The 49,246-nt window shown below is 75.3% G+C and carries 49 protein-coding genes and 2 pseudogenes; 26 read left to right on the top strand and 25 right to left on the bottom strand.

Translation table 11 applies throughout. The features are described 5' to 3' along the window. Positions 1-138 precede the first annotated feature (138 nt). The 3 genes and pseudogenes from AB0M03_RS31565 to AB0M03_RS31555 all read left to right on the top strand — a co-directional run. Positions 139-388 (top strand): annotated as a pseudogene (locus AB0M03_RS31565) (alcohol dehydrogenase); the annotation flags it as partial. A gap of 180 nt (positions 389-568) precedes the next feature. Next, the gene (locus AB0M03_RS31560) at positions 569-1,036 is read left to right on the top strand and encodes a DUF3093 family protein (protein ID WP_363497717.1); all 468 of its coding nucleotides are present in this window, start codon (positions 569-571) and stop codon (positions 1,034-1,036) included. Between the two features lie 74 nt (positions 1,037-1,110). Then, entirely contained in the window at positions 1,111-1,551 is a 441-nt protein-coding gene (locus AB0M03_RS31555; RefSeq protein ID WP_363497714.1) for a DUF4259 domain-containing protein, read from the top strand. 20 nt (positions 1,552-1,571) lie between these two features. On the opposite strand, the gene AB0M03_RS31550 is transcribed toward AB0M03_RS31555, so the two are convergent. From AB0M03_RS31550 to AB0M03_RS31535, 4 genes and pseudogenes are all read right to left on the bottom strand, one after another. Further along, positions 1,572-2,387 (bottom strand): serine/threonine protein kinase, encoded by an 816-nt coding sequence (locus AB0M03_RS31550; RefSeq protein WP_363497711.1) that lies wholly within the window; start codon positions 2,385-2,387, stop codon positions 1,572-1,574. A 137-nt stretch (positions 2,388-2,524) separates the two neighbouring features. Continuing rightward, a pseudogene (locus tag AB0M03_RS31545) lies at positions 2,525-2,752 on the bottom strand (rhamnogalacturonan lyase); the annotation flags it as partial. Positions 2,753-2,831: 79 nt separating this feature from the next. Then, a complete protein-coding gene (locus AB0M03_RS31540) occupies positions 2,832-3,167 on the bottom strand; it encodes a YnfA family protein (RefSeq protein ID WP_363497708.1) in 336 nt (111 codons plus the stop codon). Between the two features lie 234 nt (positions 3,168-3,401). Further along, positions 3,402-4,292, bottom strand: a complete 891-nt coding sequence (locus AB0M03_RS31535) for a universal stress protein (protein WP_363497705.1) — start codon at positions 4,290-4,292, stop codon at positions 3,402-3,404. 323 nt (positions 4,293-4,615) lie between these two features. Between AB0M03_RS31535 and AB0M03_RS31530 the strand changes: the two genes are divergently transcribed. From AB0M03_RS31530 to AB0M03_RS31505, 6 genes are all read left to right on the top strand, one after another. Further along, positions 4,616-5,944, top strand: coding sequence for a deoxyribodipyrimidine photo-lyase (locus AB0M03_RS31530; RefSeq protein ID WP_363497702.1), 1,329 nt, complete (start codon positions 4,616-4,618; stop codon positions 5,942-5,944). A 124-nt stretch (positions 5,945-6,068) separates the two neighbouring features. Further along, positions 6,069-7,589 carry an MFS transporter gene (locus tag AB0M03_RS31525; RefSeq protein ID WP_363497699.1) on the top strand — a complete coding sequence of 507 codons (1,521 nt, stop codon included), beginning with the start codon at positions 6,069-6,071 and terminating at the stop codon, positions 7,587-7,589. A 71-nt stretch (positions 7,590-7,660) separates the two neighbouring features. Further along, complete coding sequence (locus AB0M03_RS31520) at positions 7,661-7,819, top strand: hydrophobic protein (protein WP_363497696.1); 159 nt, start codon at positions 7,661-7,663, stop codon at positions 7,817-7,819. Between the two features lie 291 nt (positions 7,820-8,110). Further along, positions 8,111-8,467, top strand: a complete 357-nt coding sequence (locus AB0M03_RS31515; RefSeq protein ID WP_363497693.1) for an ATP-binding protein — start codon at positions 8,111-8,113, stop codon at positions 8,465-8,467. A 75-nt stretch (positions 8,468-8,542) separates the two neighbouring features. Further along, positions 8,543-9,055 carry a hypothetical protein gene (locus AB0M03_RS31510; RefSeq protein ID WP_363497690.1) on the top strand — a complete coding sequence of 171 codons (513 nt, stop codon included), beginning with the start codon at positions 8,543-8,545 and terminating at the stop codon, positions 9,053-9,055. Between the two features lie 90 nt (positions 9,056-9,145). Next, positions 9,146-9,808 carry an HAD family hydrolase gene (locus tag AB0M03_RS31505; protein ID WP_363497687.1) on the top strand — a complete coding sequence of 221 codons (663 nt, stop codon included), beginning with the start codon at positions 9,146-9,148 and terminating at the stop codon, positions 9,806-9,808. 13 nt (positions 9,809-9,821) lie between these two features. Here the strand turns inward: AB0M03_RS31505 and AB0M03_RS31500 are convergent, their stop codons facing one another. Together AB0M03_RS31500 and AB0M03_RS31495 are read right to left on the bottom strand one after the other, a co-directional pair. After that, positions 9,822-10,142 (bottom strand): DUF3040 domain-containing protein, encoded by a 321-nt coding sequence (locus AB0M03_RS31500; protein WP_363497685.1) that lies wholly within the window; start codon positions 10,140-10,142, stop codon positions 9,822-9,824. Positions 10,143-10,360: 218 nt separating this feature from the next. Continuing rightward, positions 10,361-10,768, bottom strand: a complete 408-nt coding sequence (locus AB0M03_RS31495; RefSeq protein WP_363497682.1) for a hypothetical protein — start codon at positions 10,766-10,768, stop codon at positions 10,361-10,363. A gap of 374 nt (positions 10,769-11,142) precedes the next feature. On the opposite strand from AB0M03_RS31495, the gene AB0M03_RS31490 reads away from it, so the two are divergent. Together AB0M03_RS31490 and AB0M03_RS31485 are read left to right on the top strand one after the other, a co-directional pair. After that, positions 11,143-12,045: a SigB/SigF/SigG family RNA polymerase sigma factor gene (locus tag AB0M03_RS31490; RefSeq protein WP_363497679.1), complete on the top strand. Its 903-nt coding sequence runs from the start codon at positions 11,143-11,145 to the stop codon at positions 12,043-12,045. A gap of 115 nt (positions 12,046-12,160) precedes the next feature. After that, a complete protein-coding gene (locus AB0M03_RS31485) occupies positions 12,161-14,614 on the top strand; it encodes a SpoIIE family protein phosphatase (protein ID WP_363497676.1) in 2,454 nt (817 codons plus the stop codon). Between the two features lie 41 nt (positions 14,615-14,655). Here AB0M03_RS31485 and AB0M03_RS31480 read toward each other — a convergent pair whose 3' ends face one another. Continuing rightward, positions 14,656-15,768 (bottom strand): glycosyltransferase family 4 protein, encoded by a 1,113-nt coding sequence (locus tag AB0M03_RS31480; RefSeq protein ID WP_363497673.1) that lies wholly within the window; start codon positions 15,766-15,768, stop codon positions 14,656-14,658. Positions 15,769-15,990: 222 nt separating this feature from the next. On the opposite strand from AB0M03_RS31480, the gene AB0M03_RS31475 reads away from it, so the two are divergent. The 5 genes from AB0M03_RS31475 to AB0M03_RS31455 all read left to right on the top strand — a co-directional run bounded on the left by AB0M03_RS31475 (position 15,991) and on the right by AB0M03_RS31455 (position 23,721). Continuing rightward, positions 15,991-16,383: an STAS domain-containing protein gene (locus AB0M03_RS31475; RefSeq protein ID WP_363497671.1), complete on the top strand. Its 393-nt coding sequence runs from the start codon at positions 15,991-15,993 to the stop codon at positions 16,381-16,383. Beyond that, positions 16,380-16,811 carry an ATP-binding protein gene (locus tag AB0M03_RS31470; RefSeq protein WP_363497669.1) on the top strand — a complete coding sequence of 144 codons (432 nt, stop codon included), beginning with the start codon at positions 16,380-16,382 and terminating at the stop codon, positions 16,809-16,811. Before AB0M03_RS31475 ends, AB0M03_RS31470 begins: the two co-directional genes overlap by 4 nt. Before the next feature lie 74 nt (positions 16,812-16,885). Next, positions 16,886-17,293, top strand: coding sequence for a hypothetical protein (locus AB0M03_RS31465; protein ID WP_363497666.1), 408 nt, complete (start codon positions 16,886-16,888; stop codon positions 17,291-17,293). Positions 17,294-17,431: 138 nt separating this feature from the next. Next, a complete protein-coding gene (locus AB0M03_RS31460; RefSeq protein WP_363497663.1) occupies positions 17,432-21,382 on the top strand; it encodes a HAMP domain-containing protein in 3,951 nt (1,316 codons plus the stop codon). A 5-nt stretch (positions 21,383-21,387) separates the two neighbouring features. Next, entirely contained in the window at positions 21,388-23,721 is a 2,334-nt protein-coding gene (locus tag AB0M03_RS31455) for a SpoIIE family protein phosphatase (protein WP_363497660.1), read from the top strand. 96 nt (positions 23,722-23,817) lie between these two features. Here the strand turns inward: AB0M03_RS31455 and AB0M03_RS31450 are convergent, their stop codons facing one another. After that, positions 23,818-24,966, bottom strand: a complete 1,149-nt coding sequence (locus tag AB0M03_RS31450; protein WP_363497658.1) for a glutamate--cysteine ligase — start codon at positions 24,964-24,966, stop codon at positions 23,818-23,820. 497 nt (positions 24,967-25,463) lie between these two features. Here AB0M03_RS31450 and AB0M03_RS31445 point away from each other — a divergent pair, with 497 nt between their 5' ends. Then, complete coding sequence (locus tag AB0M03_RS31445) at positions 25,464-25,619, top strand: hypothetical protein (protein WP_363497655.1); 156 nt, start codon at positions 25,464-25,466, stop codon at positions 25,617-25,619. Between the two features lie 71 nt (positions 25,620-25,690). On the opposite strand, the gene AB0M03_RS31440 is transcribed toward AB0M03_RS31445, so the two are convergent. Together AB0M03_RS31440 and AB0M03_RS31435 are read right to left on the bottom strand one after the other, a co-directional pair. Next, positions 25,691-26,257 carry a type 1 glutamine amidotransferase domain-containing protein gene (locus AB0M03_RS31440; protein WP_363497652.1) on the bottom strand — a complete coding sequence of 189 codons (567 nt, stop codon included), beginning with the start codon at positions 26,255-26,257 and terminating at the stop codon, positions 25,691-25,693. A 42-nt stretch (positions 26,258-26,299) separates the two neighbouring features. Next, positions 26,300-26,644 (bottom strand): hypothetical protein, encoded by a 345-nt coding sequence (locus tag AB0M03_RS31435; RefSeq protein WP_363497649.1) that lies wholly within the window; start codon positions 26,642-26,644, stop codon positions 26,300-26,302. A gap of 151 nt (positions 26,645-26,795) precedes the next feature. Between AB0M03_RS31435 and AB0M03_RS31430 the strand changes: the two genes are divergently transcribed. Further along, entirely contained in the window at positions 26,796-27,008 is a 213-nt protein-coding gene (locus tag AB0M03_RS31430) for a hypothetical protein (RefSeq protein ID WP_363497647.1), read from the top strand. 87 nt (positions 27,009-27,095) lie between these two features. Here AB0M03_RS31430 and AB0M03_RS31425 read toward each other — a convergent pair whose 3' ends face one another. The 3 genes from AB0M03_RS31425 to AB0M03_RS31415 all read right to left on the bottom strand — a co-directional run bounded on the left by AB0M03_RS31425 (position 27,096) and on the right by AB0M03_RS31415 (position 29,378). Beyond that, positions 27,096-27,614 carry a DUF6328 family protein gene (locus tag AB0M03_RS31425; RefSeq protein ID WP_363497644.1) on the bottom strand — a complete coding sequence of 173 codons (519 nt, stop codon included), beginning with the start codon at positions 27,612-27,614 and terminating at the stop codon, positions 27,096-27,098. 192 nt (positions 27,615-27,806) lie between these two features. Continuing rightward, positions 27,807-28,580: a class I SAM-dependent methyltransferase gene (locus AB0M03_RS31420; RefSeq protein ID WP_363497641.1), complete on the bottom strand. Its 774-nt coding sequence runs from the start codon at positions 28,578-28,580 to the stop codon at positions 27,807-27,809. A gap of 78 nt (positions 28,581-28,658) precedes the next feature. Beyond that, a complete protein-coding gene (locus tag AB0M03_RS31415) occupies positions 28,659-29,378 on the bottom strand; it encodes an endonuclease/exonuclease/phosphatase family protein (protein WP_363497638.1) in 720 nt (239 codons plus the stop codon). Positions 29,379-29,546: 168 nt separating this feature from the next. On the opposite strand from AB0M03_RS31415, the gene AB0M03_RS31410 reads away from it, so the two are divergent. Then, on the top strand, positions 29,547-29,717 hold the full coding sequence (locus AB0M03_RS31410; protein WP_363497635.1) for a hypothetical protein: 171 nt from the start codon (positions 29,547-29,549) through the stop codon (positions 29,715-29,717). 122 nt (positions 29,718-29,839) lie between these two features. Here AB0M03_RS31410 and AB0M03_RS31405 read toward each other — a convergent pair whose 3' ends face one another. From AB0M03_RS31405 to AB0M03_RS31365, 9 genes are all read right to left on the bottom strand, one after another. After that, positions 29,840-30,313 (bottom strand): MarR family winged helix-turn-helix transcriptional regulator, encoded by a 474-nt coding sequence (locus AB0M03_RS31405; RefSeq protein ID WP_363497632.1) that lies wholly within the window; start codon positions 30,311-30,313, stop codon positions 29,840-29,842. Then, positions 30,310-30,720 (bottom strand): EVE domain-containing protein, encoded by a 411-nt coding sequence (locus tag AB0M03_RS31400; RefSeq protein ID WP_363497629.1) that lies wholly within the window; start codon positions 30,718-30,720, stop codon positions 30,310-30,312. The genes AB0M03_RS31405 and AB0M03_RS31400 overlap by 4 nt, the downstream gene beginning before the upstream one ends. Continuing rightward, positions 30,717-31,157 (bottom strand): hypothetical protein, encoded by a 441-nt coding sequence (locus AB0M03_RS31395; protein WP_363497626.1) that lies wholly within the window; start codon positions 31,155-31,157, stop codon positions 30,717-30,719. Before AB0M03_RS31395 ends, AB0M03_RS31400 begins: the two co-directional genes overlap by 4 nt. Positions 31,158-31,227: 70 nt before the next feature. Next, positions 31,228-32,349 carry an NAD(P)-binding domain-containing protein gene (locus AB0M03_RS31390; protein WP_363497623.1) on the bottom strand — a complete coding sequence of 374 codons (1,122 nt, stop codon included), beginning with the start codon at positions 32,347-32,349 and terminating at the stop codon, positions 31,228-31,230. Beyond that, positions 32,349-32,684: a tetratricopeptide repeat protein gene (locus tag AB0M03_RS31385; RefSeq protein ID WP_363497620.1), complete on the bottom strand. Its 336-nt coding sequence runs from the start codon at positions 32,682-32,684 to the stop codon at positions 32,349-32,351. The genes AB0M03_RS31390 and AB0M03_RS31385 overlap by 1 nt, the downstream gene beginning before the upstream one ends. A gap of 165 nt (positions 32,685-32,849) precedes the next feature. Then, on the bottom strand, positions 32,850-34,526 hold the full coding sequence (locus AB0M03_RS31380) for a response regulator transcription factor (protein ID WP_363497617.1): 1,677 nt from the start codon (positions 34,524-34,526) through the stop codon (positions 32,850-32,852). A 179-nt stretch (positions 34,527-34,705) separates the two neighbouring features. Further along, on the bottom strand, positions 34,706-35,287 hold the full coding sequence (locus AB0M03_RS31375; protein ID WP_363497614.1) for a DUF2231 domain-containing protein: 582 nt from the start codon (positions 35,285-35,287) through the stop codon (positions 34,706-34,708). A 131-nt stretch (positions 35,288-35,418) separates the two neighbouring features. Continuing rightward, positions 35,419-36,108 carry an HAD family hydrolase gene (locus AB0M03_RS31370; RefSeq protein WP_363497611.1) on the bottom strand — a complete coding sequence of 230 codons (690 nt, stop codon included), beginning with the start codon at positions 36,106-36,108 and terminating at the stop codon, positions 35,419-35,421. A gap of 27 nt (positions 36,109-36,135) precedes the next feature. Continuing rightward, positions 36,136-36,729: an NUDIX domain-containing protein gene (locus AB0M03_RS31365; protein ID WP_363497609.1), complete on the bottom strand. Its 594-nt coding sequence runs from the start codon at positions 36,727-36,729 to the stop codon at positions 36,136-36,138. A gap of 406 nt (positions 36,730-37,135) precedes the next feature. Here AB0M03_RS31365 and AB0M03_RS31360 point away from each other — a divergent pair, with 406 nt between their 5' ends. The 4 genes from AB0M03_RS31360 to AB0M03_RS31345 all read left to right on the top strand — a co-directional run bounded on the left by AB0M03_RS31360 (position 37,136) and on the right by AB0M03_RS31345 (position 43,119). Further along, the gene (locus AB0M03_RS31360) at positions 37,136-38,032 is read left to right on the top strand and encodes a hypothetical protein (protein WP_363497607.1); all 897 of its coding nucleotides are present in this window, start codon (positions 37,136-37,138) and stop codon (positions 38,030-38,032) included. Between the two features lie 114 nt (positions 38,033-38,146). Further along, the gene (locus AB0M03_RS31355; RefSeq protein WP_363497605.1) at positions 38,147-39,238 is read left to right on the top strand and encodes an effector-associated domain EAD1-containing protein; all 1,092 of its coding nucleotides are present in this window, start codon (positions 38,147-38,149) and stop codon (positions 39,236-39,238) included. Between the two features lie 12 nt (positions 39,239-39,250). Beyond that, positions 39,251-40,303, top strand: coding sequence for a hypothetical protein (locus AB0M03_RS31350; protein ID WP_363497602.1), 1,053 nt, complete (start codon positions 39,251-39,253; stop codon positions 40,301-40,303). After that, positions 40,300-43,119 (top strand): AAA family ATPase, encoded by a 2,820-nt coding sequence (locus AB0M03_RS31345; protein ID WP_363497599.1) that lies wholly within the window; start codon positions 40,300-40,302, stop codon positions 43,117-43,119. Before AB0M03_RS31350 ends, AB0M03_RS31345 begins: the two co-directional genes overlap by 4 nt. 10 nt (positions 43,120-43,129) lie before the next feature. On the opposite strand, the gene AB0M03_RS31340 is transcribed toward AB0M03_RS31345, so the two are convergent. The 3 genes from AB0M03_RS31340 to AB0M03_RS31330 all read right to left on the bottom strand — a co-directional run bounded on the left by AB0M03_RS31340 (position 43,130) and on the right by AB0M03_RS31330 (position 46,946). After that, a complete protein-coding gene (locus AB0M03_RS31340; RefSeq protein WP_363497596.1) occupies positions 43,130-44,656 on the bottom strand; it encodes an SDR family oxidoreductase in 1,527 nt (508 codons plus the stop codon). A 19-nt stretch (positions 44,657-44,675) separates the two neighbouring features. Further along, complete coding sequence (locus AB0M03_RS31335) at positions 44,676-45,752, bottom strand: spore photoproduct lyase family protein (protein ID WP_363497593.1); 1,077 nt, start codon at positions 45,750-45,752, stop codon at positions 44,676-44,678. Positions 45,753-45,890: 138 nt separating this feature from the next. After that, the gene (locus AB0M03_RS31330; RefSeq protein ID WP_363497590.1) at positions 45,891-46,946 is read right to left on the bottom strand and encodes an alpha/beta fold hydrolase; all 1,056 of its coding nucleotides are present in this window, start codon (positions 46,944-46,946) and stop codon (positions 45,891-45,893) included. A gap of 116 nt (positions 46,947-47,062) precedes the next feature. On the opposite strand from AB0M03_RS31330, the gene AB0M03_RS31325 reads away from it, so the two are divergent. The 3 genes from AB0M03_RS31325 to AB0M03_RS31315 form a co-directional block, all read left to right on the top strand. After that, positions 47,063-47,992, top strand: a complete 930-nt coding sequence (locus AB0M03_RS31325; RefSeq protein WP_363497587.1) for a LysR family transcriptional regulator — start codon at positions 47,063-47,065, stop codon at positions 47,990-47,992. Between the two features lie 400 nt (positions 47,993-48,392). After that, entirely contained in the window at positions 48,393-48,977 is a 585-nt protein-coding gene (locus AB0M03_RS31320; RefSeq protein ID WP_363497584.1) for a sigma-70 family RNA polymerase sigma factor, read from the top strand. Continuing rightward, positions 48,974-49,246 (top strand): zf-HC2 domain-containing protein (locus AB0M03_RS31315; protein WP_363497581.1); only part of this gene is annotated, 273 nt, incomplete at its 3' end. The genes AB0M03_RS31320 and AB0M03_RS31315, both read left to right, overlap by 4 nt.

Here is a 49,246-nt window from a genome sequence, read left to right as displayed (position 1 = left end):
TCACCGCAGCGATCTGGCACAACCACAAGACCGGCCAGCCAACACTGCGGTCACTCACCGCCTACGACCACTGACCTTGGAATCAACCATCTAGGGCTTGTCCGTCACTTCCCGCCGGGCCCGCGCCGCCGGACGCGCAGGTCCGGGTACGTCCGCACCCCGTTCGCCGACACCTCCCTGCACCGGCTGCCGACCGAGGTCCCCGACGAGAGCGCCCTGCTGCTCGCCGACATCCTGCCGACCGCCTACGAGGCGGGCGTCCTACGAGGTGGGCGTCCGCAACGGCCGCGTCCGACCCGGCGACACCGTCGTCGGCGCCGGACCGATCGGCCTCGCCACGATCGTCACCGCCCGGCTCCACAGCCCCGGCCGGATCATCGCGATCGACCCGGACGAGGGCCGCCACGCCGCCTCCGGCCTGGTCACCCACCGCTTCGGCCCCGACGAGATGCAGGACGCCTGTGACGTCTTCGCCGACGCCGCCGACCACGCGGCCCTCAGGGTCGCCCCGTTCCGCACCTGACGTACCGGCACCCGACGGTTCGTAAGGACGTGGCAGCATCGAGCCGTGGTCACCTACGACGAACGGCTCTCCGTCCCGCTGCGCTGGTGGCTGGCCGCGCTCGCAGCCGCCGCCGGCTTCGCCGCCGCCCTGCTGCCGCTGGGCGAGGTCCCCGCCGCGTCCGGGGCCGCACTGCTGCTGGCGATGGTCGCGTGGGCGCTGCGCGGCTACGGCGTGGTGCGCATCCGGGTCTGCGACGGCGTGCTCGTCGCCGGCCCGATCGTGCTGCGGGCCGAGCACTTCGGCTGGATCGAGATCCTCGACGAGGCCGAGGCCCTCGCCTGGCGCACCCGGCGGGCGGGCCCGCGGGCGAGGCTGCTGATGCGCGGCTACCTGCCGCAGGCCGTCCGCATCGAGATCGCCGAACCCGCCCTGCTCAGCCCCTACGTCTACCTCTCCACCCGCCGCCCCGAAGCCCTGGCCGCCGCCCTCGCCGCCGCCCGCACCCACTACGGAGTCCGGGCCGCCGCCTGAGCCGTCCGACTGTCGTACCGCCCTGCGATGCTCCGACCGGTGAAGGGCAGGACAGCGCGGACGGGATCGGGAGCATGGGCACCTGGGACACGGGACACTTCGACAACGACAGCGCCGCGGACTTCGCCGGGGCCCTGGACGACGCACCGGCCGAGGCGCGCGAGAGCATGGTCCGGGCCGCACTCCTGCGCGCCGCCGACGAGACGGACCACCTGGACCACACCGAGGCCGTCGAAGCAGTGGCGTCCGCCGCCCTGGTCGCCGCGCGCTGCCCCGGCGGCGAGCCGGTCACCACCGCGTACGGCCCGGACGAACCCGTGCCGCTGACCGCGGTCGACGACCTGCGCGAACTCGCCGTGCAGGCCCTCGACCGCGTCCTCGCCGCCGAGTCCGAACTCGCCGACCTCTGGGACGAGGCGGTCGACGGACCCGCCTGGCGCCGCGGGATCGCGCGACTGCGGGCGGCACTGGACCCGCACCCCGCCCCGCCGCAGGACGCCCTGTTCGAACTGTGAGCCCGCATCGGCGTGCCCCGTCACCGGCAGGCCCGCCAGGCGGTGGTGAAGGCGGCCACGGTCGGGTGGCGGCGGGCCGGATCGGGGTCGGTCGCCCTGGCGATCACCTCGAGACGGGCGGCCCCGCCCCGCCAGGCGCGTTCCTCGTCGCCCGCGTCCAGCAGCAGCCGGGCGGCCCGGCCCAGGGTGAAGACGGTCGTCCTGGTGTCGATCACGGCGCCCCGCGAGCACTGCTCGGGGGCCAGGTAGCGGCGTGAGCCCGGCAGCCGGTCCCCGTCCAGGACGAACGGCCCCGGGCGGTACTCGTCCAGGTCGACCAGTCGCATCCGCCGGCCGGCGAAGTCGTACAGCATCGACCCGTCGTAGAGGTCCACGGCCACGAAGCCCGCGGCCTCGACCGCCAGGTGGGCGTCCAGCAGACGGTCCAGGGCCGCGAGGACCACCGGCAGCGGCAGTGCCCGGAAACGGGCGGTCGGGCTGCCCGGACCCGTCCGGTCGCCCGACCGCCCGTCCACCGGGTGGTACAGCACCTCGCCCGGGCACCACGGCAGCACCACTGCCGGCCGCCCGTCCGCCGTGAACCGGCGCACCTGCGGCACGATCGCCGGATGCCGCACCGCCCGGTGGAACGCCCAGCCGCGGAGCAGCGACCCGGCCGCGCCCTCCGTCCGCGCCGACTTGACGAACACCCGCTTCCCGGAGGGGAGTTCGACACCGTAGGAGACGCAGCCGGAGTCCTGTCCGCGGAAGGCGGCGAACACCGTGCCGACCGAGCCGAGCCGGCCTTCGAGGTCGGTGACGACCTCACCCGCGCGCGGGAAGCGGCGATCCGTCATCCGGCCATCCTGGCACCGCTCCACCCGCGGCCGGGCGGCTTTCCGGTCGGCCGGTGTTCAGGCCACGGGGTGTACACCTTCGGACGGGCCGGGACGGCCATGCCGTTGCCGAGGAAGTACACCGCCCTGGCGGCCGCGTCCATCAGGTCGGTGGAGCCGGTCAGCGGGGCGGAGTTGAGGCGGGTGGTGCCGCGGTACACGTTGAAGGCGGTGCCGTCCGGGTCGGTGGCCGGCCAGCGCCAGGAGACCAGGTTGCCGCTGCTGCCGTGCACCGGGACCACGCCGCGGTCGAGCTTCTCCACCTGCCGGCCGGAGGCGGCGGGGGCAGTCGTTGATTGCCTCTCGCCCCGCAGTTGCCGCCGCACGAAGGAAGGTTGCCGCACACTCCGTCCGGCGACTGACCCGCGCCCCCTGAAGTGACCCCGGGCGCCTTGAAGACAGCTCTTAGCGGCCCCGCGGGGCGTACATGATGACGGCCACTCCGGCCAGGCAGACCAGGGCGCCGACGACGTCGTACCGGTCGGGGCGGTAGCCGTCCACGGCCATGCCCCAGGCGAGGGAACCGGCGACGAAGACACCGCCGTAGGCCGCGAGGATGCGGCCGAAGTCCGCGTCGTCCTGGAGGGTCGCGACGAAGCCGTAAGCGCCCAGCGCCAGCACCCCGGCACCGATCCACGCCCAGCCGCGGTGCTCCCGGGCGCCCTGCCACACCAGCCAGGCACCACCGATCTCCAGCAGGGCGGCGAGCAGGAAGAGCAGGACGGAGCGCAGCACGGTCATGGCGACGACCCTATGCGTTCGCTGCCGGGCCACCGCCCCCACCGTCGGCCGGCGGGGGCGGTGCTGCCGTCAGACCGCCGCCGGCACCGTCCGCCGGTCCTTGAGGTGGACGCCGAGGGCCACCACCGCGGTCGCCGCCGCGAGCAGGCCGACCGCGGACGCCAGACTGCCGACCCCGGCCGCCGCTGCCCCACTGCCGTGCCGTCCGGTCGAACTGACTGCCCGTCGGCTGAATCACCGGTACGGAACCACCGCAACCGGACACGTCACATGGTGGATCGCCGCATGGGCGACCGGCCCGATGTGGGCGCCGAGCGTCACCCGCCGGTCGTGCCGGCCGACCACCAGCAGGTCGACGTCCCCGCTCACCGCCTCCACCACGGCGTGGGCCGCGCTGCCGGGTACGACGCTCGCCGTCACCTCGACGTCCGGGTACCTGGCCCGCCACGGCTCGATCGCCTCGGCGAGGGCCGTCTCCTCGGCGGAGGAGAGGTCGGCGGAGATCGCCGCGATCGCGTCGAAGGCCATGTACTCGCTGCCGGCCGGCGGCCCCGCCGCGTGCAGCACCCGCAAGGGGGCCTCTCGCTGCTGTGCCGCCCGGAACGCGAAGGAGATCACCTCCGCGCACGAGTGGCGCAGGTCCAGGGCGAGCGCCACCGCCCGCCGCCCCGACCCGGCAGAGCCGCCGGCGGGGTCGGCGGCAGCCTCCGGGGAAGCTCCCGCGGTGCGTACCAGAACGACCGGGCAGGCGGCGTGGGCCAGCACCTCCTGGCTGACCGAGCCCACCAGGAACCCGCGCAGCGTGCTCAGACCGCGCGAACCCAGCACCAGCACCGATGCCTTCTCGGCCGCGGCCGTCAGCACCGTCGCCGGCCTGTCCGGCACCAGGCGGGAGCCGACCGCCACGTCACCGGCCTCCGCCCGGACGGCGGACTCCTGCTCCGCGAGCTGCTGCCGGACCCAGTGGTCGGCGTCCTCGCCGCCGAGAACGTGGTGCTTCGGCCACGGCCACGCCTGGACGAGCTCCAGCGGCAGACCGCTCCGCCCCGCCTCGGCGGTGGCCCAGCGCAGCGCGGCGATGCTCTCGGCTGATCCGTCGTAGCCGACGACGATCGGTCCGTTCACGGGAGTCTCCGAGGAATAGTGGCTTGCCGGCCCCATGGCGGCGGCACGGGGCCGGGACTGCGGCGGGCGGCAGCCGGACAGGGCGTGCCGGTCCGAAGGCCGGCGCCTGCACGTGCGGCCACCATCGCACCAGCGCCGGACCGCTTCTGCCAGGGCCGTCCGGCCCTTGTGCACACCACTGCCGTACTGCTCACCACTTCCACCATCGCCCCGGGCCGCGCCGGGCGCCCGCGGACCGCACCGGGAACGTCCCGGAACACAGGTCGGACACGCCGCTCCGATGCCGCAACAGCCGTGGTGACAGGCCCTAGCCTGGCCAGGCCATGACGATCGCCATCGCCCTGTTCACCCAGGACCTCCGCCTCCACGACAACCCCGTCCTGCACGCAGCAGCCCGCACCGCCGACCAGGTGGTCCCGCTGTTCGTCCTCGACCCCGATGTCGGGACAGCGGGCTTCGCTTCCGCCAACCGCCTCGCGTTCCTCGCCGACTGCCTGGCCGACCTGGACGATTCGCTGCGCCGCATCGGCAGCCGGCTCGTGCTGCGCAGGGGCCGGGCCGTGGCGGAGACCGCAAGGCTCGCCGACGAGGTGCGCGCGGACGCGGTCCATGTGGCCGCAGGCGTCAGTGCGTTCGCCCGCAGCCGTGAGAGCGGCCTGCGCGAGCGCTTCGGCGACCGGCTGCACGTCCACGACGGCTCGCTCACCGCGATCCCGCCGGGCGCCGTCACACCCGCGGGCAAGGACCACTACGCGGTGTTCACCCCGTACTTCCGGGCCTGGCAGCAGACGTCACGCCGACCGCCGCACCGCGCCCCCCGCCGTCTGAGCACCCCCGGCGGGCTCGCCTGCGCCGCACTCCCGACCGCACGCGCCGACTCGCCCGGACTGCCGCCCGGCGGCGAGACCGAGGCCCGGCGGCGGTGGCAGGCCTGGGACGTCGGCCGCTACGAGGAGGTGCACGACGACCTCGCAGCAGACGGCACGTCACGGCTCTCGCCCTACCTGCACTTCGGCTGCCTCTCCGCGACCGAGCTGATCGACCTCGCCGAGCGCCACGGCGGGCCCGGCGCCGAGGCCTTCGTCCGGCAGCTCGTCTGGCGGGACTTCCACCACCAGGTGCTCGCCGCCGGACCCCGGGCCGCCTGGCAGGACTACCGCACCAAGGACGACCGGTGGCGCGCGGACTCCCGCGAGGCCGAGGCCTGGCGGCAGGGCCGCACCGGGTACCCGGTGGTCGACGCCGGCATGCGCCAACTCGCGCACGAGGGCTGGATGCACAACCGCGCCCGGCTGCTCACCGCCTCCTTCCTGACCAAGACGCTCTACCAGGACTGGCGTACCGGCGCCCGGCACTTCCTCGACCTCCTGGTGGACGGCGACATCGCGAACAACCAGCTCAACTGGCAGTGGGTGGCCGGCACCGGGACGGACACCCGGCCCAACCGCGTCCTCAACCCGCTCACCCAGGCCGACCGGCTGGACCCGGACGGCGCGTACGTCCGCACGTGGGTCCCCGAGTTGGCCCACATCCCGGGCCGGGCGATCCACCGTCCCTGGCTGCTCGACCGGCCGCCCGCGGACTACCCGGAACCGCTGGTCGAACCCGGCGAGGTCGCTGCCCGCCTCCGCCGCGGCCGCGGCCTGGACTGACCGGCCCCGCCCGGGTCGGGCCGGCGCCCCCGCAAGCTGCCCCGTGTGGCGGTCTTCGGACGGGGCAGGCGGCACCGAGGCGTGGGCCGCTCCGGCCCGGGCCGGAGCGAAACGGAGGCCGAGCATGGCCGAGCCAGTGACGCCCACGGGACGGCCCGCCCGCCCGCAGGGCGAGACCATCAGAACGAACGTGCCCGCCCGACTGGACAGACTGCCCTGGTCGCGCTGGCACTGGCGCATCGTCATCGGCCTCGGAACGGTCTGGATCCTGGACGGTCTCGAGGTCACCGTCGTCGGCAACATCGCGGCCAGGCTCGCCGAGTCGGGCAGTGGCATCAGCATCAGCACCGCCCAGGTCACCACGGTGGCGGCGGCACTGTACGTGGCGGGTGCCTGCTCCGGAGCGCTGTTCTTCGGCTGGCTCACCGACCGCCTCGGCCGCAAGAAGCTCTTCATGGTGACGCTGGCCGTCTACCTGGCGGCCACCGCCGTCACGGCCCTGTCGTGGACGGCGTGGTTCTTCTTCGTCTGCCGGTTCTTCACCGGATTCGGCATAGGCGGCGAGTACGCGGCGATCAACTCCGCGATCGACGAGCTGATACCCGCCCGGGTCCGCGGCCGGATCGACCTGATCATCAACGGCAGCTTCTGGATCGGCGCCGCGATCGGCGCGTTCGCCTCGATCGCCCTGCTGAACACCACCCTGTTCGCCACGGACGCCGGCTGGCGGCTCGCCTTCGCCCTCGGCGTCGTCCTCGGCCTGGCCATCCTGCTGGTGCGCCGTCACGTTCCGGAGAGTCCACGCTGGCTCTTCACCCACGGCCGCGCCGAGGAGGCGGAACGCCTGGTCGACGACGTGGAACGCACGGTGGCGGGAGAGACCGGGAAGGAACTCCCGCCGGCCACCGAGGAGATCACCGTCCGGCCGCGGGGCCCGCTCGGCTTCGTCACCATCGCCCGCACGGTGACCTCCGCCCATCCCGAGCGCACCGGGCTGGGTCTCGCCCTCTTCGTGGGCCAGGCCTTCCTCTACAACTCGGTCACCTTCGGCTACGCGGTGATCCTCACGACCTTCTTCGAAGTCCCCGACGGCAGCACCGGCTACTACTTCGCCGTGATCGCGGTCGGGAACTTCCTCGGCCCGCTCCTGCTCGGCCACCTCTTCGACTCGGTGGGCCGCAAGCCCATGATCACGGGCACCTACATCGGGTCGGGTGTGCTGCTGTTCGGCACGGCCTGGCTGTTCCAGCAGGGAGCCCTCAACGCCACGACCATGACGGCGTGCTGGACGGCCGTCCTGTTCCTCGCCTCGGCAGGTGCCAGCGCCGCCTACCTGACCGTCAGCGAGATCTTCCCGCTGGAGACCCGGGCAATGTGCATCGCCTTCTTCTACGCGGCGGGTACCGCCATCGGCGGCATCACCGGACCGCTCCTCTTCAACGGCCTGGTCAGCAGCGGCAAGCCCGCCGACACCACACTCGCCTTCTGCATCGGCGCCTCGTTGATGGTGATCGCCGGGTCGGTCGAGGCGGCGATCGGCGTCCGCGCCGAACGCCGCAGCCTGGAGTCGCTGGCCGCACCGCTCAGCCAGGTCGAGGCCCCGGGGGCAACCAGGCCGGGGACCGTCCCGGAGGGAAGGGCCTGACGGTACCGGAGGGCCGGACACGTGTTCACGTCGGACGATGCTGGGCACACGCGCTGTCGGAGGTGTTTTCCATGGTCGCACTGCTTCTCGTACTTCTGCTGATCCTCATCCTGTTCGGTGCCGGATTCGCGGTGAACCTGCTCTGGTGGGTCGCGCTCGCGCTGCTGGTGCTCTGGGTGGTCGGCTTCTTCGCCCGCAGCGGATCGGGCGGTCGCTGGTACCGCTGGTAGCCGACCGGTGATTGCCGATCGGCGATCCACGGCGGAACGACCGCTCCTGCGAGAGCGGTGGACGCACGGAGCGCGGGGCTGCCGGCCGATCCGGCAGCCCCGACCCGTGCCGGGTGACCGAGGACGCACCGGATCGGGGGAGGCGGGCGGAGAGCCCGACCGGTGCGCCGACATCGACGGGGTGAACGCATGGCGAAGGGTTCGGGGTCCGCTCGGCGCGGTACTGCGGCGGGTCCGGCTGCGCCGCCGGAGGCCGCACAGCCGGCCGAGCGCCGCCGGTGCTACTCCGGCATGGCCGGGGACGTCCGCGCGGGCCGGGACTTCACCACCCGGGTGCTGGACGAGTGGGGGCGTCCTGGAGGGGAGGCCCTGCGTGCGGACATGCTGCTGGTGGTCTCCGAACTCCTTTCGAACGCCCTGGTGCACGCCGACGGCCCCGTCGAGCTGACGCTGCTGCGGGACGGCCCGATCGCCCGGGTCGAGGTCTTCGACACCGGGGACGGCCGTCCCGAACCGCGGAACCCGACCGACGCGGCCCACCCCGGCGGTCGCGGCCTGCACATCGTCGGACGGCTGAGCGCCGACTGGGGGGTCGTCGGCCACGACCGCGGCAAGACGGTCTGGGCCGAGCTGGACCTTCCTGCCTGAGGCGGCAGGCCTTGCATCGGTCTCCCGATCCCGGGCATACGCGCCCCAAAGACCCTTCCGGAGGGAGACGGCCCCATGCTTGCCCTCGGACTCCTGCTGCTGGCGGTGACCGGCGCGTTCACCGGACTGCTGATCGCCCAGAACCTCGACGGCGGGCCGACCTACACGGTGACCATGTTCGGCAACGACCTCGCCACCATGAACAGTCTTGCGATCTTCCTCGCGGGAATCGCGCTGACGCTGCTCTTCGTCCTCGGCTGCCTGATGGTGCTCGTCGGCCGCCGCCGTTCCGCCGAGCTGCGGGCGGCCCGTCGGGCCGGCACCGTCACCGCCGGGCGTCCCGTCCCGGCGTCCACGACGGCCGGCCACGAACCGTACCCCGAGACGGCCGGCCTCCAGCCGTACGCCGACCGGGCGCCGGTCGGCGGAATGACGGGCGCTGCCGACACCCGCGTGGCGGACACCGCCGGCGCACCTGCGCAGGCGCCGGAAGCCCGACAGGACACGGCGTACGAGGATCCGGCGCAGCAACGGACGGAGGCGGGCTGGCAAAGCTCGCCGGAGCGCCGCCGGGATCCCGGCCACTGACACCGACCCCGCGCGGGATCGGGCAGACACACACACCCGGCGCGCCGCCCGCCCGTTGTCCGGCGCGCCGGTTCCCGGAGGGAGCACGCCATGCCGGCCGCAGCCCTGTTCGACGTCGACGGCACGCTGCTCGACACCAGCTACCTGCACACCCTGGCCTGGTCGGAGGCGCTCGCCCAGTTCGGCCTGACGCCGCCGATGTCGCGCGTCCACGGCGCCATCGGCATGGCCGGCACCGAACTGCTCGAGCACGTGCTCGGTCCCGGCCGGGACCGCGACCTGGACTCCGACATCAGTGCGGCCCACCAGGCGCTGTACGCCAGGTTCTGGCCGGGGCTGCGGGCCTTCGACAGGGCGGGCGAGCTCCTGCGGGAGGTGGCGGCACGGGGGCGCCGGGTGGTGCTGGCCAGTTCGGCGTCCGGCCGCGACCTGGAGGCGATGCGGCGGGTCCTGGACGCCGAGGACGTCCTCTGGGCGGCCACCAACGCCGACGACGTCGAGACGAGCAAGCCGGCGCCGGACCTGGTGCACGCCGCCCTGGAGCGGTCCGAGGCAGGGCCGGGCGAGGCCCTGTTCGTGGGCGACACCCGCTGGGACGTCCAGGCCGCGGCCGCGGCGGGCGTGCCGTGCATCGGCGTGACCTGCGGCGGCATCGGCGAGTGCGATCTGCGCGCCGCCGGCGCACTGGAGGTCCACGCGGATCCCGCCGCCCTCCTCGCCGCCCTCGACGACAGCGCACTCGGCCGGGCCTGACCGTCCTGAACGGTCAGTGGCCGCGGTGGAGGCGCTGACCGAGGCGGCACGCCAGCCACAGCACCACACCCGCGGCGGTCGCGCCGAACACCGCCCAGGCCGCCACCGCGGCCGCCGGTGCCCCCGCGGTGAACAGGCCGAACGCACAGAGCGCGAGCAGCACCAGCGCACCGACCGGCAGCCGGCGCAGGAGTCGCCGCAGCCCGTTGAGACGGCCGAGCCGCATGGTGCGCAGGCGCAGCTCCAGGTCGGCGTCCTGGCCGAGTCCGAGTTCGATCTGGCGGAGAATCCGCTGCTCACGCCAGGAGAGGCTGGGGCCGTCCGCCGCCGTCACCTCCGTTCGCGGTCCCGGGCGGCGGCCTGTCGGCAGGCCGTGCGGCCGGTGCATCGCGGGCTCCAACCGTTCCCGCCGCCGGACCGGCCGAATGCGGCCCGTTCGGCGGTCGGGAGGGCCCGTGGTCGGCGGATGCCCGGATCCCGGCCGGTTCGAAACACGGCGCGCCGAGCCGTACCGCCGACACGTGTCGCGTGGTCACGGGCTGCGGGCGGCTGTCACCGTCGCCCGGTGCGGGGGGTGCCGGTCAGGGCGGCAACCACCGCCAGGACGCCCAGCACGGCCGCCGCCCACAGGGCACCCGACACCCACAGCGCCACCCCGGCCGCCGGATGCTGCAGGGCGGCCGCCAGGAGCGCGCCGGACACCGCGACCGCCGACGCCGACAGCATCGGCCGCCGCCCGGCCACGGCCTCGCACAGCCGCACGCGGACGGCCGGCCGGACACTGCGGGCCGCAGCAGCGGCACCGCCCGTGGAGTCCGGGGGGCCGGGGTCGGGCAGCGGGGCGGGCCCGGGATCGGGATCCGGCGGGCGCGGTACGGGATCGCCGTCCGGGTGGGGGTGGGGAGCCGGACCCGGCCGCGGCGGGTGGGTGTCGGGATCGGAGGGGACGGGCACGGTCATGGCGTTCTCATCGCCCCTCGGCGCCGAGCGCGCTCGGGTTGTTCCTCGTCATCGTCGCCGTCCTCCCGGGCCGGCCACCGGCCCGCTGCCGGCGGCCCGGGCTGCGCCTACCCGGCCTGCCCGTCCGGACACGGCGGACGCACTTTAATACGGAAGGGTTGATTCCGGTTGTGGCGGGGTAGAACCACCAGACGGAGGATTCGGGCCGACGCCCCCTCCGCCCCGGCGGCCCCCGAGCCGCCCGGATTTCTCGGCACCTCGACGTGCCGGGGCTCCGACGCCTGAAGACACCGGGCGGGCGGACGCCCCATTCCCGCACCGCGCTGCCCCGTGCGCGCGTCGTGCGGTCTCCCCCGCCCCGCGGAGATGACCCCGTGTCCGCTCCAGTCGCACCCACGACCACCGCTGTACCCACCCGAGCCACCTCCACCACCAACGCCACGGCCACAGCCCTCGAGCCCCGCCCGACCCAGCAGGAGATGCGGGCCATGGGCAAGACCGAGGCGCGGGCCCTGAGCGATGCGCTGTTCCAGCGCCTGGCCGGCCTCGAACCCGGCACCCACGCGTACAGCTACGTCCGCGGCACCATCATCGAGCTCAACATGCCGCTCGTCCGCTTCGTGGCCGCCGGCTTCCGCCACCGCGCCGCCGACATGGACGACATCCTCCAGGTCGGAACGGTCGGTCTGATCAAGGCCGTCGACGGCTTCGACCACGAGCGCGGCGTCGAGTTCGTCACCTACGCCATCCCGACCATCGCCGGCGAGGTCAAGCGGTTCTTCCGCGACACCACCTGGCCGGTGCGGGTGCCCCGCAGCCTCCAGGAGCTCTACCTGACCGTGGCGCGCTCCTCCGACCGGCTGGAGCAGGACCTCGGTCGGCAGCCCACCCCGCAGGAGCTCGCCGAGGAGCTCGGCCTCGCCCCCGACCAGGTCTCCGCAGGCCTCACCGCGGGCCGGGCCTACCGCTCGGACTCACTGGACGCACTGCGCGAGGACAGCCCCGACGAGGCCGGCAGCTCCCTGCTGGACCGGCTCGGCACCTGCGACCCCGACCTCGACCTGGTCGACTTCCGCGAGTCCGTCCGGCCGCTCCTCAACGAGCTGCCGGAACGGGAGCGGACGGTGCTGCTGCTGCGGTTCTGGGGCAACCACACCCAGTCGGAGATCGCCGCGCGGATCGGTGTCTCGCAGATGCACGTCTCCCGCATCCTCGGCGCCACCCTGGGGCTGCTGCGCGAACGCCTGGAGGACCGCGAGGCCGACGCCGCCTCGTGACCCGGGCCGACGCCCTGTGACCCGGGCCGACGCCCTGTGACCGAGGCCCGGCACCGGTCGGTGACCCGACCGTCGGTGCCGCGGCCGGGCGGACCCGCGGAGCTACGCTGAATCCGTGGCAGGCCGCGAAGAACCCCGCCCCGCGGTGCCGCCCGGCCCGGGACCCGAGCGGGCCGACGCGGACGCCGAGCGGTCGGTGCTGCACGCCACCGTGGACCGGCTCCGGGCCGAGGTCGAGGGCCTGCAGACGGCCATGCGGACCCGGGCGGTCATCGAGCAGGCCAAGGGGCTGCTGGCCGAACGCCACGGCTGCACCCCCGACCAGGCCTTCGACCGCCTCGTCCGGCTCTCCCAGGACCGCAACCGCAAGCTGGTCGACATCGCCGCCGACCTGATCGGCAGCGTCGCACCCCTGGCGTCGGACCCCGCCGTCCCCGTTCCCGCACCGCCCGCGCCCGACGCGGAGACCGGGACCGACGGCCCCGAGGCCCCGGCGCCCACGCCCCCCGCACCGGGCCGGCCCGCCCAGGGCCTCGCCGCCCGCTACCACCTCGCCGCCGCCGCCCTCGCCTCGGTCGACAGCGCCGACGACCTCGCCCGGCTGCTCCACGAGACCGCCCTCGCCCCGCTGGGCGTCTCCGCCGCCGTCCTCGCCCTGCTCGAACCCGACGGCGCGCTGCGCCTGGTCGCCAGCCACGGCGTCCCGGCGCGCCGGCTCAGCCAGTGGCAGCGCATCCCGCCGCTGACCACCCTCCCGCTCACCGAGGCGGCGCAGCTCGGCACCCCCGTGTGGGTCGCCGACCGGACGGACTTCGCCGCCCGCTACCCCGACGTGACCGGCGAGGACCTCGTCCCGGGGCGCACCGTCTGCGCGCTGCCGCTGCGCACCGGCGGCCGGGTGATCGGCGCGATGAAGCTGGGCTGGGCCGAGAGCTACCGGCCCGAGCCGGAGGCCGAGCGGTACCTCGCGGCGATCGCCGCGCTGTGCGCCGCCGAACTGCTCAGGGTCGGCGCCCGCGGCGCCGCCGGGGGCATCACCCGGACGGCGCCGGTCGCCGAACCCTGGTTCCGTGCCGTCCTCGACGCACTGCTCGACCCGGTGCTGATCCTCGGGGCCGTCCGGGAGGATGACGGCCGGGTCTGTGACCTGCGGGTCGAGTACGCCAACGCGGCCACCGTCGACCCGGCCGGCCGGACCGCCGAGGCCGTGGTGGGCCGCCGCCTCACCGAGCTCTACCCGGGCATGGTGGTCTCCGGCACCTTCGGCCGGCTGCTGGAGGTGGCCGACACCGGCGTGCCGTACGAGGGCGACGCCGAGCAGTTCGAGGAGGTCGTGGACGGCGCCGTCCGGTCGTCCGCGATGACCCTGCACGCCACGCCGTTCCTGGACGGCGTCCTGGTCAGCTGGCGTGCCCACGGCGACCAGGAACGGCGGGACGCCCAGCTCGCCCAGGCGCAGCGGCTGGCCCGGCTCGGCACCTGGAGCTGGGAGCCGGGCGCCGCGCGCCTCACCTGCTCGCCCGAGGTGCCCAGGCTGCTGGGCCTGCCGGACGACGGCAGCGGCTGGATCGGCATCGCCCGGGCGCTGGCCGCCGTCGCGCCCGGCGACCGCGAGGAGGTACGGGCGGCCGCCGGGCGGGTGCTCGCCGGGACCGCCGACACCACCCTGGAGTTCCGGGTCGGCCGCGAGGGCAGCACCCGGAGCCTGCGGGTGCTGGCCACCGCGGTCCGCGGCGTCGCGGGCGCCGACGTGGTCGCCGTGCGCGGCGTCGTCCAGGACGTCACCGACCGGCGCCGCACCGAGCAGGCCCTGGCCGGGACCCGCAACCGGCTCGCCGAGCAGCGCCGCCGCACCGAGACCGAGCACCGGGCCGTGGTGGCCCTCCAGCGCGCCCTGATGGACGCCCCGGCGGGACCGCCCGTACCCGGGCTGCACACCGCCGCCCGCTACCTGCCGGCCGGCCGCGGCAACAAGGTCGGCGGCGACTGGTGGGACGTCCTCGCGCTGCCCGACGGCGCCGTCCTCGTCGTCGTCGGCGACGTCTCCGGCCACGGGCTGCGCGCCGCCGCCGGCATGGCCAACCTGCGGCACGCACTGCGCGGCCTCGCCCACACCGGCGCCCCGCCCGAGGAGCTCCTCGGCCGCCTCAACCGGATGCTCTGCCACGAGCGCGGCGACTACATCGCCACCGCCGTCTGCGGCCGCCTCGACCCGGCCACCCGCACGCTCGCCTGGGCCCGGGCCGGCCACCTGCCCCCCGTCGTCACCCGCGGCGGATCCGCCCGGCTGCTGGAGATGCCCGAGGGCATGCTGCTCGGCGCCGTACCGAGGGCGGTCTACCGCCCCGCCGAGATCCGCCTCGACCCCGACGACACCCTGCTGCTCTACACCGACGGGCTGGTGGAACGCCGCGGCGACGACCTCGGACGCGGTGTCCACCGCCTGGTCGACGCCCTGCGCGACTACCGCGCCACCGACATCGAGGGCTGCCTCGACCACGTCCTGCGCCGCCTCGGCGCCCCCAACCCGCTCGACGACACCTGCCTGGTGGGCCTCCGCCTCGGCTGACCGCACCGGCGCGCCGTCCGCAGGTGGGCTGCCGTGCGGTGTCAGCCGGTGAGGGTGCGGTAGACCTGTTCCAGCCGGTCGGCGACGCGTGGCCAGGCGTGGCGGGCGCGGGCGCGGTCGGTGCCGGCGATGCCCAGGGCCTGGCAGCGGGCCGGGTCGGCGAGCAGGAGGCCGACGGCCCGGCCCAGCGGCCGGGGTGCGGCGGTGGGCAGGAGCACTCCGGTGACCCCGTCCACCACCAGGTCGTGCACGGTGCCGCCGTCGACCGCCACCACCGGCACGCCGCAGGCCATCGCCTCCAGTACGGACTGCCCGGACGCGGTGGCCGGCCGGGCGGTGACCAGCAGGGTGGCGGCCCGCAGCAGACCGGGCACCTCCCCGTGCGGCACCTCCGGCAGCCGGCGGACGGGGCCCTCGGAGGGCTCGGCATCGCCGCCCACGACGGTCAGCAGGGCGCCCGGCAGGTCCGCGACCGCCCTGGTCACCGTGTCCACGCCGGTACGGGAGCGGCCGCCGTCCAGGCAGAGCAGCTGCGGCGGGCCGGGCGGCGGGTAGCTGTCGGCGGGGGAGAAGAGGCCGGTGTCGACGCCCAACGGCACCGTCCGGACCCGGCGGCGGTCCGCGCCGAAGCCGACCAGCAGCTCCGCCTCGGCCGCGGAGTGGGCGAGCAGGAGGTCCGCCCGGCGGGCGACCGCGCACCGCAGCCGGTGCACCCGGCCGGCGGAGGCGGCGGGCAGCGGATCGCCGCCGTGCAGGGCGCCGGCCCGCTCGTGCACGATCGGCGGCCCGGCGGCGGGTCCGGCCGCCGCGGCGGCCAGTGCGGCGAGGGCGGCGTCGAGCCCGCAGGTGTGCACCACGGACGGCGGGTCCGCCTCCCAGTGGCGGGCCAGCTGATCGGCCAGTGCCGACACGCACTCCAGTGCGTCGTCCGCGGCGAGCGGCCGGGCCGGGCCGACGGGCAGGGCGTGGGTGGCGGGCTGCGGGCCGTCGGCGTCGGCGCCCGGCGGTCCGTGCCGGTCCGTGCCGGTCCCGTCCGCGCGGGCGAACAGCGAGACCCGGTGTCCGGCGGCCGCCAGCGACCGGCCGGGCTCGGCGGCGCCGCCGCCGGGCGGCCAGGGGCCCCGGCCCTCCCCGATCACGACGGCGACGTACATGGGCGGCTCCCGTGGTTCGGCCGGAACCCGGAACGGCTCGACGGGACGGGCGCGGCCGGCATGTCCGGAACGGCCCGACGGTGCCGGGCCGGTCGGGACGCTCGGCGTCTGGCCCGCAGCGGGCCGCCCAAACGTCCTGTGGACCGGACCTCGGGCCAGCGGGGGATTCGCCGGACGCCGACCTATGGTGGAGGGAGCACCCCCGAGGACGGGAGCCGGGCCATGGACGCTGACACCGAGGCGGTCGGCGGGCCTGCGGGCGCCGCGCAGCTGACCGTCTCCGTGGACCGCACGGCCGACCGCCGGGTGCTCCGGCTGGTCGGCGAGCTGGACCACGACAGCGCCGGGCCGTTCCGCGAGGCGCTCGACACCGCCGTCGCCGAGCCGCCGCCGCTGGTGGTCGTGGACTGCTCCGGCCTGTCGTTCTGCGACTCCACCGGCCTGAACCTGCTGCTGCGGGCCCGCCTGGCGGCCCTGTCGAACGGCGGCGAGGTCGTCCTGGCCGGGCCGACCCCGATGGTGCAGCGGATGCTGGAGATCACCGGCGCGGGGGAGATCTTCGGGGTCTTCGGGACCGCCGCGGAGGCCGGGCCGGGACGGGGCGGCGGTCCATGACCGGGCCGGCCGCCCCCGCGGAGCAGGTCCGCAGGCTGGCCCTGTACGAGTCCCGCGGTGCGGTGCAGCACTGCCGGGACTTCACCCGCAAGGCCCTGTACGACTGGGGGTGGCTGCCCGCGCCGGACGGCGAACGCCGTGCCGTCGCCGAGGACGTGCTGCTGATGGTCAGCGAACTGGTCACCAATGCCTGCCTGCACGCCGGCGGGCCCCGGGAGCTGGTGCTGCACCGCATCGGGGACGGGCTGCGGGTCGAGGTCTCCGACGACAGCCGGGAACTGCCGGTGCTGCAGACCGACCGCCCCCGCTCCGCGCCGGGCGGCCACGGCCTGCGGGTGGTCGACCGCCTCGCCGCGGCCTGGGGCAGCGTGCCGCGCCAGCCGGGCAAGACCGTCTGGCTGGAGGTCGAGGCCCCCGCCTGGGACTGAGCCGTCCGGTGCACGCCCCGACCGCCCGGACGGTCGGGGCGTGTGGCCGGCGGGCGCCCGGGTAGGCGCCGGGCATGGATGCATCCGATGCGTTCGACCGGCGGTCGGACCACGACCTTCCGGAGCTGTGCGACGTGTGCGGCGCCGTCCTGGAGAACGGCGAGGAGTTGTACGCCCTCGTGCCGGACTCCTCGGCGGTGCACGCCTTCGAACCGGACTTCGACGGGAAGCGGGTCCTGACCGCCTGCGGCGTCGACCACCTGGCGGAGATCGTCGACCAGTACCGGCGCCGCCCGTTCGTACCGGAGGAGCAGTGGGCGGGGAAGATCTGCCGCGCACTGGAGCAGACCGGGGAGCCGCTCACCCTGGACGAACTGGCGGCGATCAGCGGCCTGTCGCAGGAGCAGGTGGACCGCGGCGTCGACTGGCACAACACGCGCGTCCGTGCGCTGCAGCACCGCTGGGACGGTCCGGCCCGGTGAGCCCGGAAAGGCCCGCGGCCCACTGCCGGGCCGGGAGCCGGAGCGCGGGCCGCAGCGGCCCCGGCGGTGGCAGAGTGGACTTCAGAGACATCCGCAGAGCCATCCGTCCGCAGCCGCCGCACCACGCCGAGGGCGAGGATGAACAAGCCCCTTCCGCCCGGTCCCCGTGACCCGTCCGGCCGTCACGACGGGGCAGCGCCCGACCGGTCCGCAGGCGTCCGGCCGGGCTCCGACGCCCGCGCGCCCGGCCCGCCCGCCACCCCCGGAGCCCCGGAAGCCCCCGGGGCGCGGGACACCGCGCTGTCCGAGGACGGCCTGCGCGGCCTGCTCGCCGGGCTCACCGCCGTCCGGGACGGCGACTTCGGCACCCGCCTCGAGGAGGGCGGGCCGGGCCTGCTCGGCGAGATCGCCGAAGTGTTCAACGGCATGGCCGGCCAGCTGTCCCGGGTCACCGACGAGGTGACCCGGGTCGCGCGGGAGGTCGGCAGCGACGGCCGGCTCGGCGGCCAGGCCGAGGTCGCGGGCGTCTCCGGCAGCTGGCGCGAACTCACCGACTCCGTCAACGCGATGGCCGGCAACCTCACCACGCAGGTCCGCAACATCGCCCAGGTCACCACCGCCGTCGCCCAGGGGGACCTGACGCAGAAGATCGAGGTGGACGCACGGGGCGAGATCCTCGAACTGAAGAACACCGTGAACACCATGGTCGACCGGCTGTCGGCGTTCGCGGGCGAGGTGACCCGGGTGGCGCGCGAGGTGGGCACGGAGGGCCGGCTCGGCGGTCAGGCCACCGTGCGGGACGTCTCCGGCACCTGGCGGGACCTGACCGACTCGGTGAACTTCATGGCCGGCAACCTCACCACCCAGGTCCGCTCCATCGCCGAGGTCGCCACCGCCGTCGCCCGCGGCGACCTCACCCAGAAGATCCGGATCGACGCCCGCGGCGAGATCCTCGAACTCAAGGAGACCATCAACACGATGGTCGACCAGCTGTCCGCGTTCGCCGACGAGGTCACCCGGGTCGCCCGCGCCGTCGGCACCGAGGGCAGCCTCGGCGGACAGGCCACCGTCCGCGGCGTCTCCGGCACCTGGAAGGACCTCACCGACAACGTCAACGTGATGGCCTCCAACCTGACCGACCAGGTCCGCTCGATCGCCCAGGTCGCGGCCGCCGTCGCCAAGGGCGACCTGTCGCAGCGGATCACCGTCGCCGCCCGCGGCGAGGTCGCCGGCCTCGCCGACGCCATCAACACCATGGTCGACACGCTGTCCGCGTTCGCCGACGAGGTCACCCGGGTCGCCCGCGAGGTCGGCACCGAGGGCATCCTCGGCGGCCAGGCCACCGTGCCCAACGTCGCCGGTACCTGGAAGGACCTCACCGACAACGTCAACTCGATGGCGAACAACCTGACCAACCAGGTCCGCAACATCGCCCAGGTCACCACCGCCGTCGCCCGCGGCGAACTCAACCGCAAGATCGACGTCGACGCCCGCGGCGAGATCCTCGAACTCAAGACCACCATCAACACCATGGTCGACCAGCTGTCCTCCTTCGCCGCCGAGGTCACCCGGGTCGCCCGCGAGGTCGGCAGCGAGGGCCGGCTCGGCGGCCAGGCGGAGGTCGAGGGCGTCTCCGGCACCTGGAAGCGCCTCACCGAGAACGTCAACGAACTCGCCGGCAACCTCACCCGGCAGGTCCGCGCGATCGCCGAGGTCACCGGCGCCGTCGCCGAGGGCGACCTCACCCGCTCCATCAGCGTCGACGCCTCCGGCGAGGTCGCCGACCTGAAGGACAACATCAACTCCATGGTGGAGTCCCTGCGCCAGACCACCCGCGCCAACCAGGAACAGGACTGGCTCAAGACCAACCTCGCCGCGCTCACCGGCCTCATCCAGGGCCACCGCGACCTCACCGCCGTCGCCGACCTCATCATGAACGAGCTGACCCCGCTGGTCGACGCCCAGTACGGCGCCTTCTACCTCGCCGAGGACACCCCCGGCGGCACCCAACTCGCCCTCGTCAGCTCCTACGGACGCCCGGCCGGCGACCGCCCCGCCCGCCTCGCCCTCGGCGAGTCCCTGGTCGGCCAGGCCGGACTCGCCCGCCGCACCATCGCCGTCGGCGACCTCCCGGACGGCTACGCCGCCATCTCCTCCAGCCTCGGCAGCGCCCCGCCGCGCGAACTCGTCGTCCTGCCCGTCGTCGTCGAGGACCAACTGCTCGCCGTCGTCGAGATCGCCTCCCTGCACCCCTTCGCCGACGTCCACCGCGACTTCCTCGGCCGCTTCGCCGACGCCGTCGGCGCCAACATCTCCATGCTGCTCGCCAACGCCCGCACCGACGAACTCCTCGAGGAGTCCCAGCGCCTGACGGCCGAACTCCGCGCCCGCTCCGAGGAACTCCAGAACGGCCAGCAGGAACTCCGCAGCTCCAACGCCGAACTCGAGGACAAGGCCGACCTGCTCGCCGCCCAGAACCGCGACATCGAGGCCAAGAACCTGGAGATCGAACAGGCCCGCCGCGAACTCGAGGAACGCGCCCGCCAGCTCGCCCGCACCTCCATGTACAAGTCCGAGTTCCTCGCCAACATGAGCCACGAGCTGCGCACCCCGCTCAACAGCCTGCTCATCCTCGCCCAGCTGCTCTCCCAGAACCCGGCCGGCAACCTGACGGCCAAACAGGTCGAGTACGCGGAGATCATCCACTCCGCGGGCTCCGACCTGCTCCAGCTGATCAACGACATCCTCGACCTGTCCAAGGTCGAGGCCGGGAAGATGGACATCCACGTCGAACGGTTCCCGCTGCGCGAACTCCTCGACTACGTCGAGTCCACCTTCCGGCCGCTCGCCGGGCAGAAGCGCCTCGACTTCCGGGTCGTCACCGCCCCCGGCACCCCCGACGTCCTGCTCACCGACCAGGCCAGGCTGCGCCAGATCCTGCGCAACCTGCTCTCCAACGCCGTCAAGTTCACCGACTCCGGACGCGTCGAACTGCGCATCGGGGCCTCCACCGCCGAGGAGTCCGACGCCGATTCCGGCGTCCCGCCCGGCGGCCTCGCGCTCCGGGTCACCGACACCGGCATCGGCATCGCCGAACAGCACCTCGAATCGATCTTCGGCGCCTTCCAGCAGGCCGACGGCACCACCAGCCGCCGCTACGGAGGCACCGGACTCGGACTCTCCATCAGCCGCGAACTCGCCCACCTCCTCGGCGGCACCATCACCTCCCGCAGCACCCTCGGCGAAGGCAGTTGCTTCACCCTGCACCTCCCCGCCACCGTCGGGGTCGGCCCGGTCCGGCCCGCCGCCCCGGCCCACCCGGCCCGCCTCCTCGTCGTCGAGGCCGACCCGCCCGGCCTGCTCACCGCCGTCGCCGCCAGCGCCGCCGCCCACCGGGACCCGCCCGCCGAACTGCGCTCCGTCCGCGACGCGCAGGAGGTCCGCGCCGCCCTCGACGACGGGCCCTGGCGGTCCGCCGTCGTCGACCTCGACCTGCCCCCCGAGCGGCTGCAACCCGTCCTCGACGAGCTGCTCGGCAGCGGCCCCCCGGTCATCGGATACACCGAGAACCCCGTTGCGCCGCCCGGCCCCGGCGCCCCCGTACCCGCCACCGGCCTGGACGACCTCCGCGAGCGGATCAGAGCCGCCACCGGGCCGGACGCCGCCGACGACGACGCCGCCCCGGACATCCGCCCGCCCGAAACCCTCCCGCGGCTGGCCGGCCGCACGATCCTGATCGTCGACGACGACGCCCGCAACGTCTTCGCCATCACCGGCATGCTCGAACTCCACGGCGCCCGCGTCCTGCACGCCGACAACGGCCGCACCGGCCTGGACGTGCTGCGCGGCCACCCCGAGACCGGCCTCGTCCTGATGGACGTGATGATGCCCGAGATGGACGGCGACGCCGCCACCGCCGCCATCCGCAGGGAGGCCGGCCTCTCCGACCTGCCGATCATCGCCCTCACCGCCAAGGCCATGCCCGGCGACCGCGCCCGCAGCCTCGCCGCCGGCGCCAACGACTACATCACCAAGCCCGTCGACACCGAGCACCTGCTCGACCGCATCGTCCACTGGCTGGACGGCTGACCGCCATGGACCGGCCCCGCCCCACCGACGCACCCGCGGACACCCAAGACGAGCCGTTGGTGGGCCGGGTGCCGCTCACCCCGGCCGAATCCGCCGACGCCCGGGTGGACCGGCTCGCCGACGCCGTCCGACGCCTGGACAACCGGTACGAGGAGCTCCGCCTCCGCCTCGCCGTCCGACCCGTCGTCGAGATCGCCACCGGCATGCTCGCCGAACGCCTCGGCTGCCCGCCCGCCGACGCCGCCGCCCAACTCGCCGACCTCGCCGCCGGCGCGAACGTCCCCGTCCACCGGTTCGCCGCCGAGATCATCGGCTCCGCGGCCGCCACCGGCCCGACCGTCGGCGAGGAACCGGCCCACCGGCCGCCGGCCGCACCCCGGCCGCCCACCGACGCCGACACCGTCGCCCGCGCCGTCCTCGACCACACCGCCGACCTGCTCGCCGCCGACACCGCCGTCCTCTGGGGACTCGCCGACGACGGCGGCTTCGCCCTGCTCGGCCAGGCCGGCCTCCCACCCGAGGACGTCCGTGGCTGGCACCACGTCCCCCCGGGCATCGACACCCCCGCCCGGCTCGCCGCCCGCACCGCCACCGGCCTCTGGCCCGAGGACGGACCCGCCGCCACCGGCACCCCGACCGTCGGCCTCGCCACCGCCCCGTACCGGCTCGCCCTGCCCGTCCGCCGCCGCGGACGCCTGCTCGGCGCCCTGGAACTCGGCTGGGCCGAACCCCCGCACCCACTGCCGCCCGCCGCACCCGCCCGGCTGCGCGCCCTCGCCGAGGTCTGCGCCATCACCGTCGACCCCGTGCCACCCGCCCCGGACGACCCACCGCCCCGACCCGAGACCGCCGCCCTCGAAGCCCTCCTCGACCCCGCACTGCTCCTCGCCCCCGTCGAGGCCGCCGACGGCACGATCGCCGACTTCCGCATCCTGCGCACCAACCACCGCTTCCGCGACCCGGCCGGCCGCCCCCGCACCCGCATCGAAGGAGCCTCCCTGCTCGAGACCTACCCGATGGCCGGCAGCCGCGGCCTCCTCGACCGGCTCGCCGCCGTGCACACCACCGGAGAACCCGTCCGCGAGGACTTCGCCCTCACCTTCCTCACCGAGGACCTGACCCGGCTGCCCGTCGTCGCCCGGATCGGCGCCGCCCGCACCGACGGCCACCTGCTGGTCAGCTGGCAGATCGAGGACGCCGACGCCCGCCTCGTCGGCCTCGTGCACAGCGCCCAGCGGCTGGCCCGCGTCGGAGGCTTCGAAGAGGACCTCCTCACCGGCGACATCCTCTGGAACGAGCGGCTCTTCGACCTCTACGGCCTCCCGCCCGACGCCACACCCGTACCGCTCGCCGCCCTCGCCGCGCACGTCCACCCCGACGACCGCCCCCTCGTCCGCCGCCTCGTCAACGGCGTCCTGAACGAGGCCCGCGCCGCCTCCGCCGCCTTCCGCCTCCTGCGGCCCGACGGACGCACCCGCTACGCCCGCATCGTCGCCGAACCCGTCACCGACCCCGCCGGCCGGGTCGTCCTCGTCCGCGGCGCCGGCCAGGACGTCTCCGACCAGCACCGCACCGAACTCGCCCTCGCCGCCACCCGCGAACGCCTCGCCGACAGCGAACTCGAGGCCGCCCAGCGCCACCGCCTCGCCCTGCGCCTCCAGGAAGCCATCCTCCCGCCGGAACCCCCGCCACTCGACCGGACCAGGCTGCACGCAGCCGTCCGCTACCGCCCCGCCGTCGAACGCGAACGGGTCGGCGGCGACTGGTACGACGTCCTCCCGCTCCCCGACGGCGGCGCCCTGTTCTCCGTCGGCGACATGGCGGGTCACGGCGTCGAGGCCGCCACCGGCATGGTCGCACTCCGCAACGCCCTGCGCGGACTCGCCGTCACCGGCGCCGGCCCCGCCCGACTGATGGACTGGCTCAACCTCACCGCACTCGCCCTGCCGGACCCCGCCACCGCCACCGCCGTCTGCGCCCGCTGGGACCCGGACACCCGCACCCTGCACTGGGCCCGCGCCGGACACCCCCCACCCGTCCTGCTGCGGGCCGGCCGCCCGGAGGTCCTGCCCCTGCCGCACGGCCTGCTGCTCGGCGCCGCCCCGGACGCCGAGTACGAGGAGCACTCCCTGACCATGCAGCCCGGCGACGCCCTGCTGCTCTACACGGACGGCCTGATCGAGCGCCGCGGCACCGCCGACGACGAGTCGCTGCGCACCCTGCTGGAGGCCGCCGGCCCACCCGGCCCCGACCTCGGCGCCTACCTGGACGCCCTGCTCACCCACAGCGCCTCCGACACCGACGACGACACCTGCCTCATCGCCGTCCGCGCCGACTGACCGGCCAACGAGTCAGGGGCTCGGGCGAACCCACAGGGGCGCTGGGGGCACCTATGGGTTCGCCCGAGCCCTGTGGGGGCCCCTCTGCCTAGGTGCCTAGGTTTCGGCGGTGAGGGCGGCCATTTCGTCGACGACGTCGCCGTAGCGGCCGCGGCGGGCGAAGGCGGCCCGTTGGCGGTCGGCGCCCGTCCCGGCGGTGCGCAGGCCGGCCAGCAGTTGGCGGACCGTCCCGAGGTCGCCTGCGGCCTCCAGCCCGGGGCGGGCCCGTTCCACCAGCCGGTCGACCAGGCACCGCATCGGCACGATCCGGCCGCTCACCGGATCCGGCCCGTTCCCGTCGATGCCCGACAGCGCCGCGGACCAGTGCGCCGCGTCGATCATCGCCGTGGTGTCGCTCGCCGTGCCGCAGGCCTCCGCGGGTTCCCGGTCACCGGGCAGTTCCGAGAGCAGGGTGGCGGCGAGGCCGCGGACGAGGGCGGCCAGCAGCACCGTGGTGTCCACGTCCGCACTGGTGTCGGCGACCCGGACCTCCAGGGTCGGCACGTGTTCGGAGGGCCGCGAGTACCAGTAGATCATCGCGGTGTCGAGGATGACCCCGGCGTCCAGCAGCCCGCCGACCGTCGCCCGGTAGGCCGGCTCGTCGAGCCGCGGGGCCGGGCCCACGGTCGGCCAGCGCCGGTAGAAGGCGTGCCGCCAGCTCGCGTAGCCGGTGTCGCGGCCCGCGCTGAACGGCGAGTTCACCGCGAGCGCCTGGACGATCGGCAGCCAGGGTCGCATCAGGTTGTTCAGCGCCAGCGCCCGCGCGCGGCACTCCACCCCGACGTGCACGTGGCAGCCGCAGACCAGGCCCTCGGCGCTGGTGGCGACCGCGCCCACGTGGTCGCAGATCCGCCGGTACCGGGCCGAGTCGGTGATCGCCGGCGGCTGCCCGTCGGTCATCACCGGCATGCCGGTGCCCACCGGGCGGCAGTCGGCCCCCGCCGCGGCCTCCCGCAGCACGGATCGCACCCGTACCAGGTCGGCGCGCAGGTCGGGCAGGCTCCGTACCGGGAGGGTGCACACCTCGGCCTGCGAGGTGAAGAACTCCGTCTGGACCTGTTCGCCGAGGACGTCGGCGGCTTCCTTGACGACGGCGGGCGCGCGCCCGACGGGCAGCCGGGAGTGCCGGTCGACGAGGAGGAACTCCTCCTCCACGCCGACCGTCGGCACCTCGACGACCCGGCGGGGGCGGGCCGGGGCCGTCACCGGACCGGGCCTCTCGCCGTGCCCGCGGACCGTTTCGCGGACTCCCGCGGCCGGCCCGGGTCCGGCGGTGCGGGGTCCGGTCCGGGGGCGGGCGGCGACGGCGGTACCGGCGCGGGCGGGACGGGCTGGGGGTCGGGCGGCCCCGGCGGCGGCACCGGGGAGGGCGGGGGAGGGCCCGGAGGCGTCGGGTCGGGTATCGGGCCGACGTCCGGTCCCGGGGGAACGGGGACGGTCATGTGCGTCCTCCTTGTCACGGGTGCGGGGCGCCGTCGCCTCGGCGGCAGCGCGCCCCGTCCATGGTCCGACGACTTGCGCCGGATCGCAGCCGACCGGCTCCCGGAGCCGGTGCTGCCGACCTCCCCTGTTCCGGCGCGTACCCCCTCGCGCAGGGCCCAACCCCGCCGCGGACCGGCCGGGCGGATGCGATTGGGGACACGTTGCCGGGGCAGGCGCGCGGGCAGGATCTCCCGCCCCGACCACCCGCAGGAGGACCAGCCATGAGCACCGAGCCCACGACCGGCGAGCAGGACCACCCCGAGGACGCCTGGCCGCCCACCGAGACCCCCGATGCGCGGATGACCGGTGAGGGGTCGCCGCCGGCCCCCGACGACCAGGAGCCGGACGAGCCCGCCGACCCCCCGGAGGAGGCCTGACCCCGGCACCCGTACCGGCCCGCCCGCGCCGACCGGCGCGGGCGGGTCGGCGCGGGCGGTGTGGTGCGCCGTCAGGCGTGGGCGGGGGAGCGGGCGAACTCCTCCACGAGGGTGCGCTCGAAGGCCGGCAGGTCGGCCGGCTTCCGGCTGGACACCAGGGTGTTCGGCCCGTCGTGGCACACCGCGACCTCGCGGTCGACCCAGTGGGCGCCCGCATTGACCAGGTCGGTCCGCAGGCTGGGCCACGAGGTGATCGTCCGGCCCCGTACGACGTCCGCCTCGATGAGCGTCCACGGTCCGTGGCAGATCACCGCGACCGGCGCGCGCCGCCGGAAGAAGCCCCGGACGAAGTCGACCGCCCGCGGGTCCATCCGCAGGAAGTCGGGGTTGGCGACGCCGCCCGGCAGCACCAGCGCGTCGAAGTCACCGGCCGAGACGTCCGCCACCACGGCGTCCACCCGGAAGGTGTCCGCCGGGTCCAGGTGCCGGAAGGCGTGCACCAGACCGCCCTTGGTGGACACCAGTCGGGGCGTGCCGCCGGCCCGTTCCACCGCCTCCCACGGCGAGGTCAGCTCGGCCTGTTCCGCCCCCTTCGGCGCCACCAGGAACGCCACCGTCCTGTCCTGCAGCCCGGTCATCTCGGCCACCTTCCTCCGTGTGCGGTCGGCTCCTCGAACGTCTCACCGGGAGGCCCCGGGCGAAACCGGGGGAGTGCGGTCCGGTCCGGCACCGCCCGGGCGGCCACAGCCGTTGTGCCGCCGCTGCCGGCACCGGGCGAGCACCAGCAGGTCGGCCGCGGTCAGCACGGTCAGGGCGCCGCAGGCCAGCGCCAGCGAGGCCGGCAGCAGCAGGCCGGCGGAGCCGTCGTCACCGGCGGCCACCGCCCAGAACGCGAACAGTGCCGTCAACACACCGAGCAGCGGCGCCGCCACCCGGCACAGCAGATGCCCGGGAGGCCCGGCGGGCGGTTCGGGAGCAGCGCCGGGGCGGGTGTTGCGGGAAGGCCCGCGGGTCGTCGACCGCACGGCAGATCACCTCCACCCGGGGGCCGGCCGCACCCAGGCCGGCCCCTTGCCGTGCGCCTGCCCCGTCCGGGCCGCGCCGACACGGGCCCGCCCTCGGTTTTCTCGCCGCGGGGCCCGGGCAGGCGCACAGTGGAGGGGTAAGGAGGCCGCCATGACCGTCAACCCCGGCCCGCCCGAGCTGAGGCCCGCCGACCCGCCCGGCGGTGCGGCCACCGGCACCGTCCCGGTGAACCCGGGACCGCCGCCGGAGACCATCCGCGAAGGCCACGAACGGCAGCCGCGCCCGCCGCGGCACCACCACCGCCACTGGCCGCACCGGCACGACAGGTACGACCGCCACCACCAGGACGGCCGCGACACCTGACGGGGCCGACCCGCAGGCGCGACACCTGACGGGCGAACCCGTAGGGGCGCCGGGGGCACCCCTACGGGCTTCACTCCTGCACGGGTTTCACTCCTGCCGTTTCGAGCCGTGCCGCCGCAGCAGGGAGGCGGGCATCACGACCCAGCACACCGCGAACCAGACCATCACGGCTGCCGAGATCGCCCAGGCGCCCCAGGTCAGGCCGGCGACCTTGAGCAGCAGCAGGAGGGCCGCACCGACGTTGAGGGCGAGCAGCGCCACCCCGAGCGTGACCAGCCGCCCGGCGGAGGCGACCATCCGCGGTTTCACGTGCCGTCCCGCCAGCATCCGGTGGTAGGACACCGGGGCCATCAGCGTGCCGGTGGCCACCGCGCCGAGGGTCACCACCGCGACGTACAGGGCCCGGTCGAAGCCGTGCAGGGTGGTGAACCGTTCGGTGAAGACCACCGTCAGCAGGAAGCCGAACATGATCTGGGCGCCGGTCTGCGCGACCCGCACCTCCTGCAGCAGCTCCGCCCACAGCCGGTCGGCCCGTTCCTCGGGGCTCTCGTCCCGGCCGTCCGTCGGCCGGTCGTCCTGCGCCATGGTTCCGATCCTCTGCACCATGGTTCCCATCCTCCGCAGCGCGACCCGTACGGCCGCCCCGCCGCCCGGCCACCCCGCCGCGCAGGACGGCCGCCGGCGGGCGGCCCGCGAGTCAGGACGCGGGCGCGCCCTGTGCAGCGTCTGGCCGATCACAGCGGCGGGAAACCCCGTCCCGGGCACTGCGGCAGGCCCCGCCCGCCCCCGGTGCACCGCTCAGGGTGCGACGGCGGTCAGCACGGGCTGGAAGAACCCGCTCGCCGCGGGCTCCGCCCACGCGATGCCGGTGAAACCGGCGGCCCCGGCCATGGCGGTCAGCTGCTGCCGGGTCAGCGCCCAGTAGGTGGCGCGCCGCACCGTGGTGCGGACGCCGTCCGGCCCGGCCAGCTCCCGGACGAGGTCGAGGTCGTAGCGTTCGCCGTCCTCGTGCCAGTGCCACCGCTGGTGGGTGGTGGCCCGGCCCTCGGGCGTCTCCACGACCTGCGGCGGGGTGGTGGTCGGCCGGGAGCGCCGCAGTTCGTCGTACGGGCGGGTGCTGACCACCAGCAGCCCGCCACTGCGCAGCACCCGTCGCATGGAGGCCAGTGCGGCGCCGACGTCCTCGGCGGTGAGCAGGTGGGGGAGGGAGTTGTCCGCGCAGACCACGGCGTCGAACCGGCTCCCGGCGAACGGGAGCCGGCGCATGTCGGCGGCGGCTGCGGGCAGTGCGGCGCCGCGGGCCGCGGCCTCGCGGACGGCCCGGGCGGCGGCCACCGCGCTGAGGTCGGACCCGACCACCCGGTGCCCGCGCAGGGCCAGCCCGATGGCCTGGGTGCCGATGCCGCAGGAGCAGTCCAGCACGTCCGCCGGCGCGGAGCCGAGCCGTTCGCGGAGCAGTGCGTCCAGGGCGGCGCCCTGCCGGGCGATGCCGGCGTCCCAGTCGGCGTAGATCAGGTGGTAGTCGGCGGCGAGGCTGTCGTAGAAGCCGGCCACCCGGTCCTGCGGCGTCATGTGCGTCCTCCTGTCCGGCACCGGCTGTCCTCCCACATCCTGGCAGCAGGCCCCGGCCGTCGGGCCGGGCTGGTCCGGTCAGGGCGCGGGCGTGACGCGTGCGCGGACCGGGTTGTGGTCGGAGAGCCCGGCGGCGTCCTCGACCACCGCGCCGTCGGCGGTGGCGCCGCGGACGATGACGTGGTCGATCCACTGCGACTTCTCGCCCGTGGTCCGGGGCCGGGTCGGCGGGCCGTCGGCGGGCAGGGCCGCGGCGGCGAACCCGGGGCCGAGTTCGGCCACCACGGTGCCGCGGTCGGCGTTGAAGTCGCCGAGCAGCACCGCGGTCCGGTCCGGGGCGCCGGTCACCACCTCGGCCAGGCGCGCGAGTTGGCCCGGACGCCGGGGACCGGTGCTCACATGCGTGGCGGCGACGAGCAGGCCGGCCGTCCGGACGGCGAGCAGGCCCTTGCCGGGGTCGTCCCCGTACGCCTCGGCGGCGACCTCCTCGCCCGGGGTGTCCAGGATCAGCACCAGGTGCTCGCTGCGGTCGCCGAGCCGGGACGCGACCCGGCGCGGTGACGGGACGCGCGGGTACTCCATGGCGTGGATGCTGCGGTCGGGCAATGCCCGCCGCAGGTCGGCGAGTTGGTCGCCGCTGACCTCCTGGAGGGCGATGATCCGCCCGGCCGTCCCGGCGACGCGCGCCGTCACGGCGGCGATCCGCTCCGCCTCGTCCGGCCAGAGCTCCGGGATGTCCCCGCCCCAGTTCTCCGCGTGCACGCGGTGCAGCACGTTCCAGGTGGCCACTGTGATCATGCGCCCGATGGTACGGCCCCGCCGTGCGGAGTCGTTCCGCGCCCTGCCACCTGCCGCCCCCTGCCGGGGAGTTGGGTACAGGCCCGGGGCGTACCGGGCGGCCCGCCGATTCCGCCGGACCCGGACGAGGCGGGGTCCAGCAAGGACACGGTGAAGGCCTGTTCGGAGATGGTGACCCGCATCGTCATCCAGGACTTCGAGGTGCCGACGGAGCCGATCGCCTCGCTGCCGGGCAGCGGTACCGAACTCCCGGCGACGTACGTCCACCACTGCCACATCCTCGAGCACGAGGACGACGACCTGATGCGCCCGTGGACGATCGTCGGGGCCGACGACTGACGGAACGGCGTCGGGGTCGGTCCGCGGCTCTGCCGCGGCGGGCATCAAGGCCGGCGGCCGCCCGACCCGGACCCGGGAGCCGTGGTGGCCCGACTGCCGGTCGTGCGGCCGGCGTACGGAGCTCAGCCCCCGACCGGGCCCGGCCCGTTGCGCAGCGATCGCAGGGCGGCGGTGAAGGCGTCGGCGCCGTCGCCGAGGACGGCGAAGAAGTCGCGGTCGCAGGCCTCCACGGAGGCCACCGCGCGGTCGGCCAGGGCCCGGCCCTCGTCGGTGGCGGCGAGGGCGCGGGCGCGGCGGTCGGTCGGGTGCGGCAGTCGGTGGACGAGGCCGCGGGACTCCAGGGCGCGCAGCACCTGGGAGGTCATCATCGGGTCGGTCGCGGCGTGGTCGGCGAGGTGCTTCTGGGTGACCGGGCCGTCGGCCTGGAACCAGCTCAGCGAGGCGAGCAGCACGAACTGGACGTGCGTCAGCCCGTGCGGCCTGAGGGCGGCCCGCTGGGCGGCCTGCCAGCGGTTGGTGACCTGCCAGAGCAACAGTCCGGGGCTCTCGTCGGGATCGGTGAAGTCGCTGGCCAGGCGCGGCGGGTCGTCGGTCATGCCGTGACCATAGCGGCCCTGACCAGGCCGAGGTCGTGGTCGGTCAGTTCGACCAGGCCGCGGCGCAGTCGGTAGCCCCAGTTCGGGGCCGAGGTGAGGTCCAGTGCGCCGTCGAACTGCGCGAGCGGGGCCTCGGCGGCCGGCAGGTAGTCGACGCGGCGCCGCCAGGGCTTGAAGCCGCCCTCGTCGGCCTGCCAGATCTCGTCGTCGGCGACCCGGCCGATGGCGGTGAAGGCGCGCAGCGGGCGCCCGCCGGCCAGGCTCGTGCGGGGCGAGTAGTAGACCAGCCAGTCGCCGGGGCCCAGGCGGGCGATCGAGTCCCGGCGGCCGTGGTTGAGCTGGGCGATGCCGAGCTCGGTGCCGCGGGCGACGTGGTCGCGGCAGACGACGCCGAGCCAGGCCCTCATCGGGCGGTCACCGCGCTGTCGGCCTCGGCGGTGGCGGCGAGCCGGTCGAGGTCCGCCTGGAGGCTGTCCCGGATGCCCTTGCCGAGGATCGCGTTCCACAGCGGGGCGAGCGGGCCGGTGAGGGTGACGTCGACGTCGACCGCGGTGGTGCCTTCGGCCGTCCGTCCGACCAGGTGACGGAAGGTCAGCCGGGCGCCGAGCAGCTTCGACACGTCGGTGAACTCCCTTTCCGGGACGAGTGTTTCGACGGTGAACGGCACCTTCGGCCCGCCCTTGGGCTTGAGGACGCCGGTGGTGCCGGCCTCGAACGGGCCGTCGAGCCGCACCCATTCGGTGTCGGTGTTCCACTCCGGCCAGGTGGCCGTGTCCGCCCAGCGGGCGAAGAAGACGGACGGGTGTGCGGTGGAGGTGATCCGTGCCGCTGCGAGCTTCGTCATGAAACTACTATGCGCGCTTATTATCTCCTCGGTCAAGCCGGACTCCCGCATCCCCTGGACGGAGCCCGGCTCAGACGGCGGCCGGCACGCGGTGCGCCCGCTCCGCCCGGTGCAGCCGGCGTTCGCGGGCCGCGATGTGCTTGGCCACGATCTCCGCGTCCCGCCCCGCACCGCCGACCAGCATCGAACTGAACGCCCGCTGGAAGGACAGCCCGGAGAAGTACAGCCCCGGGAAGCCGTCCGCGACCCCGCGGTGCTCCGCCGGCCAGCCGTCCTCACCGATCACCGGCAGATCGATCCAGCCGAAGTCCTGCCGGAACCCGGTGCACCACACCACATTGGCCACCTCCAGCACCCGGCCGTCGCCGAGCACCGGCATGCCGTCCCGCACCTCGGTCATCCGGTCCGGCACCCGCTCCACCCCGGCCCGCTCCAGATCCTCGGCCCGCACCCGCAGCAGCGGCCCGCCGTGCACCCGCACCTCCGGCCGCATCTTCCGGCCCAGCGGATTCCCGGTGGTCAGCACGTGGTTGGCCAGCTGCCACAGCAGCGGGATCACCAGCCGCGTCGAGCGGGCCTCCAGTCGCACGGGGATCTGCCCGGTCTCCCGCCCGCAGAGCACCGTCCGGTGCCGCAGCGCGACCTCGTACGCCACGTCCGCGCCCGAGTGCGACGCGCCGACCACCAGCACCGGGCCGTCGTGCAGCTGCGCCTCGTTGCGGTACTCGCTGGAGTGCAGCTGCAGGATCCGCGGATCGAGCTGCGCCGCGAACGCCGGGACGAGCGCGCCGCGTCCGAACGTGCCGGTGGCCACCACCACGTTCTCGGCGAGCAGCCGCCCGTGGTCGGTGTCCACCGCGTAGCCGCCGTTCTCGCCGGAGAGCCCGCGGACCTTCGTCCCGGTGCGCACCGGCAGCGTGAACCGCTGCGCGTAGGCCTCCAGGTAGTCCGCGACCTGGTCCTTGCCGGGGAACGACCAGCCGGGCGCCGGGAAGCGCATGCCCGGCAGCCCGTCGTACCGGGCCGGGCTGTACAGCCGCAGCGAGTCCCAGTGCGAACGCCAGTTGTCGCCGATCCGGTCGCTGCCGTCCAGGATCACGAACTCCCGTCCGCGCTTCGCGAGATGGTGCCCGACGGAGAGCCCCGCCTGGCCCGCGCCGATGATCACTGTCTCGTGCCGTTCCGCGTCCATCACTCCTCCTCGGCCCCCTGGTCCCACTGCCGATCCGGTTGCTCCGGTCCGTCCGCCGCGAGCAGCGCCAGCACCCGACGCAGCAGGTGCTCCGCCTCCGCCAGCCGGCCGCGCGCCGCGCACGCGGCCCCGAGCGCCCGCAGCGGCCCCGCCAGCCGCGGATCGTGCGGCCCCCACTCGGCTTCGTGGATCCGCACCGCCCGGCGGAGCGCGGCCTCCGCCGCGGCGTGCTCGCCCCGCGCCTCCAGCGCGGTGCCCAGCACCGCCGCCGCATCGGCCTCCCCGGCGGGCCCCGCACCGCGGGCGGGCGTCCGGTGCCCGGTCGCCACCGTCATCGCCGCCTCCCGTCGCCGTTCGCCGTATCTCCGACGCTACGGGCCGGCGCCCCGCCGCGCGTCGGGAGAACCATGCGTTCCCGCTGCCGGGGCATGGGCATTTGTATGCAGACGGGGGCGGACGGCTGCACGTCCTCGGGAGCCCGCCCCTGACGGTGACGACGCTCAGCGCGGGGCGCCCGTCAGGCCGTGTTCGAAGGCGAAGGCGGCGGCGGCCGTGCGGGAGGGGGCACCGAGTTTGGCGAGGATGTTGCTGATGTGGCGGGCGACCGTCTTCTCGCTGAGGTGCAGTTCCCGCGCGACGGCGTGGTTGGTGAGGCCTTCGGAGACCAGCCGCAGGACCTCCAGCTCGCGCGGGGTCAGCCCGGACCCCGCCCCCGCCCGCCGGTCCGCCGCGCCGGTGCCGCGGGTGCGCAGCGCCTCCGTCCGGGCGCGGTCCGGTTCGGCGCCGAGCCGGGTGAACGCGGCCGCGGCCGCCTCCAGCTCGACCGTGGTGGTGTCCTCGTCGCCGAGCGCCCGGCAGGCCAGCGCCACCAGCACCCGGCACCGGGCCGCCTCGTACGGCACGTCCAGGTCCCGCCACAGCCGCCAGGCCCGGCGGGCCTCGGGCAGCGCCTCGGCGGCCGCGTCCTCGGCGAGCAGCAACGCCGCCCGGGCCAGCGCGGACTGGGCGTCCAGGGCCGGCCGCCGGTACGTCTCCGCGATCGCCGCGAGCTCGGCCGCGCCCTCGCGGGCCGCCGCGGTGTCGCCCGCCGCGAGGGTGATCTCCACGAAGGCGGGCAGCAGCCGCGCCCGGGCGAGCCGGTCCGCCGTCTCCGCGAGCGCCCGCCGGATGCCGCCCGCCGCGGCGTCCGTCCGCCGCTGCGCCAGCCGCAGCAGGGCCAGCCCCGGCTGCGCGTCGCTGCCGTACCGCCCGCCCTCCCGGTACGCCTCCTCGGCCTCGTCCCAGGCGCCGCGCAGCCGGTGGATCTCGCCCAGCTGGTAGAACGCCCCGCCGGCGAGGAACTCCCCGAAGCCCCGGGTCAGCCGCTCGCAGGCGCTCCGCGCCTGGACGGCCGCGTTCGGCCAGTCGCCGACCAGCCGCAGCAGCTCGGAGCGGTGCACCAGGCAGATGCCGGAGTACCCGCCCTCGAACTGCGGCAGCGAATCCGTCCAGCGGTCCAGCGCCAGCGTCCACTCGCGGGCCCGGCGCAGTTCCTGCAGCTCCTGGCAGAGCGCGATCACCAGGCAGTACACCCAGCCGGTGATCCGCGGGGTCGTCTCGCCCGCCGTCACCGACACCATCGCCTCGTCGAGCAGTGCCAGGCCCTCCTCGACACGCTCCTGGGCGATCCGTGCCGCGCCCTGGTACTGCGCGGCCAGCACGGCGAGATCCCGGTCCCCGTGGTGCTGAGCCAGCGCCAGGGCGCGCCCCGCCGTCGCGAACGCCTCCTCGTGGCAGCCCTGTTCCAGCTGCCGCTCCGCCTCCCGCACCAGCAGGTACCCGCATTCGGCGCACGGCGGCCCGGCCTCGGCCAGCCGCGCGGCCCGGGCCAGCCAACCGCCCGCGTGCGCGAACTCGCCGCGCATGCTCAGCACCTCGGTCAGCCAGAACGCGCAGCGCAGCGCGCCCCGGACGTCCGCCGCCTCCTCCCGCGCCCGGTACGCCCGCTGCAGCACCCCGGTGGCCTCCTCGCCGCGGCCGAGCATCTGCGCGGACTCCGCCCAGTCCTCCAGGTCGTCCGGCCCCAGCCCGGCCGGCCCGCCGCCGGCGTCCGCAGCGGCGTACGCCTCGCAGGCGTCCCGCCAGGCACGCCCGCCGTGCAGGCGCCTGGCATCCGTGATTGCGGCCGCCGCGTCCATGGTGCCTCCGGCCCGATCGGCCCCGTCCACCATTCAACCCCCACCGGGCAGCAGGCGTCGACGGGTGACCCCGGAAGCCGGTCACCGGGTGCCGTCGGGGAGATCCGGCCCCGGGAGGACGGTGCCGGGGCAGTCGACGCGTTCCGGTGCCGACGTGCGGACGGCCGCAGCCGCCGGGGTCAGGAGAGGTCGGAGGCGTCGTCGTCCGGGGCGGGTGCCATGGACTCGGAGCGGTAGGCGATGTGGGCGCCGAGGGTGGCGGTCGCGGCGAGGACGGCGAGGCCGGCCAGGCCCAGGCGGCGGCCGGTGGCGGGAGTGGTACCGGTGCGGGCGGCCCGGCAGCGGGCGCCCAGGGAGGCGCCCTGCAGGGCGGCGGCGGTGACCACGCCGACGACGTGCAGCAGGCCGGTGCGGCGCTGCTCGCGGGGAAGGGTCGACCAGTCGGCCCAGCCCGTCCAGGCGGCCGGTGCGACGCCGGCCAGGCCGATCGCGGTGAGCCGCCGGGCGGCGTCGGGAGAGGCGCAGGCGGCGTCCAGCAGGGTGGCCGACAGCCAGCAGCCCACCGGCACCTGGACGACGGCGGGGTGCAGCGGGTGGCCCAGCCAGACGCCGTGCAGGGCGTCCCGGACGGGCCCCGGTACCTGCTGCAGCAGGCCGTGCAGGCGCTCGGAGACGGGGTCGAGGTCGGTCCAGCCGGACGGTGCGTCCAGCCACTCGGCGAGCGGCGGACGCCGGGATCCGGGGAGGGTGTGAACGTCCATGCCTGGCCCCTCGCCGGTTCCCGGACCGCTCAAACCTGCCGTGCCGCTCGTGTGGTGCGCATGCGGACCGAGCCCGGGCCGCCCGGGGGCGCAGGGACGGGACGCGGCACGTGCGGCCCGGCGCGGCCGGGTCAGAAGTGGCCGAGGAGTTCGGTGAAGGCCCTCAGCTCCAGGGTCGCCGTGTGGGCGCCGAACTCCTCGTGCTCCAGCACCCAGGTGTGCTCGTGCGGGATGAACACCGCGTTGAGGCCCGCCCGGCGGGCCGGGACGATGTCGGACTTGGGGGAGTTGCCGATCATCCAGGTGCGCTCCGGGGCGAGCGACAGCTCGGCGACGAGCCGCCGGTAGGTGCCGACGTCCTTCTCCGCGACGATGTGGACGCCGCCGAAGTGGTGCGCGATCGTGGACGCGTCGATCTTCCGCTGCTGCTCCGCCGGGTCGCCCTTGGTGAGCATCAGCAGCCGGTGCCGCCCGGCGAGGACGGCGAGGGTGTCGGCGACGCCCGGGATGAGCTCCACGGTCCTGGCGGTGAGCGGGACGAGCAGCTCCTCGATCCGGTCGTGGTCCGCCGCGGTCGCGGCCCGCCCGTGCAGCCGCTCCAGGGACTCGGCGAGGTTGCGGCGGAACACCTCGGCGCCGTAGCCGAGCGTCGCCGCGTTCGCCGACTCGACGGCGTCGAGCACCGCCCGCGCGGCCGTCCGGCCCTCCGGGTGCGCCACCCAGTCGAGGAAGCCGTCGATCACGCGCTCGAAGAGCACGTTGTTCTCCCACAGCGTGTCGTCGGCGTCGAAGACCAGCACCTGGTCGCTGTGCAATTCCATTCCTCGCATCCGTTCCGTGGCGGTCCGTCAGTGCGGCCGGCGCGCCGGCGGCCCGCCGTCCAGCAGTTCGGCAACCCGGGCCAGGGACTCGCGCAGCGCCTCGCCGCGGGCAGCCCGGGCCGCCTCGTCGAGCGGGAGCCAGCGCAGCCGGGCGTCCGGATGCTCCGGCCGGGCCGCGTCCGGCGTGCCGGTGGCCAGGACGAACCGCAGGTCCGCGTGCTCGTGCGCCGACTCGTGCGCGGACGCCGGCACCGGGAGCACGACGACGTGCAGCAGCTCCTCCGCCGGCCAGAACGCCAGGTCCGGCAGCCCGGTCTCCTCCCGGGCATCGCGCAGCGCCACCGCGGCCGGGAACTCCTCGCCCGGATCGCCGTGCCCGCCGACCTGCAGCCAGTCCTGCATCCGCGCGTGCCACCGCAGCAGCACCCGGCGTTCGGCCGGGTGCACGATCAGTGCCGAGGCGGTCACGTGCAGCGGCAGCTCCCGCGCGTACGGGTCGTCGGCCGCGGTCAGCGGTGCGAGGCGGGCGAGGTCGGCGGCCTCCTCGGCCGTCCGCGGCCGGTGGCCCGCCAGCAGGGCGGACAGCGTCAGCCCCGCACCCGGAATACCCGTCCCGGTCATGCCGTCCTCCGTACCGTTCTCCGCGCGATCACGTCCCGCCGTCCGAACCTAGTCGCGCCGCGGCGCTCCGCACACCGATTTTCCCGCACCGCGGCGGGCGGCCGTGCACCGTCCGCGACCGGGGCCGGGTGCCCCGCACAGCCCTGCCCGCCGCTGCGCTCCCCGGTACGCCGCCCACCGTCCGTCACCCTCGGAAACCCTCTGGGCCCGCCCGCACCGACGGGGCATCAGCCGACACCAGGGATGCCGTCACGCTCCGCTGTCCCAACCGTCGTGCCTGCCCCGCACATCCCTCACGCCGACCCGCCCGACTCCCGTCACGGATCGTCACCAACCGCCGGAAGAACGGCAGAAGGCCGCCCACGGGCCGACACTGGATAGGAGAACCCGTCGCCGGAGGAACGCCATGGGACCTGCGATCGTGTACGTGCACGGAATCGGGAACAAGCCGCCGGAGCAGCAGTTGAAACAGCAATGGGACGCGGCCCTGTTCGGCCGCCCGATGGGCGAGGAATCGCGCATGGCGTACTGGGCGCCGCTGCGCCACCCCGAGCCCCTGCCCGCGGCCGTACCCGACGACGGCGTCACCGAACTGCCCGCGTCGGGAACACCCCTGGAGTCCGTCCGGGCCACGGAGCCCGCCCCGCCCGAGGAGTTCCTCGCCGCAGTGCGCGCCGAGGCCGCCGGGCCGTTCGAGAGCAGCGGTGCCGGGCCGCTCGACCCCTGGCTGCGGGACATGGTGTACGCCGCCGAGGCGCTGTCCGCCGGGGAGGGCGCACCCGGTGGCGCCAACGGCCTGGAAGCGCTGCCGCTGCCCCGCTTCGGCCGCACCCTCGCCTTCCAGACCCTCGTCAGACACACCTTCAAGGACGTGCACGCCTACTTCTTCGGCGGCCTGCGCGAACAGATCCAGAAGATCGTCGCGAGCGCCCTCGACGAGGCCGACGGCCCGCTCGTCGTCATCGGCCACAGCCTCGGCTCGGTGATCGCCTACGAGGTCCTGCGCACCTACGAGGGCGAAGTGCCGCTGTTCGTGACCATCGGCTCCCCGCTCGGCATCACCGAGATCCAGGACCGGCTCGCCGCACCCCTCACCGTGCCGCCCGGCGTCGCCGCCTGGCGCAACGCCTGCGACGCCCGCGACCTGGTCGCCCTCGACAGCACCGTCCGCCCCGAGTACGAACCCGCCGTCCTCACCGAGGACGTCTTCGTGGTCAACGACAGCGCCAACCACCACGGCGCCGCCGAGTACCTCGCCTGCCCGGCCGTCCGCGACCCCGTCCTCACCCACATCGCCGTCTGACGGCCCGCCCGGGTCGCGTCCGCCCGTACCCCGGCGGCACCCGCCCGCAGCGGCCGGACCGCCGACAGCCCGCCGCGGACCGGCCGGAACACCACCGGGGGCACCCAGATGACCATGCCAGGCACGCAGATGAAGGAAGCCGTCGCGGCCCTCCTCGACGCCTTCACCCTCAACGCGTTCGACCAGATGCTCCGCTTCCACCTCGACCGCCGCCGCGAGGAGATCTCCCTCGGCTCCAACCTGCGCACCGTCGCCTTCGAGGTCCTCGACACCGCCGACCGCGAAGGCTGGGCCCCCGCCCTCGTCGCCGGCGCCCGCGAGGCCAACCCCACCAGTCCCCGGCTCGCCGCCTTCGCCGAACAGTGGCGGCTCACCCCCGTCCGACCCGAACAGCGCGCCGCCCTGGAGCGGGTCCTCGCCGACCGCCCCGGCTACCTCGACCCCACCGGCTGGCGGCAGCGCCTCGGCGCCCTCGAGGGCCGCGTCGGACGAGTCGAGGTCGGCGGCACCGACGGCACCTCCTACGGCACCGCCCTCCTCGTCGCCCCCGACCTGTGCCTCACCAACCACCACGTCCTCGCGCCCGTCATCGACGGCCGCAGCAAACCCGCCGACGTCCTCGTCCGCTTCGACCACAAGAAGTCCGCCGACGGCACCGTCCTCAACCCCGGCACCCCCCACCCGCTCGCCGACGGCGACTGGCTCGTCGACGCCAGCCCGCCCAGCCCCGTCGACACCAGCACCGACCCCGGCGACCGCCTCCCCGCCGACGACGAACTCGACTACGCCCTCTTCCGCCTCGCCGCCGAGGCCGGCCGCGAACCCGTCGCCGCCGACCGCGCCGCCCCCGACGCCCCCGAACGCGGCTGGATCACCGGCCCCGCCGCCCCCGCCGACGACGAGCACGCCCACCTCTTCCTGCTCCAGCACCCCGCCGCCGGACCGCTCAAACTCGCCATCGGACCCGTCCTCGGCCTCAACGCCAACGCCACCCGGCTGCGGCACGGCGCCGACACCGAACCCGGCTCCTCCGGCTCCCCCTGCTTCGACCGCGACCTCAACCCCGTCGCCCTCCACCACAGCGGCGACCCCGACTACAGCCCCGGCCACCGTCCCGCCTACAACGAGGCGATCCCGCTGCCGGCCGTCCGCGCCCTGCTGGAGCGCCGCGGACACGCCGACCGCGTCTTCCCCGTGGCCGACTAGGAGGCGGTGGCGGTGAGACTCTCCGGCGTGGACCGGCGGCACCTCGTGGAAGCCGTCGTCACCGACTACGAGGAGCAGGACCTCCGGCAGGAACTCTCCTACATCGACCGAAAACTGGCCGCCATCAGCACCGACACCGACCTGCGCAGCATGGTCCAGAAGGTCGTCGAGGAAGCCGAACGCGCCGGCTGGCTCGACCAGTTCCTCGGCGCCCTGCGCGAAGGCCGCTTCCCCACCGTCGCCACCCTCGCCGACCGCCTCCTCACCGCAGCGGTCCCGCCCCCCGGTGCCGGCGGCCAGGACGACCCCTACCTCACCGACCTCCTCGGCCAGCGGCTCTTCCTCGACCGCACCCTGCTGCGCACCCACCTCAAGGACCTGGTCTCCGACAGCCGCAGCCGCGTCCTCCTCGTCACCGGCCCCCGCAGCTGCGGCAAGTCCTACACCTGGTACCTCGTCACCCACGTCGCCCAGCACCTGCAGACCTTCAAGCCCGTCCTCGTCGACCTCAGCGAATGGGCCGACCAGGTCTGCACCCCGCACGACCTGATGAGCTCCATCGCCTCCCAGCTCAAACTGCCCGAACCCGCCGTCGACCAGTACGCCCAGGGCGCCGCCCAGGCCCGCCGCCTGCGCGACTGGCTCGTCGGCCAGCTCTACGACCAGAGCGTCCACTCCAAGTACCTGCTCGTCGTCGACAGCCTCGACCACGTCCCGCTGCAGGCCGACACCGCCGCCCTCGTCGACCACCTCGCCGGCGCCGCCATCCGCGAACGCCTCCCCGGCCTGCGCGTCATCCTCCTCGGCTACGGCCACCCCGAACTCGACGCCCTCGACTCCGTCCTCACCGAACCCGTCGGCACCATCGACCGGCGCGTCCTGTGCGACTTCTTCACCCGCCTCGCCGCCGGCCTCGACGTCGACATCGCCCCGCCCGTCGTCGAGAACATCGTCGACCGCATGCTCGACATGCTCCCCGCGGACCGCGCCGCCGCGATCCGGCGCCTGCCCGACACCGTCCGCGACACCGCCAACGCGGTCTTCGACAGGCAGGTACTGCGATGAGCAAGGCCCGCGAACGCATCACCGCCGGCGCGGTCGAGGAACGCCTCGAACGCCTCGCCCGCAGCACCACCGAAGCGGCCCGGCCCGCCACCCCCGCCGAACACGCCTACCGGCAGGCCGCCGCCGTCCTCGCCTGCTACGACCCCGCCACCCTCCGGCCCGTCGACCACGCACCCGACAACACCGCCCTCCAGGCCCTCCTCGCCGCCAGCGAACCCGTCTACGGCGCCGAAGGCACCCAGGAATGGCGCCTGCCCGAACCGCTCCGCCGCACCACCCTCGCCGCCATGGCCGGCCCCGACGCCTACCGCCGCGCCCTGGACGCCAACCCCGACCGCCCCCAGGGCCCCGTCCAACAGGCCCTCACCCGCTACCTCACCGGCACCGCCCCGCCGACCGCCGAGCAGGACCTCGACGAACTCCTCGCCACCGCCCGCGTCACCGACTGGCTCGGCGGAGTCGTCCCCGGCCTGCCCGGCAGCGACGAGGTCACCGACCACCTCGAACGCCGCCAACTCCTCGAACCGCTGCGCCGCCTGGTCAGCAGCCACTTCGGCGGCCGCGCCGACGTCCTCGCCGAACTCGCCGACCACACCGCAGGAACCGACCCCCGGCCCATGCTGCTCTGGGGGCCCGGCGGCATCGGCAAGTCCACCGTCCTCGCCCGGTTCATCCTCGACGGCGAACACCGCGGCGCCACCCCCCGGCTCCCGTTCGCCTTCATCGACCTCGACCGGCCCGGCATGCTCCCCCAGGAACCGCTCACCCTCCTCCTCGACGCCGTCCGCCAACTGCGCATCCAGCACCCGGGACTGCGCCCCCTCGCCGAGTTCTTCACCGGCAAGTGGATCTCCCGTGCCTCCACCCCCGACCTGCACACCCTCGTCGCCGCCCACGCCGACTCCGCGGCCGCCGCCCGCGGCACCCCCGACCACATCACCGCCTCCGCCCGGCTCCTCACCGCACCCTCCGAACGCGAGGAGCTCTACCAGGAGTTCGCCCGGCTGCTCGCCCTCGCCCTGCCCGAAGGACCCGTCCTGATCGCCGTCGACACCTTCGAGACCGCCCAGTACCAGGGCCCCGAAGTGCTCGCCGAACTCTGGCGGATGTTCGACCGCCTCGCCGACGCCAACCCCGCCGTCCGGATCGTCCTCTCCGGCCGGGCCCCCGTCGACCTCCCCGCCCGCACCCGGCGGCTGCCCGACTTCGACCGCGACGCCGCCCGCGCCTACCTGCAATCCCTGCTCGGCCCCGCCGCCGACCCGGCAGGCCTCGACAGGGTCATCGACCTCGTCGGCGGCAACCCGCTCAGCCTCCGCCTCGCCGCGGACCTCGTCCGCGCCGACGGCCTCGCCGACCTCACCGGCGCCGGCGCCGACCGCACCCTCGAACGCATCACCGGCGAGGAACTCCACGGTTACCTCTACCGCCGCGTCCTCGACCACATCGAGGACCCGGACGTCTGTCGGCTCGCCCGCCCCGCCCTCGTCCTGCGCCGGCTCACCCCGGACGTGCTCCGCTACGTCCTCGCCGCACCGAGCGGCGTCCCCGTCCACGACGACCAGCGCGCCACCGAACTCTTCGACCTGTTCGCCCGCGAGGTCGCCCTGCTCACCCGCGCCGCCGACGGCGCCCTCGAGCACCGCGGCGACGTCCGCCGCCAACTGCTGCCCCTGCTGCGCGCCGAGGCACCCGACCAGGTCGCCGAGATCCACGAGGCCGCCGTCCTGCACTACGTCCAGCAGGAGGACCTCACCTCCCGCGCCGAGGAGCTCTACCACCGGCTCAGCCTCGGCGAGCCCGCCGCCGAACTCGACCGCCGCTGGCAGCCCGGCGTCGAGGCCCTGATCACCGGCTCCATCGACGAACTGCCGCCCGCCGCCCAGGCCTACCTGGCCTCCCGCTCCGGACGGACCCTGTTCTCCGCCACCCTGCGCGACGTCCCCGCCGAGGAATGGGAACGCCACGCCGAGGTCCAGGTCACCCGGCTGCTCGAACTCGACGACCCGCACGGCGCCGCCGAGGTGATCGCCGAACGCCCCGCCGGCGCCGAGCACGGCCCCCGCCTGCTGCTGCTCGAGGCCAGAGTGCGCGCCGCCCTCGGCGATGTCCCCGCCGCCCGCGCCCTCGCCGACGCGGCCCGCCGCCGCGCCGCCGAACAGCACGAGTCCGCCCTCCAACTGGAGGCCGGCTTCGCCGGCGCCCGCTGGGCCTTCGAGGACGGCCGCGCCGAGGAGGCCGGCCCCGTCCTCGCCGAGGCCGTGCAGCTCGCCGGGGACCTCGGCGACCGGCTGATGGAGGTCCGGGTCGAACTCGCCCGCTGGGAACTGGCCCGCAAGCGCGGGAACGGCGCGACCGACGACGACGGTACCGACGCGGAGGCCGGCATCCGGACCGCCGCCCGGCGGCTGGTCCGGCTGATCGACGGGCGGACGGTCGAACTGATCTCCCAGGACCCGCGTCTGCTGCTCGCCGTCACCGGCGCGGTCGGCGACATGCGGCCCGCACTCGTCCGGCAGAGCCTGCGGGTGATCGGCCTGCGCCGGTTCACCGCCGGCCAGCGGGACGGTCTGGCCCGCGTCCTGACGGAGTGGGACACCGCCCTCGGCGGCGAGGCCGCCCGGATGGCCGCCTCGGCAGGCCCCGGCGCCGTCCTCCCCGCCACCGGCTTCTGGCCCAAGTGGCTGGCCACCGCCACCCCGGCACAGGCCGCCAACGCCCTCACCGCCCTCACCGCAGCCCTCCCCGGCGGCACCCCCGTCCTCGCCGAACTCGCCGCCGTCTACCGTCAATGGCTCGACCGGAAGAAAGGCTGAGCGGCTCCCTCTACGGTTCGGCCAGGGCGCGTTCGGTGATGTTGCGGGCCATGCCGCCGAAGACCACCGCGTGGAACGGCGCCACCGACCACCAGTACGCGTGGCCGGCCAGGCCGTGCGGGTGGAACAGCGCCCGCTGCCGGTACACGGCCCCGCCCGCGCCGTCCGGGGCGACCGACAGCTCCAGCCACGCCGGCCCGGGCAGCCGCATCTCGGCCCGCAGCCGCAGCAGCCGCCCCGGCTCGATCTCCTCGACCCGCCAGAAGTCCAGCGAGTCGCCGACCCGCAGCCGCGCCGGGTCGCGCCGGCCGCGCCGCAGCCCGACCCCGCCGACCGCCCGGTCCGCCCAGCCGCGCAGCGCCCACGCCAGCGGGAAGGAGTACCAGCCGTTCTCCCCGCCGATGCCCTCCACGATCCGCCAGACGGCCTCCGGCGCCGCGCCGACCCGCCGCTCCCGGACGTCCTGGTAGAGGCTGCCGCCCGCCCAGTCGGGGTCGGTGGGCAGCGGGTCGCTCGGCGCCCCGGGCAGCGAAGCCGAGGACCAACGGGTGACGACCTCGGCGTCCCGGATGCGGCGCAGCGCGAGGCGTACCGCGTCATCGAAGCCGATCAGGCCGTGCACCGGCCGGGGCAGGCCGGGGACGGACTGGGTGGGCGGGTCGGGCACGTACCGGGCGATGTCGTGCTCGGCGCGGACGACCTCGTGCCGCAGCGACTCCACCAGCGGCCGTGCGATGGAGTTGGGCACGGGTGTGACCAGGCCGACCCAGAGGCTCGAGAGGCGGGGGGTGAGCACGGGCACCGGTACGACGATCCGGCGGGGGAGCCCGGCGACGGCCGCGTAGCGGAGCATCATCCGGCGGTACGTCAGGACGTCGGGCCCGCCGATGTCGAAGGCCCGGTTGACCTCGGGCGGCAGGTCGGCGGCGGCGACCAGGTAGCGGAGCACGTCCCGGACGGCGATCGGCTGGATGCGGGTGCCGACCCAGCTGGGGGTCACCATGACGGGCAGCCGCTCGGTGAGGTAGCGCAGCATCTCGAAGGAGGCGGAGCCGGACCCGATGATCACTGCGGCGCGCAGTTCGGCGGTCGGGACGCCGCTGGCCCGCAGCAGCCGGCCGACCTCGGCCCGGGAGCGCAGGTGCGGGGACAGCTCGGCGGTCGGCACGCCGGCCGGCACCAGTCCGCCCAGGTAGACGATCCGCCGCACCCCTGCGCGGGCGGCGGCCGCGCCGAAGGCCCGGGCCGCCTCGCGGTCGGTGCGCTCGAAGCCGGGCCCGGTGCCGAGCGAGTGGACGAGGTAGTAGGCGGTGTCGACGCCCTCGAAGGCGGCCGGCAGGGTCTCCGGCCGGGTGACGTCGCCGGTGGCGGTCTCCACCCGGGCCCGCCAGGGGTGGTCGCGCAGCCGGCCGGGGTCGCGGACCAGGCAGCGCACGGCGCGGCCCGCCGCGAGGAGTTCGGGCACCAGCCGCCCGCCGATGTAGCCGGTGGCCCCGGTGACCAGGCAGAGCTGCGGCCGGGCGGTCTGTTCGGTCATCGGGTCTCCCGCAGGTGGGTCAGAAGGCGTACCGCACCGTGAGCCAGGGCGCGTGACGGTCGATCAGGGTGCCGAGCTCGGCCAGCGCCGCGGCCTTGAGGCCGGCCCGGTAGCGGACGTTGCGACTGCCGTTCTCGGACCGCTTGGGCTCCTGCAGGGCGGGCCGCCACAGCAGCTGTTCGGCCTTCGGATGCCAGCCCAGGTTGACCTCGTGCAGGCCCTGGTTGTGCGTCAGCATGATGATCTCCGCAGCGGCCCGGGCTTTCACGGAGGCGGGCAGCATGTCGTCCATCCGGTGCAGCAGCTCGGCCCAGTCCCGCTGCCAGCCCTCGCGCAGGACGACAGGGGAGAGATTGAAGTGCACCTCGTACCCGGCCTCCAGGAAGTCGCCGGCGGCGGCGATCCGGTCCGGCACCGGCGTGGTGCGGACGTCCAGCAGCCGGGCGTCGGCGGGCGGCATCAGCGAGAACCGGATGCGGGTGCGGCCGCGCGGATCCAGGTCCAGCAGGTCGCGGTTGACCCACTTGGTGGCGAACGTGGCCTTGGCGGTCGGCCAGTGCCGGAAGGCCCGGACGAGGTCGGCGGTGTTGTCGCAGACCAGGGCGTCCACCGAGCAGTCGTTGTTCTCGCCGATGTCGTACACCCAGGCGGCCGGGTCGCACTGGTTGGGCTCCGGCTTGCGGCCCTGGCGGCGGACGTGCCCGGCGAGGTAGCCGATGATCCGGTCGATGTTGGTGAAGACGGTGATCGGATTGGCGTAACCCTTGCGCCGCGGCACGTAGCAGTACGCACAGGCGAGCGCGCAGCCGTTGGCGGAGCTGGGGGCGATCCAGTCCGCCGAGCGGCCGTTGGGCCGGGCGGCGAGGGACTTCTTCACGCCCAGCACCAGGACCTCGCTCTTGATCCGCGCCCACCGCTCGACGTTCCCGGCGTTGCCGTGCAGGTGCGGGATCCGCCAGTGCGAGGGCACCTCGACCACCCTGGCCTGCGGAAAGCGTTCCAGTACCTGCCGGCCGCGCGGGGAGGCCGCGGCCTGCGGTTCGGCGTAGATCTCCCGGACGTCGAACAGCGGGAACGGTCGGCGGGCGGTCGGCACGGCGGTCGGTCTCCTGGAGTGGTGCTGTGCGGTGCTGGTCGGGCGGTACGGCGGCTGCGCCCGGCCGCTCGCTCGACCGTACGCCCCGCCGGCCGCTATTCGGAGCGTGCGGCTGCGCGGATTGCCCGCGTCCGCCCGTCAGCCGCGGAGCCGGTCGGCGAGCCAGTCCGCGGTGCCGGGGAGCCAGTCCGGGCGGGCGTTGCCCAGCAGGTGGTCGCCGTGCGGGACGAGCAGGTACTCGCCGCGCGGGGCGCTGCGGGCCAGCGGCTCGCCGTTCACCACGCCGGGGATGGTGTCCATGCCGCCGTCGACGACGCGCAGCGGGCAGCCGATCAGCCCGGCGGCGGCCGTGAGGTCGACGCGGTCGGCGAACTCCCGGGCGGCCGCGCGGCCGCCCGCCCGCTGGGTGAGGGTGTCGGTGACGAACGGCGGCAGCTCGTCCCACACCAGCCGGTACGGGCCGCTGACCGTGGCGGCGGCGCGCACCCTCGGCTCGTGGGCGGCCGCGACCGCGGCGTAGTAGCCGCCCAGGCTGAGCCCGATCAGTGCCGTCCGGGCGGGATCGAGTCCGCCCAGGCCGGTGAGCGCGTCCAGTGCCTCGCCCACCACCGCCTGGTAGTCGGGGCGCGGCGCACCGGTGGCCGCCCGGACGCCCTGCCCGGGGCCGTCCAGGGCGAGTGCGGCCAGACCGCGGGCCAGCAGTGCCTCCACCACGCCGTGGAACTCCTCCTTGCCGGAGTCCATGCCGGGGATCACCAGGACCGTGGCGGGGGCCGGCCCGCCGGTGCCGGCCGGGCGGCGCAGCCAGCCGGTGAAGGTCTCGCCCTCGATCCGCACCGCGCCGGGGTCCAGCCGGGCCAGCGCATCGGCCATCGCCGCGTCCGCCTCGGCGGCGGCGCGGGCCGCGAGGGCCCGGTCCGGGTGCGGCAGCCAGCTCGCGCAGTGGAACCAGCGGGCGGCGGAGCGGTAGGACTCGCCCGCGGAGACGCGGTGGCCGCGGGCATCGGCCGCCCCGGCCGCCTCCACGTGGGCCCGTCCTACGGCACGGAAGGCCGCGGACCAGTCGATGAGCGAGCCCAGCCCGGCGGTGACGCGGTCGTAGGCGAAGGCGTCCAGGCCGGCGGCGATGGCCCGGGAGCGGTTGACGAGGGTGAAGTCGTGGAGGATGCCGGGCAGTTCGAGGAAGGTGGACAAAGCTGGTCCTGAGGGTCGGCGGGCAGTGCCCCCAGCAGACCGCGGGCGGTGCCTGACGGTCCAACAACCGGCCCCGGTGAATCGACAACCAGGGGTTGTCGCCTAAGGTCGGGGAGGTGGATCTGGATCTTGCCCAGGTGCGGGCCTTCACCGCGGCGGCCGACCTGCTGCACTTCGGCCGTGCCGCCGACCGGCTGGGGATCAGCCAGCAGGCCCTCTCCAAGCGCATCGCCCGGCTCGAGGAGGTGCTCGGTGCCCGGCTGCTCGACCGCAGCGGCGGGCGCGGGGTGCGGCTGACCGAGACCGGCGGGCGGTTCCTCGGCCCGGCCCGCCGGGCCCTGGCGGCGGGGGAGCGGGCGGTCGCAGCGGCCACGGGCGGCGGCAGCCTTCGGATCGACGTCTGGGGCCACCTCTACGCGCCGATGCGCAGTCTGGCCCCGGTGCTCGACGGAGCCGGGCTGCCCGCGGTCGAACCGGGCGCCGCCCGGGACTACCCGGCGGTCGTCCGGGCCCTGCGGCGCGGCGAGACCGACCTCGGCCTCGGACGCGTGCCCGCCACCGCCGCCCCGGAGGGCCTCGCCCACCGGACGGTCCGCCTGGAGCCGGTCGACGCCGTCCTCGGCGCCGACCACCCCCTCGCGGACGCCGCGCAGCTGCGGCCGGCCGACCTGCGGGACAGCCTGCTCCACCACCCGGCGGAGCCCGGCCGGCTGGACTTCCTCACCGCCTTCGCCGACCGCTTCGGCGTCTCCCGGCGCACCGGTGGCCCCAACCTGGGCCTGGCACCCTTCCTGGCCGGCATCCGGGACGACCCCCGGGCCTTCTCGCTGTTCCCCGCGGACGCCGTCACCCGCGACCACCCGGGCCTGCGCTTCGTGCCGCTGGTCGGGCCGACCCCGCTCTACGCCTGGTCGCTGCTGTGGACGGGCCCGGAGGAACCGCCCGGGTTCCGTCCCCTCCTCGACGCCTTCGCCCGGACGGCCCGGCGGCTGCGCTGGCTGGAGTACGACCCGGCCCGCGACTGGCTGCCCGGCAGCGGCCGTTGAGCGGCGGGCCCGGCCGCGGGTTCGCGGGGCACGGGTGCGGCCAGGTGGCTGGCCGGGCGGTACCCGATGTGACAGGCTCGCTGCCCGGACCGACCGGTCCGGTCGGTGAATCGCTCGGTCTGCGAGGTGCTCCGTCGTCGAGGTTTCGGCGGCCGATCGGTTCGGTCGGCGAGCCGCTCGGGCGCAGCAGTTCCGCGACGGTCCGTGCGGTGGGCAATCCGATGGGCGCCCGGCTCCGAACACCCGTTACCGATGACTGCCGCCGTCGGTGGACGGCGCGGTCCCCAGTCGATCCGCGGAGGTTCCCGATGCCCGCCACCCGTCAGACGGGCGAGCCGCGCGCCTGTCCGGCCCGCGCCGCGCGGCTGCCCGTGACGACACGTCCCGGCGGGGTGGTGGAGTGAACACCGTCGTCCACCTGTCGGGCCCGCACCGGCGCGGACCCGATCTCAAGGAACTCGTCGCCCAGGTGGCCTTCGGCGACCAGGACGCCTTCTCCCGGCTGTACGACGCCGTGGCCGGCCCGGTCTTCGGCCTGGTCCGCCGGGTCCTGCGCGACCCGGCGCAGTCCGAGGAGGTCACCCAGGAGGTCATGCTGGAGGTCTGGCGCACGGCCGCCCGGTACCAGCCGGAGCGCGGCGAGGTGATGTCCTGGGTGCTGACCATGGCGCACCGCCGGGCGGTCGACCGGGTGCGCGCCGTCCAGGCCGCGGCCGACCGCGACCAGCGGGTCGCCGCGCGCTCCCACACGCCGGCCTTCGACGAGGTCGCCGAGCAGGTGGAGGGCAGGCTGGAGCGCGAGCAGGTGCGGCGCTGCCTGAAGATGCTGACCGAGCTCCAGCGGCAGTCGGTCACCCTGGCCTACTACCGGGGTTACTCCTACCGTGAGGTGGCGGACATGTTGAGTACGCCGCTGGGCACCGTCAAGACGCGGATGCGGGACGGGCTGATCCGGCTGCGGGACTGCCTGGGGGTGGGGTCGTGACACTCGGAGCCGATCTGCACACGCTCACCGGTGCGTACGCCGCGCACGCCCTGGACGAGCCCGAGCGCACCGAGTTCGAGCACCATCTGGCGGTGTGCGGGGCCTGTGCGCTGGAGGTCCGGGAGTTCTCCGCGACGCTGGCCCGGCTCGGCGCGGCCGAGACGGAGGCGCCGCCGCCGGAGCTCAAGGCCCGGGTGATGGCGGACATCGGGGCCGTCCGCCAGCTCGCGCCGCCGGCCGTGCCGCCCGGTGACCCGGGGGCACCGGGC

This window comes from Kitasatospora sp. NPDC051914, assembly GCF_040680995.1.
GTDB lineage: Bacteria > Actinomycetota > Actinomycetes > Streptomycetales > Streptomycetaceae > Kitasatospora.
The sequence above is the reverse complement of the archived record's forward strand: the minus strand, read 5'-3'. Positions and strand labels throughout refer to the sequence as shown.

What these genes read in the sequence shown, in the direction of transcription:
- AB0M03_RS31555 (WP_363497714.1), top strand. Translation starts at nt 1,111, where the DNA reads ATGGGCACCTGGGACACGGGACACTTCGACAACGACAGCGCCGCGGAC.
- AB0M03_RS31550 (WP_363497711.1), bottom strand. Translation starts at nt 2,387, where the DNA reads ATGACGGATCGCCGCTTCCCGCGCGCGGGTGAGGTCGTCACCGACCTC.
- AB0M03_RS31540 (WP_363497708.1), bottom strand. Translation starts at nt 3,167, where the DNA reads ATGACCGTGCTGCGCTCCGTCCTGCTCTTCCTGCTCGCCGCCCTGCTG.
- AB0M03_RS31530 (WP_363497702.1), top strand. Translation starts at nt 4,616, where the DNA reads ATGACGATCGCCATCGCCCTGTTCACCCAGGACCTCCGCCTCCACGAC.
- AB0M03_RS31525 (WP_363497699.1), top strand. Translation starts at nt 6,069, where the DNA reads ATGGCCGAGCCAGTGACGCCCACGGGACGGCCCGCCCGCCCGCAGGGC.
- AB0M03_RS31520 (WP_363497696.1), top strand. Translation starts at nt 7,661, where the DNA reads ATGGTCGCACTGCTTCTCGTACTTCTGCTGATCCTCATCCTGTTCGGT.
- AB0M03_RS31515 (WP_363497693.1), top strand. Translation starts at nt 8,111, where the DNA reads ATGGCCGGGGACGTCCGCGCGGGCCGGGACTTCACCACCCGGGTGCTG.
- AB0M03_RS31510 (WP_363497690.1), top strand. Translation starts at nt 8,543, where the DNA reads ATGCTTGCCCTCGGACTCCTGCTGCTGGCGGTGACCGGCGCGTTCACC.
- AB0M03_RS31505 (WP_363497687.1), top strand. Translation starts at nt 9,146, where the DNA reads ATGCCGGCCGCAGCCCTGTTCGACGTCGACGGCACGCTGCTCGACACC.
- AB0M03_RS31495 (WP_363497682.1), bottom strand. Translation starts at nt 10,768, where the DNA reads ATGACCGTGCCCGTCCCCTCCGATCCCGACACCCACCCGCCGCGGCCG.
- AB0M03_RS31480 (WP_363497673.1), bottom strand. Translation starts at nt 15,768, where the DNA reads ATGTACGTCGCCGTCGTGATCGGGGAGGGCCGGGGCCCCTGGCCGCCC.
- AB0M03_RS31475 (WP_363497671.1), top strand. Translation starts at nt 15,991, where the DNA reads ATGGACGCTGACACCGAGGCGGTCGGCGGGCCTGCGGGCGCCGCGCAG.
- AB0M03_RS31470 (WP_363497669.1), top strand. Translation starts at nt 16,380, where the DNA reads ATGACCGGGCCGGCCGCCCCCGCGGAGCAGGTCCGCAGGCTGGCCCTG.
- AB0M03_RS31465 (WP_363497666.1), top strand. Translation starts at nt 16,886, where the DNA reads ATGGATGCATCCGATGCGTTCGACCGGCGGTCGGACCACGACCTTCCG.
- AB0M03_RS31460 (WP_363497663.1), top strand. Translation starts at nt 17,432, where the DNA reads ATGAACAAGCCCCTTCCGCCCGGTCCCCGTGACCCGTCCGGCCGTCAC.
- AB0M03_RS31455 (WP_363497660.1), top strand. Translation starts at nt 21,388, where the DNA reads ATGGACCGGCCCCGCCCCACCGACGCACCCGCGGACACCCAAGACGAG.
- AB0M03_RS31445 (WP_363497655.1), top strand. Translation starts at nt 25,464, where the DNA reads ATGAGCACCGAGCCCACGACCGGCGAGCAGGACCACCCCGAGGACGCC.
- AB0M03_RS31440 (WP_363497652.1), bottom strand. Translation starts at nt 26,257, where the DNA reads ATGACCGGGCTGCAGGACAGGACGGTGGCGTTCCTGGTGGCGCCGAAG.
- AB0M03_RS31430 (WP_363497647.1), top strand. Translation starts at nt 26,796, where the DNA reads ATGACCGTCAACCCCGGCCCGCCCGAGCTGAGGCCCGCCGACCCGCCC.
- AB0M03_RS31425 (WP_363497644.1), bottom strand. Translation starts at nt 27,614, where the DNA reads ATGGTGCAGAGGATCGGAACCATGGCGCAGGACGACCGGCCGACGGAC.
- AB0M03_RS31420 (WP_363497641.1), bottom strand. Translation starts at nt 28,580, where the DNA reads ATGACGCCGCAGGACCGGGTGGCCGGCTTCTACGACAGCCTCGCCGCC.
- AB0M03_RS31415 (WP_363497638.1), bottom strand. Translation starts at nt 29,378, where the DNA reads ATGATCACAGTGGCCACCTGGAACGTGCTGCACCGCGTGCACGCGGAG.
- AB0M03_RS31410 (WP_363497635.1), top strand. Translation starts at nt 29,547, where the DNA reads ATGGTGACCCGCATCGTCATCCAGGACTTCGAGGTGCCGACGGAGCCG.
- AB0M03_RS31405 (WP_363497632.1), bottom strand. Translation starts at nt 30,313, where the DNA reads ATGACCGACGACCCGCCGCGCCTGGCCAGCGACTTCACCGATCCCGAC.
- AB0M03_RS31400 (WP_363497629.1), bottom strand. Translation starts at nt 30,720, where the DNA reads ATGAGGGCCTGGCTCGGCGTCGTCTGCCGCGACCACGTCGCCCGCGGC.
- AB0M03_RS31395 (WP_363497626.1), bottom strand. Translation starts at nt 31,157, where the DNA reads ATGACGAAGCTCGCAGCGGCACGGATCACCTCCACCGCACACCCGTCC.
- AB0M03_RS31390 (WP_363497623.1), bottom strand. Translation starts at nt 32,349, where the DNA reads ATGGACGCGGAACGGCACGAGACAGTGATCATCGGCGCGGGCCAGGCG.
- AB0M03_RS31385 (WP_363497620.1), bottom strand. Translation starts at nt 32,684, where the DNA reads ATGACGGTGGCGACCGGGCACCGGACGCCCGCCCGCGGTGCGGGGCCC.
- AB0M03_RS31380 (WP_363497617.1), bottom strand. Translation starts at nt 34,526, where the DNA reads ATGGACGCGGCGGCCGCAATCACGGATGCCAGGCGCCTGCACGGCGGG.
- AB0M03_RS31375 (WP_363497614.1), bottom strand. Translation starts at nt 35,287, where the DNA reads ATGGACGTTCACACCCTCCCCGGATCCCGGCGTCCGCCGCTCGCCGAG.
- AB0M03_RS31370 (WP_363497611.1), bottom strand. Translation starts at nt 36,108, where the DNA reads ATGGAATTGCACAGCGACCAGGTGCTGGTCTTCGACGCCGACGACACG.
- AB0M03_RS31365 (WP_363497609.1), bottom strand. Translation starts at nt 36,729, where the DNA reads ATGACCGGGACGGGTATTCCGGGTGCGGGGCTGACGCTGTCCGCCCTG.
- AB0M03_RS31360 (WP_363497607.1), top strand. Translation starts at nt 37,136, where the DNA reads ATGGGACCTGCGATCGTGTACGTGCACGGAATCGGGAACAAGCCGCCG.
- AB0M03_RS31355 (WP_363497605.1), top strand. Translation starts at nt 38,147, where the DNA reads ATGCCAGGCACGCAGATGAAGGAAGCCGTCGCGGCCCTCCTCGACGCC.
- AB0M03_RS31345 (WP_363497599.1), top strand. Translation starts at nt 40,300, where the DNA reads ATGAGCAAGGCCCGCGAACGCATCACCGCCGGCGCGGTCGAGGAACGC.
- AB0M03_RS31340 (WP_363497596.1), bottom strand. Translation starts at nt 44,656, where the DNA reads ATGACCGAACAGACCGCCCGGCCGCAGCTCTGCCTGGTCACCGGGGCC.